This is a genomic window from Nocardia wallacei (genome assembly GCF_014466955.1).
Taxonomy (GTDB): Bacteria; Actinomycetota; Actinomycetes; order Mycobacteriales; family Mycobacteriaceae; genus Nocardia; species Nocardia wallacei.
Genome location: NZ_AP023396.1, coordinates 623,106 through 679,391 on the forward strand (window position 1 = coordinate 623,106; position 56,286 = coordinate 679,391).

A 56,286-nucleotide genomic window follows, 5' to 3' on the forward strand; every position below is an offset into this window, starting at 1 on the left:
ACCGGGCTGGGCACCGAGCCGGGCGAGACGCTGATCCTGCTCGGTGACACCCGCGACGAATTCGGCGGCTCCATCTGGGCGCAGGTCGAACACGACCACCTCGGTGGCGTACCGCCGCGGGTCGATCTGGCCCGCGAGCAGTTGCTCGCCGAGGTGCTCACCGCCGGTTCCCGCGACGGAATGATCAGCGCCGCCCACGATCTCAGCGAGGGCGGCCTGATGCAGTCGGTCGTGGAGGCCGCGCTCGCCGGCGAAACCGGTTGCCGCGTCCTGCTTCCCGACGACGCCGACCCGTTCGTCACCTTGTTCTCCGAGTCCGCGGGCCGCGTCCTGGTCGCGGTGCCGCGCACCGAGGAGACCCGCTTCACCAAGATGTGCACCGCTCGCGGCCTGCCGTGGGCACGCATCGGCGTGGTCGACCAGGGCTCGGATTCCGTCGAGGTCCAGGGTCAGTTCACGGTGACGCTCGACGAGCTGCGCGAAACCTTCGAGGGCACGCTGCCGCGGCTGTTCGGGCTCCACGCGAGCTGATCGCGGATGGTGGTCAGCTCATCATCTTGAACGGATCATGCTCGGCCATCAGCTTTTCCATGCGGGCCTCGTCGATGCGGTGGGTGACCTTGGCCGTCTCGACCTGGTCGCGGACCACCTTGGCGAGAGTGAAGGTGCTGCTCACCAGGAACAGCACGGCCATCAGGAGGAAGCCGCGCTGCCAGATGTCCAGCGGTAGATAGAAGATGCCCGCGCAGGCCGCGAAGAAGCTGACGCCGAAGGCGATAGCGGCCTGCGCGAGAAAAGCGGGAGTGCTCTTCTGCTGTGCGTTCGGGTTGCTCATGGGTACAGCGTGCCGGTCGCGCGCCGCGCGGGAACGCGTAGAACTACCCGGTTACGGCTGGGTAATTCCCGGGCCGCCAGTTATTGTGCTCACGCGGTGAGATCCCCGATTTCCGATCTGGTGCCGCCATACTTGACGGGTGCTCGATACCGCCGAGACTCTCACGACGCTGCGTGCGCGCGGCGGCGTGGCTGCCCGGCGCTCCGCCATGCTGTTGCGCCGCGTCGAGGCGGATGTGGTCGGGCTCAACTATGTCGGACTCGTCGTGGCGACGGTGTTCTTCGCCTGGTCGGTCACGCCGTCGCTGCTGCCGCGCGACTGGCTGTTCCAGGGTCTCATCAGCGGACTCAACGCCGCGGCCGGGTACGGCGCGGGTTGTCTGCTGGAGTGGTTGTTCCGCAAGTGGATTCGGCCCCGGCTACCGGTCGCAACGCCGCCGCTGCGGGTGCGGTACGCGCTGAAACTCGTCGTGCTGGCGGCGTGCGTGCTGATCGCCGTCTGGATGCTGGTGCTGTCGGCGGACTGGCAGCGGCAGATCTCCGCGCTGATGGACATGGAGGGCACCACCCGCGCCGCGTACCTGCGCACCGGTGCGCTGAGCCTGACCGTCGGCGTCATCGTGGTCGCGGTGTACCGCACCCTGCGCGAGACGGTGCGGTTCTTCGCGCGATTGCTCAGCCGCTGGGTGCGGGTGCCGCCGAAATTCGCGCCGACCGTCGGCGTCATCGTGCTGACCGTGCTGGCCGTGACGTTGTTCAACGGTGTGGCCACGCGGGCCTTCTTCGCGGTGGCCAACTCGGCGTTCAGCGTGCGCAACGACAAGATGTCCGACTACGCGGTGCGGCCGCAGCGGCCCGAACGTTCCGGCAGCCCGGGGTCGCTGGCGAAATGGGAGACGCTGGGTTCGGAGGGACGGTGGTTCGTCTCGCACGGCCCGGACGCGTTCCGCATCGGCGCGGTGACGAAAGCACCGGCGCGTGAGCCGGTTCGGGTCTACGTCGGCCTGGACTCGGCGGAAGACGGTGTGACACAGGAACAGCTGGCGGTCGAGGAGCTGGAACGCACCCACGCTTTCGACCGCAAGGTGCTGGTGGTGGTCACCACGACCGGCACCGGCTGGGTGAATTCGGAGACGGCCGGGGCGATCGAGTACCTGTACCACGGCGACACCGCGATCGTCGCGTCCCAGTACTCGTATCTGCCGAGCGTGCTGTCGTTCCTGGCCGACCGCGAGAAGGTGGCGGCGGCCGGGCAGAAGATGTTCGACGCCATCCACGCGGCATGGTCGCGGCGCCCGCCGGAGGCGCGGCCCAAGCTGCTGGTGTACGGGGAGAGTCTCGGGTCGCAGGGCTCGGAGTCGGCGTTCGACGGGCTCGCGGATCTGCGCGGCCAGGTGGACGGCGCGCTGTGGGTGGGGCCGCCGAACTCGAATCGGCTGTGGCGGCAGTTCATCGACCGCCGCGACCCCGGCACCCGTGAGGTGGAGCCGATCTACGCCGACGGGCTGGTGGTCCGGTTCGGTTCCGTCGCACCGGATCTGAGCAGACCGTCGGCGGATTGGCGGCGCCCGCGCATCGCGTATCTGCAGCACGCGTCCGATCCCATCGTGTGGTGGTCGCCGGATCTGATCTTCTCGCAGCCGGATTGGCTGTCCGAGCCGCGCGGGGCCGACGTATCGTCGCAGATGCGGTGGTGGCCGTTCGTCACATTCTGGCAGGTGGCCGTGGACCTGACCAACGCCCAGGGCGTCAGCGACGGGCACGGCCACAATTACGGCAGCCTGGTCCTGGACGGCTGGGCGGCCGTGCTGCCGCCGCCGGACTGGACTCCGGAGATCCACGAGCGCATCCGCACCCAGTTGGAGTTGTCCGAGGCATTCGAGCGTGCGGTGAAATGAGCTATGGGTAGAACGAGAAGACTTGCCGCTGTAGGACTTCCACTGTTGTGGAGCAATGTGCTGCTGCCTCGCCTGGCACTCGGGATCCGGTGCCGCACGGCCGCCAACGCCGCCTTCGCGACGACATACTCCCTCGCCTTCGACGGTCACCCGAACTGGCTCTCCCGCCGCGGTGCCCGCTGGGGCGCGGGCGCGGGGGCGATCGTCCTCGCCGGTTACGCTGCCGCCCTGGCGATTCCGCCCCTCCGCACTCGCATCACCACCTTCACCGACCGCGCACCGGAAGTCCCCCTCACCGAATGGGTCCTCCTCCACATCCCCGTCGGCACCGTCTACAGCGAGGAACTGATCTTCCGAGCCACCCTCGACCCGCTTCTTGCTCCAGCCGGAAACTGGCTCGGTCCCTTGACCTTCGGCCTCTGGCACATCCACCCGGCCCGCGCCACCGGCGACAATGTCCTCGCCTCGATCGCCGCCACCACAGCCGCAGGCCGCATCTTCTCCTGCCTCCGCCGCCACACCGACAGCACAACGGCCCCCGCCCTTCTCCACCTCGCCCTCAACGCAGGCGGCGCACTGGTCCCGCATCTCGCCACACATCTGAACCCCACCGAACTTCCCGCTCCGGAAAGCACCCCACCCCGCCGCTGACCCGACTCGCCGACAACACGCCGAAAGATGTTGTCCCACACCGTACTTGCCGCCAATTCTGGCGGTCCCTCCCGATACCCTCCCCCCATGCCCAGTGCCATGCACGAAGTCTTGGCCGACCTGTTCCGCCACCGCCCCTTGCTCGCCGCGGAACTACTGCAACGCGTGTTGGACACACCCCTACCCGAGTTCACCGATGCCCGCCTCGAAGGCGGCGACTTCCCCGACATCGACCCCACCGAATACCGTGCGGATGCCGTCATCGCGTTGACCAGCAACGGCACCACGGCACTGGCAATCGTCGTGGAGGCACAACTCCGCCCCGACCCCGGCAAGCCGTGGAGCTGGCCGGTATACCTCACGACCCTGCGCGCACGCCTGCGGTGCGCAGTGGTGCTGCTGGTGGTCTGCCCGAGCAATCGCACCGCGGCATGGTGCCGCACGCCTATCCCCCTCGCCCCCGGATGCGTACTGACCCCGGTCGTCATCGGCCCCACGGAGGTCCCGGTAATCACCGATCCCGCATCCGCTCTGGAAAACCCCGAAATGACCGTCCTGTCGGCGATCACGCACCGCAACGACGACGCCCGAGACAAGATCCTCTCGGTCGTCGCCAGCACGATAGTCGACGTTCCGAACGGTGAAATGTACATTGACCTGGTAATGGCCGTACTCCCCAAGGCGGCCCGGGACATGTTGGAGACCCTCATGAGCACCGGCACCTACGAGTACAAGAGCGAGTTCGCCCGCCGCTACTACGACCGTGGTGAAGCACAGGGTGAGGCGCGCGGTGAGGCGCGTGGAGAGGCGAAGACTCTGCTGAAGGTGCTGCGGCACCGTTTCAGCGTCCCCGACTCCGTGGCCCAGCGGGTGGAGGGCTGCACCGATATCGAGCAACTCGACACCTGGACCGATCGTGCGTTGAGCGCCGACACATTGGATGAGGTATTCGAGGGCTAGCGGGGGTGATCGGCGGTAGGGCGGTCGGGGGCACCGCTAATCTCGGGTTGTGGTGCGACGACCTGTGGTGGATCCGGTGGAGCTGCGAGGGGCTGTGGATGCGGTGGCGGGGTGGTTGCGGGATGAGGGGGTGGGGTCGCCGGGGCGGGGGGAGCTTGCGGCGGCGGTGAAGGGGAGTGTGCGGGCGTTGGCGGCCAGTGCGCCGGGGCATTCGGTGGAGGTGCGGGTGCCGCCGTTCGTGGCGGTGCAGTGCATCGAGGGGCCGCGGCATACGCGGGGGACGCCGCCGAATGTGGTGGAGACCGATGCGCGGACGTGGCTGCTGCTGGCGACTGGGCTGCTCGAGTTCGAGGACGCGGTGGCATCGGGAAAGCTGACCGCGTCCGGGTTGCGGGCCGCCGAGGTCGCGCGGTGGCTGCCGGTGGTTGCGCTCTGATCGCTGCGAGCGCCCGGCCCCGGGTCAGGCCGGGCGTGGGGTGAGCGGTTTGCGTTCCAGGCCCTTGTGGTCGTAGAAGCGGGTGATCGTGAGGCCGAGGGCGAGGCCGATTGCCAAGCCCAGCACCGACATCCAGATGCCGCGGGTCAGGCCGGCCGCGCCGCTGCCGTTGAAGTACAGCAGCGATCGGGTGCCGAGGAACACCTGGTGCATCGGTTCGAAATTCGCCAGCCAGCCGAAGTACTTCGGGGTCGCCTCGATCGGCACCGTGCCGCCGGAGGAGGGCAGGCCCAGGATGATGAACACGATCAGATTGACGATCAGCCCGGACGTGCCGATGGCGGCGAGCACGGAGGTACAGGTGAAGCCCACCGCGATCATCACCAGCACGCCGTAGAGAAACAGCGCCAGCGGTTTGTCGATGGGCATGCCGAGCAACTTCCCGATACCGAGCAGCGCCGCCGACACCACCACCGCCATCGTCGCCACGGCCGCCCATTTCAGCAGCAGCGTCTGCACCCGGGAGATCGAGGCGCGCGGATAGTGCACGTACCACGGCCCCCATTCGGTCGGCAGGAATCCCAGTGCCGCGTCGATCAGCTGATGGATGATCATCGCGCCGACCATGCCCACCAGCAGAAGCAGCAGGCTGTAGAAGAACGCGGTCAGCCCCTCGCCCGAACCGCCCGGTAGCGGCCGGAACTGCTCGACCACGATGTCGAGCGGCGCGGCCAGCGTGATCCGGGTGGCACCGGACAACTCCGGCGCGGGCGCACCGCCCGGCGGCGGTGTCAGCTGGGCCCGCACCTGCTCGGTCAACTGCTTGCCGACCTGCGCCTGCACCTGCGTCAGCGCCTCCTCCCCGAACCGCTCCAGGATGGCCGTGGCGAAAGCGCCGGTGCGCGGGTTGGTCTGCAGCGTGATGATCGGCCGCTCGATGTCGCCGGGGATGACGCTGCCGATTCCGAGAATTCCCAACCGCTTCGAGAAATCGCTCGGGATGTAGATGGTCCCGTACACCTGCGCCGACTGCATCTGCAACTGCGCCTCGCCCGGCCCGACCACACGCAGATCGATCTTGTCCGACGGCACCGCCTGCCGCAGTCCGTCGGCCACCTGATCGCCGAAGTTCACCGGCTTGTCCTGGCCCGGCAGGGTGTCGCCGACATCCTGATTCACCAGCGCGACCGGAAACCCGTGCAGGTTCTTCTCCGGGTCGACGACATAGTCGAGATACATCACACCCAGCAGCGAGGCCAGCAGTGTCATGACGATCACCGGGAAAACCCATTTCACCGGGGTCAGATGCCGTGCCGGGGGACCCTGTTCCGCAGTGTCGGTAGTCGCCACGGTCGAACCGTAGCAGCAAACAGCCTGCCAACCGGGTGATCCCGCGCGAGGTTTCGGACGGATGACCCGTAGAATGATCACTGCCCCCAGCCCGCCGAACAGGGAGCAAACGGTGACCAACGCCGATCTGTCGGTCAACAGCCCCGACCTGCTACGAACACCCGCTCCGGACCAGCCCGAGAACGAGCCGCGCGAGGAGTGCGGTGTCTTCGGTGTGTGGGCTCCGGGCGAGGATGTGGCCAAGCTCACCTACTACGGTCTGTACGCGCTGCAGCACCGTGGCCAGGAGGCGGCGGGCATCGCCGTCGCCGACGGCTCGCAGGTGCTGGTGTTCAAGGATCTCGGCCTGGTGAGCCAGGTGTTCGACGAGCAGACCCTCGCCGCCATGCCCGGCCATGTCGCCGTCGGGCACTGCCGCTACTCCACGACCGGTTCGGTCACCTGGGAGAACGCGCAGCCGATCTTCCGCACCACCGCCGTCGGCACCGGACTCGCGTTGGGGCACAACGGAAATCTGGTCAACACGGCCGAATTGGCCGCTCGCGCCCGCGAATTGGGGCTGACCAGCGGTCGGCTGTCCGGCGGCTCGATGTCGGCCACCTCCGACTCCGATGTGATGACCGCGCTGCTGGCGCACGCCGCCGCCGACAAGAGCATCGAGCAGGCGGCGATGGAGCTGCTGCCCACGCTGCGCGGCGCCTTCTGCCTGACGTTCATGGACGAGCACACCCTCTACGCCGCGCGCGACCCGCACGGGGTGCGCCCGCTGTGCCTGGGCCGGCTCGACCGCGGCTGGGTGGTCGCCAGCGAAACCGCAGCACTCGACATCGTGGGCGCGTCCTTCGTGCGCGAGATCGAGCCGGGCGAACTGCTGGCGATCGACGCCGACGGCGTGCGCTCGTCACGCTTCGCCAACCCCGAACCCAAGGGCTGCGTGTTCGAGTACGTCTATCTCGCCCGGCCCGACAGCACCATCGCGGGCCGTTCGGTGTACGGCACCCGGATGGAGATCGGCCGCCGCCTGGCCGGGGAGCACCCGGTCGCCGCTGATCTGGTGATCCCGGTGCCCGAGTCCGGCACCCCGGCCGCGGTCGGCTACGCGCAGGGCTCGGAGATCCCCTACGGCCAAGGCCTGATGAAGAACGCCTACGTCGGCCGCACCTTCATCCAGCCCAGCCAGACCATCCGCCAGCTCGGCATCCGGCTGAAGCTGAATCCGCTGCGCGAGGTGATCCGCGGCAAGCGGCTCATCGTCGTCGACGACTCGATCGTGCGTGGCAACACCCAGCGCGCGCTGATCCGGATGCTGCGCGAGGCGGGTGCGGTGGAGATTCACGTCCGCATCGCGTCGCCGCCGGTGAAGTGGCCGTGCTTCTACGGCATCGACTTCGCCTCGCGGGCGGAGCTGATCGCCAACGGCTCGGGCCCCGACGACACCGAGTCGCTGGACGACATGGTGGAGAACGTGCGCCGCTCGATCGGCGCCGACTCACTCGGCTACATCTCGATCGAGGGCATGATCGCCGCCACCGAGCAGCCCAGTAGCCGGCTGTGCTGCGCCTGCTTCGACGGCAACTACCCGATCCCGCTGCCCACCGAGGCGGCCATCGGCAAGAATGTGCTGGAGGGCATCCTCGCCGGTAAGAGCGAGTCGGAACTGCTGGGCGACAATGCGAACGCGAGCGCGCTCAGCCGTCCCTGATCACTGCGGCCGCGACATATTCGCCACCGTACGGCGGTGCTGTCCAATCGCGGCCGCGCTCTTCGCCGCCGACCACGGCGGGTGATCCCGATCCGGTTGTGTCGCCGTGTGGTCCCGGGATCCGGCGGCACAACCGCGAGGCGGGCACCCGGCCGGTCGGTGCCGGACGTCGACCGGGTGCTCGCCGTTCGATTCTGCGCGCGTCGGCAAGGTGCCTGCGTTCCGTGGCAAGCCGTGCCCGCCGCTCGGCGGCTACCGTCCGCATGGCCGAGCCCGGATCCGCCTGTGCGCCTTCGTTATCCGGTCCGGCTGGTTGCGACGACTACACCAGGAGGTCCCCATGCGCAGAATCGTGGTCGGTGACGACGGAACCGGACGGGGCCGGGTCCTGGCCGACGAGCGGGTCGAGCCGTTGACCCTGGCGCTGCTGCCCGGCGCCGAGCTGTATCGGATCTGGGAACTCGACGAGCTACCCGAACTTCCCGTCGATCGGATGCCGCCGCGCACCGAGACCAGTTACTTTCCGGGGCCGGGCGGCGTGCGTTTCGGATTCATCTCCGTGCCGCCGGGCCTGAGCTACGACCCCGACCCCGGCCTGTCCGAGGAGGCCATGGCCGCCGTCGCCGCGGAGGCGGAGGCGAAACTGCCGGGGATGATGGCGGCCTTCGACCCTGCCGCGCCCGGCATCCACCGCACCGACAGCGTCGATTTCGTCGTCGTGCTCTCCGGCCGGGGCCGCCTGCGTCTCGGCGACGGGACCGATATCTCCCTGGGCCCGGGTGACAGCGTGATCCAGAACGGCGCACCGCACGCCTGGTTCAACGACGGCGACGTGCCCTTCGTCTTCTGCTACGCCCTGTGCGGTGTCGCCGGATGAGGATCGTCGGCGCGGCAGGGCTCAGCTGCCCGGTTGCCGTAGCACCCCGCTGATCAGGAGCAGCAGGGACTGTTCCGCCTCCAGCCGGGCGGTGTCGGGGTCGTCGGCGTGGGCGACGATCATCCCGGCCTCGGTGACCGCGCTGAGGATCAGCTTGCTGAACACGTGCACCGGCACCGGGACCGCCAGGCCCGCGTCGACGGCCCGCTGCAACTGGTCGGTGATCAGCCCCAAGCCGTGCCGCGCCTCCATGTCCCGCCAGCCCTGCCAGCCCAGCACGGTGAGGCCGTCCGACATGGCGATCCGCACCGTCTCGGGGCGGCGGCTGATCTCCAGGAACGTCCGCATACCCACCGCCATCGCCGTGAGCAGATCGGTGGGATCGGGCAATTCGGCGATGGCGCGGGCGATCTCGGCGGTGTTCTCGGTCTCCAGCCGTTCGAGCACGGCGAGGAACAGGCCGCGCTTGTCACCGTAGTGGTGGTGCAGGGCGCCGCGCGTGACTCCCGCGGCGGTCACGATCTGCTCGGCCGAGACGCTCGCGTAGCCGCGTTCGGCGAACAACCGGCGACCGGCGTCCTCGAGCGCGGCCCGGGTGGCGCGGGAGCGATCCTCCTGACTACGGCGTGGCATGCAGCCGAGTGAACTCTACGATCAACTCGGTGAGCAACTCCGGCCGGTCCTCGGCGCTGAAGGTGTAGGAGTCCTCGATCAGCCGCAGCGTGGCGTCGGGCAGATCACGGGCCAGCCGCTCGGCGAACGACACCTTGAACGCCCTGTCCTCCGGCGCCCACGCCAGCAGCACCGGCAGATCCAGTGCCGGGAAGTGCTCGGCGGCCGCCAGGGTGTAGCGCTTGTGCACGCCGCGCACGAACCGCACCAGATCCGCCCGGACGGCCGCCTGGGTCCGGCTGGGCAGCAGGTAGGAGTCCGCGATCTCCGGCGGCACCGCGCGCTTGGCCACCAGCCCGAACGCGATCGGCAGCCGCTGCGCGGGCCGGAACCGCATGAGTTCCAGCATGATTCGCAGCAGGCCGGGCACCGCGGCCAGGCGCGGGAGCGGCGCGAAGGGCTGCGGGAAGAACTTGTCGTAGGCATCGCAGTTGGTCAGCACCACCCGGCCCACGCGGGAGCGGTCGCGCGTCAGCATGATCTGCGTGATCGCGCCGCCGGTGTCGTTGGCGACCAAGGTCACGTCGCGCAGGTCCAGCCGCTCGAGAAAATCGGCGATCAGATCGGCGGCGCCGGTCGGGGACAGGTCTGCCGCGGGGACCGGAATTGAATGCGCACCGAAGGGCAGGTCGGGCGCGAGACAGCGATGCCCGGCGGCGGCCACGCCGGGCACCACCTTCCGCCACAGATCGGCGTTGACCAGCAATCCGTGCACGAAGACGACCGGGGCGCCGGAGCCCGTGTCGTGGTAGCGGATCCGGTGCCTGCCCAGCAGTTCGACCTCGTGGGCCGGGCCGAGTGCGCTGCTGATTCCCATGTCGTGCCTCCCGAAGATGTGTGGTCCAGCTGGGCACAGAGTCACATACATACCGTATGTATGTCAACATCGGGCGGTCGAATCCGCGCGATTTCTCGCCTCGGTAAGCCAATACCGGTGCAGTCTCGTTATCCGGCTCCGGTAGCGTGAGCAGGCATCTATCCGCCGATTCGGTTTGGAGCTTTCCCCGAAAATGACTGAGCAGACCCCGACTGGTGCCGGTGTGGACGGCCTCGGTGCCGGTGCTTCGTACGCCGCGGCCGGCGTGGACATCGAGGCCGGTGACCGCGCGGTCGAGCTGTACGCTCCCCTGGCCAAGAAGGCCACCCGGCCCGAGGTGCAGGGCGGGCTCGGCGGTTTCGCCGGACTGTTTGCGCTCAAGGGCGACTACACCGAGCCGCTGCTCGCGTCCTCCACCGACGGGGTCGGTACCAAGATCGCGGTCGCGCAGGCGCTGGACAAACACGACACCGTCGGTCTGGACCTGGTCGCCATGGTCGTCGACGATCTGGTGGTGTGCGGCGCCGAGCCGTTGTTCCTGCAGGACTACATCGCGGTGGGCAAGGTCGTGCCCGAGCGGATGGCGCAGATCGTTTCCGGCATCGCCGAAGGGTGCGTGAAGGCCGGCTGCGCGCTGCTCGGTGGTGAGACCGCCGAGCATCCCGGGCTGATGGGGCCCGACGACTACGACATCTCCGCCACCGGGATCGGGGTCGTCGAGGCCGAGGCGGTGCTCGGACCCGACCGGGTGCGGCCGGGCGACGTGGTGATCGCCATGGGGTCGTCCGGGTTGCACTCCAACGGCTACAGCCTGGCGCGGCACGTGCTGCTCGAGATCGATCGGATGTCACTGACCGGGCATGTCGAGGAATTCGGGCGGACGCTGGGTGAGGAACTGCTCGAGCCCACCCGGATCTATGCCAAGGACTGCCTGGCGCTGGTCGCCGAGACCGATGTGCGGACGTTCGCGCACGTTACCGGTGGTGGGCTGGCGGGGAACCTGGCCCGGGTGCTGCCCGGTGGGCTGGTCGCCGAGCTCGATCGCGGAACGTGGAGTCCCGCTCCGGTTTTCAAGTTGATCGCGCAGCGCGGTCGGGTCGAGCGGGCCGAGATGGAGAAGACCTTCAATATGGGGGTCGGGATGGTCGCGGTGGTGGCGCCCGAGGACGCCGAGCGGGCATTGGCTGTGCTCACGGCCCGGCACATCGAATGCTGGACGCTGGGGACGGTCAAGAAGGCCAAGGAGACCGATTCGGATCGGGTGGTGTTGATGGGGGAGCATCCGCGGTTCTGAGTTCGGCCGCGGCCGAGGGTTGCTGGAGGGCTGCGTTGCCGGAATGGCAGCGCGCTCGCCGGCCGGGGTTGCGGAGTGTGCGCCGGCGGGATGCTGGATAGGCGCGGTGATGTGGCGGCGGCACCGGTCGCAGTGGCGGCATGATCGGGCGCGGCCGACCTCGGCGGAGGTAATCGCGGCGTGAAAACCGTTCGGGTACAGCGGAATTCGCGCCGATGTCCGGATGTCGAGATCGCGGACAGCGGCGGCGATGCGAACCTTTGCGCGCTGGGCGAAGGGGCGGCGAAGGAGAGCTGGTTACGGGGCGACGTGCGAAGGGGGAGGCCCCTCAGGCCTCCCCCTTCGCACGTCGATCCGAGTCAGCGGCGCCAGTCGTCGTACTTGTCTTCGTCCTCCCAGCGCGACAGCGAGTCGTCCGCGTCGTACTCGTCCGAGAGCACGCCGCTGCGCTGCGAGTCGCGGGAGTGTCCCCCCGAGAGCTCGCGCTGAAGGCTCGCGAAGTCGGTCGACGGCGAGCTGTACTTGAGCTCTCGTGCGACCTTGGTCTGCTTTGCCTTAGCCCGGCCACGGCCCATGGCTGACCCCCTCGCGTCACTGCGGGGCGGCCTGGGGTGGTTGGCGGCCCCGTTCGAATTAATACTCTTCCTGACAGACACTTTAGCGTGTGTCCGGCGGTCGCGCTTCCATGAGTCGGAGAAGACTCCCGATCCACTCCGGTTTGCCGGGTTGTCGCAACGTCGGTGAAAGCGCTACAGCACGCCGGGGATTGCCCGGACGATGCCCACGCGGGCGCCCCCGCCCAGTACCGCGGGTGCGGCCAGGGCGGCGTGCTCGGCCGTCCACGCCACCCCCATCCGCTGCAGAATTGCCTGCGTCAGGGGCATCCGCGCGCGGTCGTGCCCGTCGTCGATCTTGTAGGCGAAGGCCCGGCCGTCCGGCAGCGCACCCGCGTGCACCCCGTCGGCGCCTATCTTGCAGACCAGGCCGGGGGTGGCGGTCATGATCAGCAGGTCCGGCCCGGCCGTGCCGGAAATCACTCGCGGATGCGCGCGAATGGCATCGGCGACCCGGCGCTGCGGGGTCTCCGGCGGGGCGGTCGCGAAGGTCGCGTAGGCGCGCGCCAAGTTGACCAGGGAGACCGGCACGATCGGCAGGCCGCAGCCATCGATGCCCAGGTCGGACTCCGGTTCGCCGGTGATGTCGGTGATGGTGTCCACCACCGCCCGCTGCAGCGGATGCGCCGCGTCCAGGTAGCCGGTGGTGGGCCAGCCGTTGATCACGCAGGTGGCCAGCATCGCGGCGTGCTTGCCCGAGCAGTTCATGTAGATCCGGCGCTCGGCGTCCGCGCGGTCGCGGCCGGCCAGCGCCGCGGCCCGGGCCGCCTCGTCGGCGGGCAGGTCCGGCGGGCATTCGAGCTGCTCCTCGGCGAAACCGAAGCGGTCCAGCAGGCGCCGCACCAGCTCCACATGGTCGGGTTCGCCGTAGTGCGAGGCGGTGGCGATGGCCAGCTCGGCGTCGTCGACGGGCTCGAAACCGTTGCGCAGCAGCGCGATCGCCTGCATCGGCTTGTTGGTCGAGCGCGGGAAGATCGGCAGGTGCACCTCGCCCAGGGCGACCTCCGGGTCGCCGTCGGCGGCCAGGATCACCAGCGAACCGCGGTGCACGCACTCGCGGAAACCCGAGCGCACCACCTCCACCAGTTCGATGCTCACGACCCGACCTCGCTGTCCGGCGTCAGCCGCTCGCGGTGCTGACCGGTCAGCGTGGCGTCGCGGTGGGTGGTGTGCCGGCGGGTGTGCCGGGCGACCTGCATGCGCACGTCGTCGGACACGGTCGGCTCCAGCGCCAGCAGCCGCTGCAGCCGCCCGGGGTCGGCGCCGGTGAACAGGTCGCGGACCGTCACGCCGTGCTCGGGCACATGGTCCACCCGCACCTCGTCGCCCGCGCCGACGCTGCCCTCGGTCAGTACCCGCAGGTAGGCACCGGTGTCGGAACGCAGGGCGAATCGCTTGACCCAGCGTTGCTCGCCGGACCAGTGCTGGAACGTCGCGCACGGCACCCGCGGCGCGGTCACCTCCAGCACGGTGTCGCCGATCGACCAGCGCTCGCCGATCACGGCGTCGCTCACCGGCAGGCCGCTGATCCGCAGGTTCTCGCCGAACCATCCGGCGGGCAGGGTGCGGTTCAACTCGCTGCCCCAGCGCCGGGCGTCCTCCTCGGCGTAGGCGTACACGGCCTGGTGCACGCCACCGTGATGGGTGGTATCACAGACGTGATCGCCCTCGAGTCCGAGCGGGCGCACCGGAACCCGGTGCGGGACAGGACGTTTGTCGATGGCGGTGCGGCCCACCCGGCTCACCTTCGCGGGCACCTCGAGTTCGGCGTGCAGCACGCACACGGCCAGCACGGTGCCGACGTTTCCCGGCCGTCTCGGCGGGAGCGGGTCGGTCATCGCCCGCGCAGCCGCTCGACGGCCATCCGGCCGGCCTGGGGTTCGTCGTCGGGCGGCAGCGAATCCGGGTCGATCGCCGCGGCCATCGGGCCCGCCTCGAGTTTCGCGTCGGCGGGCACCGCGCGCTTGATCAGAGCGAGCGCGATCGGCCCGTACTCGTAGTGGTCCACGAGCGTGCCGAGGCGGCCGACCGGGCGGCCGCCCGCGGTGATCGGATCACCGGTGACCGGGCGGGAATCGGCCGAGCCGTCCAGATGCAACAGCACCAGGCGCCGCGGCGGTTTGCCGAGGTTGTGCACCCGCGCCACCGTCTCCTGGCCGCGATAGCAGCCCTTGTCCAGGTGCACCGCGCCGCGCTCGGTGACGCCGCCGATCCAGCGGGCCTCGTGCGGAATGGTCCGGTCGTCGGTGTCGAGGCCGAGCCGGGGCCGCAGCGCCGCCACCCGCAGCGCCTCGAACGCCCACAGTCCGGCCGGGGCCGCTCCGGCATCGGTCAGCCGCGACCACCATTCGGCCAGGCGGTCGCGCGGCACCACCAGGTCGAAGGAGTCCTCCGTCGGCCACGGCATCCGGCGCAGAAAACCGCCGCCCGGCAGCGCGATCGCGGCGTACGTGGACGGCAGCGGGCCGATGCCCGCGGCATCGGCGATCTGCTGCGCCTTCGGACCCAGCAGGGAGAGCATCGTGTGGTCCGGCGCCGCTTCGGGGTCGGCGTCGGCCCAGAAGACCATCTTCTGCAGGAAGTTCAGCAGTTCCGGCCCGCGCTCGCCCTCGGTGTCGATCCACAGGGTGCCGTCGAGGTCGGTGAGGACGAAATGGTGCTGCACCCGGCCGTTGAGGTCGAGGTCCAGATTCTCGGCGCTGCGCCGGTCGCCGAGCTGGGCCACGTGCTGACTGGAGATGGTGTGCAGCCAGGTCAGGCGTTCGGCGCCGGTGATGGTGAGGACGAATCGGTGCGAGCGGTCGACGACCGCGGCGCGTTCGGCGGCGGCGCGCTGCTCCCCGAACGGATCCCCGTAATGCCACGCGACCGCGGCATCGGGCGACTCCGGCGGGCCCGGGACGGCCCCCGGCGCGGTGAGCAACGGGCTGGGCGGATGAACCACGGACACATACCCACTGTATGCGGTGCGCCGAGTACGCCGCCGCTCGGCGATGTCGTCGATCACCAAAAAGTTGCTCGTACGGGGCTGATCTCGGGGTTGGTTCACAGGTTGCCCACCGCGGGTTCGGTACCCCCTCATAGCACCGCCGGTTCGCCTAGGCTGCTGCGCATGGTGGATCGAGTTCTGGTTGCACTCGACGGCACCGTCCGGGATCCGGACGAGCCGTTGCTCTACGCGGATGACATCGGCGCGCTGCGCGGCGACGGTGTTTTCGAGACGGTACTGGTACGGGACGGCAAGCCCTGCGCGATCGAATTACATCTGGCCCGGCTGCGTCGTTCGGCCGAGGCATTGGACCTGCCCGACCCGGACCTGGGGCAATGGCGCACTGCGGTCGAGACGGCGGCCAAGGAGTGGGGCAGCGAGCACGAGGGCATGCTGCGCATGATCCTCACCCGGGGGCGCGACGGCGTCGAATCCACCACGCGGGCCGCGTCGCGCAAGCCGGCCGAGCGAGCGCCGGTGCCGACCGCCTACGTGCTCGTGGTGCCCGTCGCCGAGCGCGTGCACAAGGCGCGCACCGAAGGCGTTTCGGTCATCACGCTCTCGCGCGGCATCTCCGTCGATCTGGCGCCGAACGCGCCGTGGTTGTTGCTGGGCGCCAAGACGCTGTCCTACGCGACCAACATGGCGGCGCTGCGGTTCGCCGCGCGGATGGAAGCCGACGACGTCATCTACACCAGCACCGAGCACCGCGTCCTGGAGGGCCCGCGATCGACCGTGGTGCTGCAGCGTGACAAACAACTCATCACGCCGCCGGCGCGGCACGGTGTGCTGCCCGGGATCACCCAGCGGGCGCTGTTCGCCGAGGCGGAGCGGGCCGGGTGGGACTGCCGCTACGAATCCTTCTTCACCGCCGATCTCATTACCGCCGACAGTGTTTGGCTACTGGGCAGCGTGACGTTGGCCGCACGGGTGGCGACGCTGGACGGGCTGCGGATGTCGCCGCCGGAGTGCGCGTCGGAGATCACGGAGCTGGTGGAGCGGGGCGTCGCCCGCACGTGGAGCCTGGCCGACTGGTCGTAGCCGACCGGAACCTGTTACCGCACAGCGAAACACTCGGTGTGTCGTGGTGTAGGACTCATTGATCTGCGGCCCGCCCGGCGTAGCCTTTACTACGACACGTCGTAGTACGGCAGCAGGGAGGGCCCATGGGCACCGGCAGTGCGGGAATCCGTCCACACCCGATGGGCTCGGTCGCGCCCGGATTCGGTGGGGCGCGGTCATGAACGTCGTGGACGTCTCGCGGTGGCAGTTCGGGATCACCACCGTCTACCACTTCATCTTCGTGCCACTCACGATCGGGCTCGCGCCGCTGGTCGCCGGATTCCAGACGGCGTGGGTGGTCACCGGCCAGGAACGCTGGTACCGGCTGACGAAATTCTTCGGCAAGCTGTTCCTGATCAACTTCGCCCTCGGCGTGGCCACCGGCATCGTGCAGGAATTCCAGTTCGGCATGAACTGGAGCGAGTACTCGCGCTTCGTCGGCGACATCTTCGGCGCGCCACTGGCGTTGGAGGGCCTGGTCGCCTTCTTCATGGAGTCGACGTTCCTCGGGCTGTGGATCTTCGGCTGGACGCGGCTGCCGAAATGGGTGCACCTGGCGACGATCTGGATGGTCGCGATCGGCGTGAACGCCTCGGCGTACTTCATCGTCGCCGCCAACTCCTTCATGCAGCATCCGGTCGGCGCGCACTACAACCCCGAGACCGGCCGCGCCGAACTGCACAGCATCATGGCGGTGCTCACCAACAACACGGCGCTGGCGGCCTTTCCACACGTGGTGGCGGGCGCGTTCATCACCGCGGGCACATTCGTGGCCGGTATCGCCGGATGGTGGATGGTGCGCAATGCCCGCTCGGGCGACGAGCGCAGGATGGCCGAGGCGCGCCGGTTGTGGCGGCCCGCCGGGCTGGTGGGCATGTGGGTGATCGTCGTCGCGGGAATCGCGCTGGTGTACACCGGTGACGTCCAGGGCAAGCTGATGTTCGAGCAGCAGCCGATGAAGATGGCGTCGGCGGAATCGTTGTGCCACACCGCGACCGACCCGGAATTCTCCGTCCTGACCGTCGGCACGCACAACAACTGCGACAGCGTCACGCACGTCATCGAGGTGCCCGGGGTGCTGCCGTGGCTGGCCGAGGGGAAGTTCAGCGGGGTGCGGCTCGAGGGCGTCAAGGACCTCCAGGAGAGCTACAACGAGAAGTTCGGGCCCGGCGACTACCGGCCGAATCTGTTCGTCACCTACTGGTCGTTCCGGGCCATGATCGGCTGGGTGGCCGGTTCGGGAGCCATCGCGCTGCTCGGCTTCTGGATGACCAGGCGCGGGCGAGTCCCGGATCAGCGCTGGTTCTCGTGGTTGAGCCTGCTCGTCATTCCGACGCCGTTCCTGGCCAACAGTTCCGGCTGGGTGTTCACCGAAATGGGGCGTCAGCCCTGGGTGGTCGCGCCCAACCCGACCGGAGACCTGGATATCCGAATGACGGTGCAGCAGGGCGTTTCCGGCAATACCGCGGGGACGGTGCTGTTCTCGCTGATCGTGTTCACGCTGCTGTACGGCGTGCTGGCGGTGGTGTGGTTCTACCTGATGCGCCGCTACGTCGTCACCGGGCCCGAGGAACCGGCCGCCGCGGCCCCCGCCGCGCCGAGCGGGGCCGAGCCCGTCGAGAAGCTGTCGTTCGCCTACTAGGAGCCGATGATGAGTCTGCCCGAATTCTGGTTCTTGCTGATCGGCATCCTGTTCACCGGCTATTTCGTGCTGGAGGGTTTCGACTTCGGGGTCGGCATGCTGATGCCGATCCTCGGCCGCGGCGACGAGACCCGAAAACGCGTCCTGCTCAACACAATCGGACCGGTGTGGGACGGGAACGAAGTGTGGTTGCTGGTCGGTGGCGGCGCCATGTTCGCCGCCTTCCCGGAGTGGTACGCCAGCCTGTTCTCCGGGTTCTACCTGGCGCTGCTGCTGATCCTGGTGGGCCTGATCGCGCGGGCCTGCGCGATCGAGTGGCGTGGCAAGATCGACGATCCGAAGTGGCGGCGGTGGGCCGACGTCGGCATCGGAGCGGGTTCGTGGATACCGGCTTTCGCCTGGGGGCTGGCGTTCGCGAACATGGTGCACGGGGTCCGGCTCAACGCCGACAAGCACATCGAGGGCGGCCTGCTGCCGCTGTTCAACGGCTACGGCCTGCTCGGCGGGCTGACCACTATGCTGCTGTTCCTGCTGCACGGCGTGGTGTTCGTGAGCCTCAAAACCGGCGGGGAGGTCCGGGCGTCGGCGGTGAAACTCGAACGGCTGCTGTGGATTCCGACGGCCGTCGCGGCCGGGGCGTTCGGGTTGTGGACGCAGCTGGCCTACGGCAGGGACTGGACCTGGGCGATGGTCGGGCTGGCGGTGGCGGGCCTGCTGCTGGCCGGGGCGGCCCTGTACCTGGGCAAGGGGAAGGCGCACGGCGCCAAGGCCGACGGCTGGGCGTTCCTCGGCACCGCGGTGACCATCGTGGGGGCGGTGGTGCTGCTGTTCGGTTCGCTGTATCCGAACGTGCTGCCCTCGACCATCGACGCCGCCTACAGCCTGACCGTCGACAACGCCTCGTCGACGCCCTACACGCTGAAGATCATGAGCTGGTGCGCGGTGATCCTGACGCCGATGGTGCTGGTGTACCAGGGGTGGACGTACTGGGTGTTCCGCAAGCGGCTCACCACCGAACAGATTCCGCCGGCGATCGGTCTGCCGGTGGGCGCCTCGAGGAGCTGACCGTGGCCCGACCCGTCGACCCGCGGCTGTGGCGGTACGCCCGCGCGGCGCGTCCGTATCTCCTTGTGAGCGTGGGGCTTTCGCTGGTCATCACCGTCGGCATCGTGGTGGCGGCGCTGGCGCTGGCGCGGGTCCTGGCCGGGGTGATCACCGATCCGGGGCGGCGGACGCTCGGTTCCTGGACGGCCGAGCTGGCGGTGTTCGCGCTCGCGGTCGCCGCTCGCGCGGCGGCGACCTGGTGGCAGGCGCGGCTGGCGCATCGGGCGGGCGCCCAGGTGGTGGCGGAGCTGGAGGGAGCGGTGCTGGCGGCGGCCGCGGAGCTGCCACCGCGCGAATTGGATTCGCGCCGAACCGAACTGGCGGTCGTGGTCGGCAACGGGCTGAGCGGTCTGCGGGCCTACCTGACCGGTTATCTACCCGCGCTGCTGCTCGCGGTGCTGGCGCCGCCGATCGTGCTCGCGGTGATCGCCATCCACGACCTCACCGCGGGCGCGATCATCCTGGTGACCCTGCCGCTGATCCCACTGTTCATGGTGCTGATCGGGCTGATGACGCAGGGCCGCGCCGCCGCGACGCTGGAGGCGACCACCCGGCTGTCGGACCAGCTGTTGGACCTGTTCGCGGGGATGCCCACCCTGCGGGCGCTGGGGCGGGAAACCGGCACGGCGGCAGCGGGTTCGGGGCGCGATGGTTCCCGGTGTCGTGACGATCGGCCGCTCGCGTCCGGCCCGTCCGGGAACGGTGCGGACGGACTCCGGCGGACGCAGCGGGACCGGGTGCGGGCGCTCGGGGAATCGCTGCACACGCGGACCATGGCGGCGCTGCGGGTCGCCTTCCTGTCGTCGATGGTGCTGGAGTTGCTGGCCACGCTGTGTGTCGCGCTGGTGGCGGTGTCGATCGGGATGCGGCTGGTGTACGGGCATATGAGTCTGTACGCCGGGTTGGTGGGATTGATCCTGGCGCCCGAGGTGTACCTACCGCTACGCGCGGTCGGTGAGCGATTCCATGCCGCGCAGGACGGGATGGCCGCCGCCGCAAAGGCTTTCGCGGTGCTGGAGCCCGCGCGGCAGGGGCCGGAACGGGCCGCGAGACAAGGCGGCTCACCGGGCTTGGTGGCGGGACAGGGCGACCTGCCGGAGCGGGCGGCGGGACAAGGTGACCTACCGGAGTGGGCGGCGGGACGGGGCGGCTTCCCGAAGTGTCGTGGTGTCATAGGGATTCGGGATCTCACCGTGCGCGGGCGGGACGGTGACGCTCCCGACGGCTTGTCGGCGGTGTTGCGGCCCGGCGAGGTCACCGTGCTGACCGGGGCCAACGGCTGCGGTAAATCGACAGTGCTGCAGGCGATCCTGGGATTGATCGAACCCGATCGGGGTACCGTGACCGTCGACGGAATCCCCGTGCCCGAACTGGACCCCGAACGCTGGTGGTCGCAGCTGGCATGGCTGCCGCAGCGGCCGGTGCTGCTACCGGGCACCCTGCGGGAAAACTTGGAGCTGTTCGGGGCTCGCGCCGAAACGCCGTCGGGCGGTCCGGTGCGTGTGCTCGGCGATCTCGAAGCTGCCTGCGCCGCAACGGGATTCGACGCCGTCCTGGAAGAGTTGCCCGAGCGCTGGGACACCGTCGTCGGCACCGGCGGCCTGGGGCTTTCCCTCGGCCAGCGCCAACGCCTGGCCTTGACCCGCGTCCTCGCCTCCGACCGCCCCGTGCTGCTACTGGACGAGCCCACCGCACACCTCGACGCCGCCGCCGAGGCCACGGTCCTGGCGGCCTTGTCCGACCGCGCCCGCGCCGGGGCGACCGTCGTCGTGGTCGCCCACCGCCCCACTCTGCTCGCCGCCGCCGACCGGGTGGTCGAGGTCGCGGCGGCACCCATCGTCGATGCGTTCGACCCGGGCGCGGACCGCGCCGAGCGATCCGGCCGCACCACAGCCGAATCCGATCCGACCGGGAACGCGGCCTCCTGGCCCGAAGGCGGTGGCAGACGCCTGGATGCCGCTTTCGTGCCGGCCCGGAACGGGTCGGTGGACGCGGTCCGCACCGCCGGTGCCGGACCCGAGGATCGGATGCGCCGATGAGGCAGGGGCTCAACGATTTCCGCCGCCTCCGGGAGCTGCTGGAGCTGTCCCGATGGCGTATCGCCGTATCGATCGGGTGGGGCACGCTCGCGCTCGGCAGCGGACTGGCCCTGGCCGCCCTGGCGGCGTGGTTGATCGCCCGCGCCTGGCAGATGCCGCCCGTGCTGGATTTGAGCGTGGCGGTGGTCGCGGTCCGCGCACTGGGCATCGCGCGCGGGCTGTGCCGGTATCTCGAGCGCCTGGCGACCCACGATGTCGCCCTGCGGGCCATGACCACGGCCCGCACCCGCGTGTACTCGGCCCTTGCCGCCGCGGATATCTGGACACTGCGGCGCGGCGGTTCGTCCGCACCGCTCGACAACGATCCGACGCGGCTGCGGCGGGGCGATCTGCTCACCCGGATCGGCACCGACATCGATGATCTCGGTGCGGTCGTGGTGCGGGCGTTCGTGCCGATCGCGGTGGCGGTGGTGTTGTCGACGGCCGCGATCGGACTGCTCGCTACGGTCTCGCTCGCCGCGGCGGGTGTGCTCGCGCTCGCGCTCGCGGTCGCCGGAATCGTGGCGCCGTGGCTGTCCGCGTGGGCCGCACGGGCGGCCGAGACGGCGGTGCGCGCGGACCGCCGGATGTTCACGGCCGCCGCGGTCACCGTGCTCGACCACGCTCCCGAACTGCGCGTCGCCGGACGCCTGAACAGCGCACTCGGCGAGGCTGCCGCCGCCGGACAGCGGGCCGTCGCCGCCGAGGACCGCGCGGCCTCCCGCAGCGCCTGGGCGGCGGCCGCCACCCCGCTGTCGGTCGGGGCCAGCGTCCTCGGCGCGCTGCTCATCGGAATCATGCTGTACGGCAGCGGAACCGGCGCACCCGCCGACCCCCTGCAACCCGCACCCCCGGGCGGCATCACGCCGATGGCCCTGGCCGTCCTGGTACTCCTGCCGTTGTCGGCCTTCGAAGCGGTCGCCGTACTCCCGGCCGCCATCCAGGCCCTCACCCACGGCCGCGCCGCCCTCCACCGCATCACCGCAATCGAACACACCCCGACGTCCAACCGCACCACCGTCGACGCCCCGGCGAGCACGCCGAGACCAACCTCCAGCGACGCAATCGCATCGGGCACCGGCACGGCGAGCGCCCCGACCCCCGGGACGGCATATGCGCCGGTGACCGATCTCCGCAGGGCCGGCCCGGCCGAAAGGCGGCTCAGCGTTGCGATCGAGCCGGAAGGACTCTCTGGCCCGCCGGGAGCGGGCGCGGGTGTATCGAGCGTGGCGCAAGCGAACCCCGCTATGCCGCAACCGGATTCGCGGACAATCCCGCCAGGCCGCAGGATCGCCGTCGTCGGACCGAGTGGGGCGGGGAAGACTACCTTGCTGATGGAGTGGGCGGGCTTGTTCGATACGCCGCGGCCGGGGGTCACGTTCTTCGCCGAGGACGCGCATCTTTTCGGTACCACAGTGCTGGAGAACCTGCGGGTGGCTCGGGGCGATCTGACCGAGGCGGAGGCGGTGGCCGCCGTGCGAGCGGTGGGGCTGGGGGACTGGCTGGACGGCCTGCCCGAGGGGTTGCACACCGAGCTGGTGGGCGGTGCGGCGGCGGTGTCCGGTGGTCAGCGGCGGCGGCTCCTGCTCGCCCGCGCCCTCGTCGCCCCGGCCGACGTGCTGCTGCTGGACGAACCCACCGAGCACCTGGAGGCCGACGCCGGTGCCGACCTCCTGCGCGCACTGCTGGACGAACACAGCGGACTGGTCGCCCCCGACCGCACCGTCGTGGCGGTGACCCACCAACTGCCCCCGGACCACCGCGCCGACACCGTTGTCGAAGTCCACCCCGGCGGCCGGACCACCATGCGTGCCGCCGCGCCCGCGAACTCACTCGGCACGCCTTCGCACACGACGTCGCGCTAACCGTCCGTGAGGGCTGGGAATTCCCTCCGACCAGCGCTTCCGCTGCGCGCGAAAATCCGTTGCCGACCGGCGGGATGCCCACTAGATTCGTTCGTACACGGGAAAGGAGGTGGTTCGAAGAATGAGTATTCGATGGACACGTGAGGTGGCTGTCAGCTAGCGCCACCGCTGCAGACGGATTGTCGTTCGCGCGAGCGCGGAGCTAATCCCAGGCAGCCACCCGACCCCCGAGCCCCTGGTTTGTCCGCCCGGGATCGCGAGAGGACCCCTCCGCGATAGGGTTCGGGGGTCGTTCCATTTCCGGGCCGCCGCGATGGGAGCAGGTCAGCCGATATAGCGCTGGAGGCGGGCCGAGAGCCGGGGCTTCAGCGCGCCGTCGGCCTCCACTCGCTCCTCGACATAGCCGAGGTCACCGCCCTCGACAATGCCGTAGAGGCGCTTCGCGCCACCGACGACCGCGCCGGACTGGCTGCGGATCACCACATCGGTCGCCAGCTCCCAGGAGGACTGGGTGAGCGCCTGGCCGTAGAACAGCTCGACCACACCGGAACTGTGCGTCAGCAGCAGCTCGATGACCTCGTCGTCGCCGTCGATGCCGACCCGCCAGAAGCCGCTCTCCCGCAGATCGGGGCCGGCGTACTTGCCGTCGCTGTCGAGCACCCAGGAACGCGAGTCCCACGCCAGAAAGTCGCCACCGTCGTGCGAGACGATGATCTGCTGGCCGAAGTGATAGTCGCCGCGCTCGGGATCGTTGCCCTCACCCTCGCCGCGCCACACACCGACCAGCGGTAGCAGCGCGAGCATGGACGAACTCAGATCCGGGCCCTCGCGCAGGTTCGCGGTGTCCTCCGGCAGCGGCAAACCGGACAGCTGCGGGATATTGCGAACGGCCGTCGACTTCGCACGCTCGGCGGCATCTGCGACCGCCTGGTCGCCACTGCGGCGCGCATCGCCGGACGGCGCCTCGTGCGCCGCACCGTTCGCTGCTGTTGCTTTGTCGACGTTCTCGCGCGCCGACTCTGTCACGACTCGGTGAACAGCCGGTAGAGGACGTACAGACCGAACCACGCGATCAGCACGGAGACGAGGACCAGCAGAATCTCGAAGGCAAGGACCACGATTCGAAGTCTAACGACCCCGCGACCCGGAGACGACAACGGCCCCGGGATTTCGAACCCCGGGGCCGTCGGCGGACTTGTCGCGAACGCGCCTACTTGGCGACCTTGACGTCCACGCTGTGGATGCCCGCGCCCTCCGGCTGCACCGCCGCCGAGCCGTTGCCGGCCGACGACAGCGCGCGGATGGTCCAGTTGCCCGGTGCGGCGAAGAACCGGAAATCGCCGGTGCCGGAGGCGACCACCTCGGCGGTGAATTCGTCACTGGAGTCCAGCAACCGGACGAACGCGCCACCCACGGGGTTGCCGTCGGCGTCGAGAACGCGTCCGGTCAGGACGGTTTCCTTCTCGGTGTCCACGTTGGCCGGCAGAGCCTGGCCCTGGGTAGGTGCTGCGCACATATCTATGCTCCCAACTCGATCGGTGCACCGACGAGGGAGCCGTACTCGGTCCAGCTCCCGTCGTAGTTCTTGACGTTCTTGTGGCCCAGCAGCTCCTGCAGCACGAACCAGGTGTGCGAGGAGCGCTCGCCGATGCGGCAGTAGGCGATGGTCTCCTTCTCGCCGTCGAGGCCCGCCTCCTTGTAGAGGGCGTCGAGTTCCTCGTTCGACTTGAAGGTGCCGTCCTCGTTCGCGGCCTTGGACCACGGGACGTTGATGGCGCCGGGGATGTGGCCCGGCCGCTGGCTCTGCTCCTGCGGCAGGTGCGCCGGCGCCAGGATCTTGCCGGAGAACTCGTCGGGCGAGCGCACGTCGACCAGGTTCTTGTTGCCGATCGCCGCGATGGCGTCGTCGCGGAAGGCGCGGATGGACAGGTCCTGCTCGCCGGCCTTGTAGGTGGTGGCCGGGCGGTTCACGGCTTCCTTCGACAGCGGGCGGCCGTCGAGTTCCCACTTCTTGCGGCCGCCGTCGAGCAGCTTGACGTTCTGGTGGCCGTACAGCTTGAAGTACCAGTACGCGTAGGCCGCGAACCAGTTGTTGTTGCCGCCGTAGAGCACCACGGTGTCGTCGTTGCCGATGCCGCGCGCCGACAGCAGGTCGGAGAACTGCTCCCGGTTGACGAAGTCACGCCGAACCGGATCCTGCAGGTCCTTCTTCCAGTCGAGCTTCACGGCATTCTCGATGTGGCCCGTGTCGTAGGCGGAAGTGTCCTCGTCGACCTCGACGATGACGACGCCGGCGGCGTTGAGGTTCTCTTCGACCCAGTCTGCGGAGACCAGGACATCGGAGCGAGCCATGTTGTTCCTTTCGATGTGACTTACCGGGCTAGGTGGGGGAATGGGTGGAGGCGGCCGACCGCGGGAGCAGCCGCTGGGCGAAGGGGTAGAGCAGGCAGCCCAGGCACACGCCGAAGGCCGCGTTGAGCAACGCCGCGAACAGCGCGAAACCGGCGAAGATCGCGCCCGCCACGGTGCTACCCGCGACGAAGCCGACGAAGCCGAGCACCGCGAACACGCCGCCGACCAGCTGCGCGAACCGCAATGGCGGCACCGGCTCGGTCTCCGGCGGCGGGCCGTTGCGCGGCGCGACCAGGGCCGTGTAGATCCGGCCGTACGGGCTGCGCCGGGGGCCGTGGAGGGCGCCCAGCGCGAACACCACCGCCTGCAGCGCGATCAGCACGGCCGCGAGCGGAGTGGAGAACGCGGCGGCGACCAGCACCACCACGAGCACGCCGGTGGTGATCCAGGCCGCGAAGCGGGGACCGCGCACGTCGACGCGTTCGGTCGATAAATCGGTGTCGAAACTGTTGTGGGACATCGGAGGAATCTCCTGCGCTGCATGGTTCATCTGTCAGGTATTTGCCAGATCACCGGGACCACGAAATCCGATCACGCGGTGGGAGAAAACCGGCCGGCGTCAGCGGGCAACGAAGGGCCGACCGGCTACATGCACAGGCAGCAACAACCGCCGAGGCGGCACAGATCGACTGTGCGGCGTCGGGTGAGCATCAGCTCTCGGCGGGTTTGCACGTTCAGCAGTTTACCCGGTTCGGCGCGGGAATTGGACCCGGGGTCCGAAATTCGGGTCGCTAAGCAGCGTCGCGCACGGTCAGCGGGGTGATGGCACTGTGCAGGTCGGTGGCCTTCGGAACGCCGGAGATGCGGAACCGCTCCCGGCCGTCGGCGTCGAAGATGAACGTGGTCGGCAGCGACAGCACGTTGAGTTCTCTGGCCAGCGCGGGCTCGGCGTCGATGTCGACCTCGATGTCCAGCGGCGGCTGCGGCGCCTCGGCGAGATCGGCGACCACGCCCGCCACGACCCGCCGTACCGCGTCGCACGGGCCACACCAGTCGGCGGAGAAATGCAGCACCGCGGGCGCCGAGCCGGTGACGCCGACCGCGGCCAGCAGCCGGTCGCGCTCGGCGGCGGCGTCCGCGTCGGTGGGGGTGTCGGAGGTGGCGCGGACCCGGCCCGCGCGATACCGCAGCAGCAGGCCGACGGCGACCGCGACCACCAGCACGAGTACCAGAATCGTGAGTTCGGTCATGGCCGGGCGAACCTGTTCATGTCGATCGTCATGTTCTCGCCCTCGCCTTCGACGATGATGTTGCCGCCGAGCGCCTCGACCTTGGTCGGCGGCACACCGAACGGCAGGTCCTTGGTATCGATGGTGCGGGTGAAGCGGGCCAGCACCGCCGCCTTGTCCAGCTCCGGGCGCTGGGTCGTGGTGGTGATGGCGGTGGTGTCCGCGGACTTCTCGCGGTACAGGTCGGTGGCGACGATGCGCACCTGATCGCCGTCGAGCAGCAGGTTCACCTTGACGCTGACGCTGACCTTGTCCTTGTCGCTGTCGGTGCCGTCGCTGGTGCTCGTCTCGGAGCCGGCCGGGATGGTGCCGGTGAGGATGTAGGCGCCCTGGGTGGTCGAGCCCGTGCCGCCGGAACCGCCCGTGCCGTCGGACTTGTCGGCCGGCGGCCCGGTCAGCTGCAGGTCCGGAATCTTGAACAGCCGGCCCAGCTCGACCGGCTCGATGCGCATCCGGCCCGCCACCCGATCCACCGGGACCGAGCGCATCCGGCCGTCGATCAGGTCCCCGGCGGGCAGGTGCACGCCGTTGAGCGTGGCCTCGACCAGGATCTCGCCGGGGATGTCGCGGCGGTCGGCGTGGGCCCGGATCTCGACATTGTGATAGTCGCTACGCAGCGCCTGCCCCAGATACGGGAAGCCGTGAATGGTCACCTCGGGGTCGGCGCTGAGCTCGCCCCCGGCGCGCAGCGAGCGCGAGACGCGGTATTCGGAGTAGGCCGCGGCGGTGAAATCGGCGATCACCGCGAGCGCGACCACCAGCACCAATCCGCCGATGACGCGGCGTTTCCGGCCCGCTCCCCGCGCCTTCGCACCGGCCGTGGACCGCGGGGGGAGTTCCTCGCCGGGCCGGCGATCCTGCGGGGCCCGAGCCTCGGGCGTACCCGGTGAGTTACCCATACCCGAACGATATCTGCTGCCGCGCGGCCCGGCCGCACCGTGTGGCCGTCCGGCCACCGACTCGGGTGCACCGGTTGCCTGGAATGCGTGGTCATCGGGCCGGACGCGCTAATGTAGGCACGAATTACCTGTGCGGACGAGCATGAATTCGCGAATGACACCGAGGTTGCCGCGGACATGCCAGATTGGGAGGAGAGCTGGTGGAGCTGCTCCTGCTGACCTCCGACCCGAATCCGGAGTCGGTGCTGCCGTCGTTGGCGTTGTTACCGCACAACGTCCGGCCGGCGCCGACGGAGGTCGCCTCCCTGCTGGAGGCGGGCACCGCGGATGTGGCGTTGGTGGATGCGAGAACCGATCTGGCGGCCGCCCGCGGGCTGTGCCGGTTACTCGGTAGCACCGGATCGTCGGTGCCGGTCGTCGCGGTGCTCACCGAGGGCGGCCTGGTGGCGGTGAACGCCGACTGGGGCCTGGACGACATCCTGCTGCCGGGCACCGGCCCGGCCGAACTGGATGCCCGGTTGCGACTGCTGGTGGCGCGCAACGGCGGTGCGGCCAGCCCCGAGAACTCCGGCAAGATCACCCTCGGCGAGCTGGTGATCGACGAGGGCACCTATACCGCCCGGTTGCGCGGCCGCCCGCTCGATCTCACCTACAAGGAATTCGAGCTGCTCAAGTACCTCGCGCAGCACGCCGGCCGGGTGTTCACCCGCGCTCAGCTGCTGCAGGAGGTCTGGGGGTACGACTTCTTCGGCGGCACCCGCACCGTCGATGTGCATGTGCGGCGGTTGCGCGCCAAACTCGGCAGCGAGTACGAGTCGTTGATCGGCACGGTGCGCAACGTCGGTTACAAGGCCGTGCGCCCGGCCCGCAACAGCGGCAAGGGCGAGCCGACCAGTTTCCCCGATGACACCGACGGCCCCGGCGAGGGTCTCGATGCTTCCGAGGATGCCGTGCCCTGACCCGTGCCTGGGTAGCGCGGCCGCGTGGGCGGCCGACGATGATCGTGTACGTCGCAGTCGACAGGCAGGAGGCGTCGCGTGGCTGATCGCGGCGAGCTGGATTCCGAGCAGGTGGTGGCGGGCTGGACCGATCGGGTCGCGCCCGAGACCGCGCAGCGGATCCGGGGGGTGCTGGAGCGGGCGGCCGCCGCCGACGGGGTCGAGCCCGTCTCCGAACAGGCCGTGTTGTCGCTGACGACCGCGTCCCCGGCCCGGCATCTGCTGGCCGCGCTGGACGGCGAGGTGCTCGGCTACGCGAATCTCGTTCCCGCACATGGCGATCACCCGGCGATGGCCGAGGCGGTGGTGGATCCGCGGCAGCGGGGTCGCGGCATCGGCGCCACCCTGGTCTCGACCGCGCTGGCCGCCGGCGGGCCCGGCGCCCGGGTGTGGGCGCACGGGAATCTGGCGCCCGCGCGGGCCGTGGCGGGACGGCTCGGGCTGACCGTCGCCCGCGAGCTGTGGCAAATGCGCCGCCCGTTGGCAACTCCGGAGTTACCGGAACTCGCCGTCGCACCGGACCTTCTCGTGCGCACCTACGCGGGCCCCGCGGACGACGCCGAGCTGCTGCGGGTGAACAACGCCGCTTTCGACTGGCACCCCGAACAGGGCGGGTGGTCCACCGACGATATCGCCGTGCGCCGCGACTCGCCCTGGTTCGATCCCAAGGGCCTGTTCATCGCGGTCGACCCGGCCGATCCCGGGCGGATGCTCGGCTTTCACTGGACCAAGGTGCACCCCGAGACCGCCGGGCAGCCGCCGGTAGGCGAGGTCTACGTCGTCGCGGTCGACCCGGCCGCACAGGGCCGTGGGCTGGGCCGGTTGCTGACCCTGGCCGGGCTGCACTACCTGCGCGACTGCGGGCTGGACGAGGTGCTGCTCTACACCGAGGCGGACAACACCGCGGCGGTGCACACCTACACCCGGCTGGGCTTCGAGACCGCCCACGTCGACGCCGCCTACGCCGCGCGCTGACAGCCCGCGGGACGCGAGCTCAGTAACACTGCGGCAAATGTCACAGCCGTATCGCGCAATCGCGCCGGGTTGTTCACTCTGCGTTCACTTGCCCAGGTCCAACTGTCAACCGGCCGAACCTAGGTTACTTATGGGCAGCATTCACTGCCTGGTGCGCAAGTTCGGTGCGAACAGCCACCACACGGCACCCGTCCGGTTGTTGAGGGACCGGGCGTGTACTACGCGATTCCCGGAGGAATAGGTGAATCTCAAGCGCAGCAGCGCTCTGCTCGGTGTGCTGGCCGCGGCAGGTGCGTTGACCCTGACGGCCTGCGGCAGTGACGACAACACGACCGAGACCGGCGCGGCCTCGACCGTCAAGGTCGACTGTGGCGGCAAGAAGGCGCTCAAGGCCAGCGGCTCCTCGGCGCAGAAGAACGCCATGGACCGCTTCGTCGCCGCCTACGAGGCCAACTGCGACGGCCACACGCTCGACTACACGTCCAGCGGCTCGGGCGCCGGCGTGAACGAGTTCATCGGCGGCCAGACCGATTTCGGCGGTTCGGATTCCCCGCTGGACGCGAAGAAGGACGAGCCGAACAAGGCCGCCGCCCGCTGCGGCGCCCCGGCGTGGGACCTGCCCACCGTGTTCGGCCCGATCGCCGTCACCTACAACATCGATGGCATCGACGACCTGGTGCTCGACGGCCCGACCGCGGCCAAGATCTTCAACGGCCAGATCACCAAGTGGAACGACGTCGCGATCCAGAAGCTGAACACCGCGAACGCGAGCAAGCTGCCGGATCAGGACATCCACGTGATCTTCCGCAGCGACGAGTCGGGCACCACCGACAACTTCCAGAAGTACCTGGACGCCGCCTCCGAGGGCGCCTGGGGCAAGGGCGCGGGCAAGGGCTTCGCCGGCGGAGTCGGCGAGGGCGCCAAGGGCAACGAGGGCACCTCGGGCGCGATCACGAAGACCAAGAACTCGATCACCTACAACGAGTGGTCGTTCGCCCGGTCGCAGAACCTGTCGGTGGCGCGCATCCTGACCAACCCCTCGGTCAAGCCGGTGGAGCTGAACGCGCAGTCCGCCGCCGCCGCCATCGCGTCGGCCAAGATCGTCGGCCAGGGCAACGACCTGGTCATCGACACCAGCTCGTTCTACAAGCCGACCGACCCGGCCGCGTACCCGATCATCCTGCCGACCTATGAGATCGTCTGCTCGAAGTACAGCGACGCCGACACCGCCAAGGCGGTCAAGGCCTTCCTGACTTCGGCGATCAACAACGGTCAGAACGGCCTCGACGAGTCCGGCTACGTGCCGATCCCCGACGCGTTCAAGGCCAAGCTGACCACCGCCATCGACGCCATCTCCTGATTGCGCAGAACCCCATGACCGTGCACGACGAAGTCACCGCAGCGGACCGGTCGGATTCGACCGGTCCGCGGGCGGGCGGAGATACTCCCCCTATGTCCAGCGAACCCAGCACCGAACCGGCGCGACGCGGCCGCGCGCACAGTGCCCGCGCGGAAATGATCTTCCGCTCGCTGGCCACCGCCGCCGGCGCGACCATCGTCGCGGCGATCGCGCTCATCGCGCTGTTCCTGTTGATCCGGGCGGTGCCGTCGGTGGCGGCGAACAAGGCCAACTTCTTCACCAGTGCGGATTTCAACGTCGGCAACGCCGACGACATGCACTTCGGCATTCGCGACCTGTTCATGGTCACGGTGCTGAGTTCGCTACTCGCGCTGGTGATCGCGGTGCCGCTGGGCGTCGGGATCGCACTGTTCCTGACCCAGTACGCGCCGAAGATACTGGCCCGGCCGTTCGCCATCGTGGTGGATCTGCTGGCCGCGGTGCCTTCGATCGTGTTCGGTCTCTGGGGTTTCCTGGTGCTGGCGCAGCAGCTGGCGCCGTTCGAGGAGTTCCTGAACGACAACCTCGGCTGGTTCTTCCTGTTCAAGGACGGCAACGTCTCGATCAGCGGCGGCGGCACCATCTTCACCGCCGGGGTGGTGCTGGCCGTGATGATCCTGCCGATCATCACCTCGGTCAGCCGCGAGGTGTTCAACCTGACGCCGCGCGCGCACATCGAGGCCGCGCAGGCGCTCGGCGCCACCAAGTGGGAAGTGGTGCGGATGACCGTGCTGCCCTACGGCCGCAGCGGCGTGATCGCCGGTTCCATGCTCGGCCTGGGCCGCGCGCTCGGCGAGACCATCGCGGTGCTGGTGGTGTTGCGCACCGCGGCGTCGGCGGGGCACTGGTCGCTGTTCGACGGCGGCTACACCTTCGCCTCCAAGATCGCCTCGGCCGCTTCCGAATTCAGTCAGGCGTTGCCCACCGGCGCCTACATCGCCGCCGGTTTCGTGCTGTTCGCGCTGACCTTCGTGGTCAACGCGCTGGCGCGGATCGCGGCCGGCGGGAAGGTGAACGGGTAATGGCGACAACAACTCTCGACCGCCCGATCAAGGCGCCCGCGTTCCGGACCATCAGTCTGAGCCGCAGGATCCGCAACCAGGCCGCCACCGCCGTGATGTGGCTGTGCTTCGCGATCGCGCTGATCCCCCTGTGCTGGGTGCTGATCCTGGTGCTCAGCAAGGGTTTCGACGCCGTCGTCAGCAGTGGTTGGTGGGGCAAGTCGCAGAAGGGCGTGCTGCCCGATCAGTACGCCGGCGGTGTGTACCACGCCATCTACGGCACCATCGTGCAGTCCGCCGTGGCCGCCGTGATCGCGGTGCCGCTGGGCATCATGGCCGCCATCTATCTGGTCGAGTACGGCCGCGGCTGGCTGGCCCGGACCACCACGTTCATGGTCGACATCCTGGCCGGGGTGCCGTCGATCGTCGCCGCGCTGTTCGTCTTCGCGCTCTGGATCGCCACCCTCGGCGCTCCGCAGAGTGCCCTCGCGGTCGCGCTGGCGCTGGTGCTGCTGATGCTGCCGGTCGTGGTCCGCAGCACCGAGGAAATGCTCAAGCTCGTACCCGACGAGCTGCGCGAGGCGTCCTACGCCCTGGGGATACCGAAATGGAAGACCATCCTTCGGATCGTGGTGCCGACCGCGCTGCCGGGCATGATCAGCGGCATGCTGCTGGCGGTGGCGCGAGTCATGGGCGAGACCGCGCCCGTGCTGGTATTGGTCGGCTACTCGAAGTCCATCAATACCAACCTTTTCGACGGGAACATGGCGTCGCTGCCGCTGCTGATCTATCAGGAGCTGGCCAACCCGGAGCCGGCCGGCCGGTGGCGGGTGTGGGGCGCGGCCCTGACGCTGATCCTGATCATCGCGCTGCTGTATCTGGGAGCCGCGGTCGTCAACAAGCTGCTCACCCGGAACCGATAGAAGCGAACGGAACATTCGACATGGCCAAGCGGATCGACGTCAAAGATCTCAACATCTACTACGGCAAATTTCACGCCGTCGCCGACGTGCAGCTCACCGTGCTGCCGCGCAGTGTCACCGCCTTCATCGGTCCGTCGGGTTGCGGCAAGTCCACGGTGCTGCGCTCGCTCAACCGCATGCACGAGGTGACGCCGAACGCCCGCGTCGAGGGCGCGGTGCTGCTCGACGGCGAGGACATCTACGGGTCGCAGATCGATCCGGTGGGGGTCCGGCGGACCATCGGGATGGTGTTCCAGCGGCCGAACCCCTTTCCCACCATGTCCATTCGGGACAATGTGGTGGCGGGGTTGAAGCTGCAGGGCGTGCGGAACAAGAAGGAGCTCGACGAGGTCGCCGAGCGGTCGCTCAAGGGCGCCAACCTGTGGAACGAGGTGAAGGATCGGCTCGACAAGCCGGGTGGCGGGCTTTCGGGTGGTCAGCAGCAGCGGTTGTGTATTGCCCGGGCCATCGCGGTCTCGCCTGATGTGCTGCTGATGGACGAGCCTTGTTCGGCTCTGGATCCGATTTCCACTCTGGCTATCGAGGATTTGATCGCGGAGTTGAAGAAGGAATTCACCATCGTCATTGTCACGCACAACATGCAGCAGGCGGCTCGGGTCAGTGATCAGACCGCGTTTTTCAATCTCGAGGCTCAGGGCAAGCCGGGTAAATTGATCGAGATCGATGAGACCGAGAAGATTTTCTCCAATCCTTCTCGTAAGGAGACCGAGGACTATATCTCGGGGCGGTTCGGGTAGGTCGTATTTTGTTCCGCGCCGATATCTTTCTCGTTCAACGGTTTTCGCGGATGTGGTGCCCCGGTCCGGGTGGGCCGGGGCATTTTCGGGCCCAGCTTCGATTGTGATCCGGGTCACTATCGAGGGTTTGTTGTCGGGTTGCCGACTCATACCACGGGCGGTTGTCTGCGACTTCCGGTAACAGATACAGTTCCGGCTGACTACACCGATCGTTATAGCGATGGGAAGGATGGCTGGGATGGTTGTCTCGACGTTGGCACGGGCCGGGGGATCGCCCGCGCTACGGGTGCGGGTGTTCGCGCTGTTGGCGATCTGTCTCGCGGAATTGCTCGTGGTACTGGACAACACGTTGGTGAATGTGGCACTGCCTTCGATGGCGGTGCAGTTGCAGGCCCGGATGAGTGGGCTGCAGTGGATCGTGGATGCTTTCACGTTGGCGTTCGCGGGGTTGCTGCTGGCGCTGGGGCACCTGGGGGATCGGTTCGGGCGGCGGCGGGTGATGGTCATCGGGCTGGGGGGAGTCGCGGTGATGTCCGCCGCGGGGGCCTTGTCCACCTCGCTCGGGCAGGTGATCGCCGCTCGGGCGGGGATGGGAGTCTTTGCGGCGGCGGTGTTTCCGGCGACGCTGGCGTTGATCATCAACCTGTTTCCGGAGGCTCGGCTGCGGGCGGCGGCTATCGCCCTGTGGACGGCGATGGCGGGGGTCGCGGTGGCTGTCGGGCCGGTTACGGGCGGGTGGCTGCTGGAGTACTTCAGCTGGCATTCGGTCTTCTGGATCAATGTGCCCATCGCGCTGATCGCGATCGCGGCCGTGCTGCTGCTGGTGCCGGAGTCGCGGGCCGAGCACGCGGGGCGCTTGGACGTCGTCGGAATCCTGCTGTCGCTGGTGGCGGTGACGGCTCTGGTCTGGACGATTATCGAAGCGCCGAAAAACGGCTGGCTGGCCGGGCGCAGCATGACCGGCTATGTGGTCGCGGCCGTGCTGCTGGCCGGATATGTCGCCTGGGAACTGCGGGTGGAAGCCCCGGTGCTCGATGTGCGGCTGTTCCGGATCCGGCGCTTCTCGGTGCCCGCGCTGGCCATCACCGTGTCCTACTTCTGCGCCTTCGGCTTCCTGTTTCTGATCACCCAGTACTTCCAGGGCGTGAAGGAGTTCAGCGCGCTGGAGTTCGGAATTCACTCGCTGCCCTTCGCGGCGGCGGTGGGCGTCGGCGCCCCGGTCGCGACGTTGGTCGCGCAGCGCATCGGCACCACGGCGACGGTGTTGTCGGGGCTGCTGCTGCTCGCCGTGGGCATGTACCTGGCGGGGCAGGTGAAGGTCGAAACGCCTTATGTCGGAACGGTTCTGGTGTCCATGGTGCTGATGGGCGTCGGCTTCGGAGTGGTGCAGGGGCCCGCCACCGCATCGATCATGGGCGCCGTCCCGGAGCACGAGGCCGGTGCGGGCTCGGCGGTCAACGACACCACGCGCGAGGTGGGCGGGACGCTCGGGGTCGCGGTGCTCGGGTCGATCATGACCTCCACCTACACCGCGAACGTCGGCGCCCGCATCGACGCCATCCCGTCGGCGATCATGAACCCGGACCAGAAGAGCATCGCCCGCGACACGCCGATCAGCGTGCTCGAGATTGTCAAGGCGCCGATCAGCCCGTTCTTCGCCGGTGCGAAGACCGACCTGGTCCACGCCATGAAGGTGGCCGCGCTGGAAGGCGCGCAGGCGGCGTCGTACCTCGCGGTCGGCGCGCTACTGGTCTGCGCCGTCGCAGTAGCGGTGTTGCTGCCCTGGCGGCCGGAGCGCACCGAGTCGCCGTTGCTCGCCTGGCGCGAGCGGGACTAGATGTGCTCGACCTCCGCGTCCTCGTCCGGCGGGAGCACGCCGGTCACCAGGAACACCACGCGACGGCCGATCTCGACCGCGTGGTCGGCGAAACGCTCGTAGTAACGGCCCAGCAGGGTGACGTCGACGGCGGGGGCGACGCCGTACTTCCACTCCCGGTCCATCAGCAGGGTGAACAGATGGCGGTGCAGGTCGTCCATCGCCTCGTCGTCCTGGTTGAGCTGCGCGGCCCGCTCGGGGTCGCGCGTCTCGAGGACCTCCTGGGCCGCCTTGCCCATATTCACCGCGATGCGACCCATCTCGGCGAAGTAGCCGTTGACGGCCTCGGGTAACGCGTGGTTCGGATGCCGGCGCCGGGCGACCTTGGCGACGTGCAGCGCCAGGGCGCCCATCCGGTTCACGTCCGAGACGATCTGGATCGCGCTGACCACCTGGCGCAGGTCACCGGCGACGGGGGCCTGCAACGCGAGCAGTGCGAACGCCTTCTCCTCGGCCTGCGTGATCATCTCGGCGATCTGATCGTGCTCGCTGATCACCTGTTCGGCCAGCGTGAGATCGGCCTGCAGCAGCGACTGCGTCGCCCGGTCCATCGCGGAGCCCGCGAGGCCGGCCATCTCGCCCAGCATATTGGCGAGATCGGCCATTTGTTCGTTGTAGATGACACGCATGAAACCAAACACTAGTTCCCGGCGCTGACCAAGTCACGAACGGCGGGTGAACCCATGGTGTTGCCCGGAACTAGCGGATCTGCGCTGGTGACGGGCGCTCACTTGCAATTGTCGTCGGCGGCGTTGACATGCTCGAGGTCCGACGGCAGTGCGGCCGGGGTCTCGTCGGACGAACTCGCCGAGGATGTCGGCACCTCCGGCAGCGGGTTGCCGAAGCTCGTCGGCGCGTGCACCGTGCCGGTGAAATCCGAGCCCAGCGCCACCTCGACGATGCTGCCCAGTCCGCTGGTCGACTCGATCGTGGCGCCCGGGATCGCGGACGCGACCGTGGCGGCCTCGGCCTCGAGACCGGAGGAGTAGCGCACTTTCGTCGTCGAGATCGTGCCGCCGGAGTAATTGCCGACGTTGTAGATCTGGAAGCCCTGGTTGGACAGCTTGGTCGCCGAGGTGTTCGCGATGCCCGGGGTACCCGAGCCGTTGGACACCTGCACCGACACCGTGCTCGGGTCGACCGCGGTCAGCGCCTTCGGCGCCGTGGCGGGCGCGGCGGGTTTGCCGGGGGTCGGCTCGGGCGCTTTCTTCTCACCCGGCAGCGGCTGGTCGTCGATGATCGCGCGGAAGATCTCCTTGATGTCGGACTCGCGCGGAATCTCGTTGCCGTAGGACGTGGTTCCCGCGGTGGGCACGGTCAGAAAGGTGATCGCACCGGCGTCGACCTTCTGCAGCGAGCGGCCCAGCATCAACAGGTCCTTGGTGCTGACGGCGTCCATGAACGCGCTGCCGGAGAAGGCGTTGATGAAGTTGTTCAGTTTGCCGATGTCGAAGAGCACCTTGCTGGACAGCGCCCCGCGCAGCAGCGACGACAGGAACAGTTGCTGGCGGTGGATGCGGTCGTAGTCGCTGCGCTCCTCGCCGTAGACGTGCCGGGCCCGCACGTAGTCCAGCGCGGTCGGGCCGTTGAGCATCTGCCGTCCCGGATTGGGCAGGATGGTGCCGAGTTCGTCGTCGACCAACGGCTTCTTGGTGCACACTTCGACGCCGCCGATGGTGTCGACCATCGAGGAGAAGCCGTTGAAGTCGATGCCGACGAAGTGGCCGATGCGCAGGCCGACCAGTTTCTGGATGACCTTGGTCAGGCATTTCGGGCCACCGAGGGCGTAGGTGGCGTTCAGCTTGTCGCCGGCGGCCTGCGGGAACGACGCCTCGGTGTAGCGGGCCTTCTCGTTGTCCCAGCCCTCGCAGACCGGCCGGGTGACGTCGAGGTCGCGGGGGAACGACACGGCGACGACGCGCTGCCGGTTCTCGGGGATGTGCACGAGCATGACCGTGTCGGCGCGGGCGCCCTCGGCGTCCTCGGTGGTGCCGGCGCCGATATTGCCGTCCACGCCGGCGCGGGTATCGGTGCCCACGATGAGGAAGTTCTCGTCGCCGAGCTGACCGCCCGGGTCGACGATGTCGTCGGACTTCTCGTCCAGCGCCGATACCTGCTGGAAGCCGTTGTCTGTGGCGCGCAGGTAATTCCAGCCCACCCCCGTCACCACGAGCGCGAGCACCGCGACGAAGGCGGTGGTGCCGCGGGCGACCAATTGCACCCGCTGCCGCTGCCGCTGCTTGCTCTGCGCCAGCCGCGACAGCGTCGGCGCCCCGACGGTCTTCGGCCGCGCGGCCTGCGTGGCCCGCTCGGTCTCGGGTGTCTCCGCTTCGGGAACGGGGAGCTTGTCGGTCACCTGCTCGGCGGACTGCCGACCGGCACGCGCGGCGGTCGTGCCCGCTTCGGCCCCCGGATTTCCGGCGGGCGCACGGAACGACGCCGCCACGGGCCCCAGCGCCGCGGCCGGTGGCGGTGCGACGGTATCGGTCGGACGATCATCGGCGCCCGGCCCTCGCGCCGCCGAACCAGCCTGCGCGCCTTGCTCATCCGAATGCCGCCCGGTCGGTGCAGCGGCCGACTGCTGCGCCTCCCGCCCCTGCCCGGCGGACTGGACCCCGCCCATCCCCTGTGCCGCGGCCTGGCGCGCGCCTGGTCCCGAAGCGGCTGCCTGAACCCCGCCGGTCGCCTGTGCCGCGGCCTGACGGCCGCCCCCCGGCTGTCCGGCGTGCTGGCGCCTGCTCGCTCCCCGCCTGGCCGGTGGTCCTGCGTCCGGTGGTGCGGCGTGCTGGCGCCTGCTCGCTCCCCGCCTGGCCGGTGATCCTGCGTCCGGTGGTGGGGTGGACTGCCGGGTATCGGGTGCTGGCGTGGCCGGGGATCGCGTGCCGGGCGGCTGGTTACCCGGCTGCCGGGCACCGGATGACGAACCGGCGGATTGCCGTGTGCCGGAGGGTGTTCCGGCGGGCTGTGCGGCCACGGGCCGTGCGCCGGTCGGCGGGGCGGCGGGTGGTTGGTTGCGCGACTGCCTGGCGGGTTGCCCTGTTCCGGTGGGTGGTTGGGCCGCGGGCCGTGTGCCGGTCGGTGGTGCGGCGGGCGGCGGGTTTCCCGGCTGCCGTGGCGCGGGTTGCCGTGTGCCGGACGGTGTTCCGGTGGGTGGTTGGGCGGCCGCGGGGCGTGCGCCGGTCGGCGGGGCGTCGGTACGGCGGCGACGGCGGCCGCTGCGTTCGTCGTCGACGCGCTTCACCAGATCGTGCACGGTGATCGGTTCGGCACTGTCGTCGGTGTGCCGGCTGCGGCGTGGGGAGGGTTCGTCGTCACCCGATTCCGGGGCACGATAGCGCTCCCACGGGGCTCGACCGCCGGGCCCGGACGCACGCCCGTGCCGCTCGTCGTCACCCACCAAGGAACCTCGCTTTGCTCATCGTCTCCGACCGGACCTTGATGTGTTTACCCAAGGTTGGGTGAACCGCTCGGAGGCGCACAGCATCACCGGTCTCGAGCCATGATAACGATTCAGCCACGATGGGCCACTTGAAGGTGTGACACCCCAGGTCAGCCGCCACTGTGCAGGACGTCGGCGCCGGTGGGCACCGCGGCGTCCTCGGGGTCGTCGAGCCAGCCGTGGGGGAGGCTGACCTTGCCGGGGGAGCCCTGGCGGCCGCGGGGGCCCTCGGCGTCCTTGGGGAAGGGGGCGGTCGGGTCGAGGGCGGCGATCAGATCCTGGAGTTCGGTGAGGGTGGAGACGGTGGCGAAGCGGCGGCGCAGTTCGGCGCCGACCGGGAAGCCCATCAGGTACCAGGCCATGTGCTTGCGCAGGTCGCGCAGGCCCTTGTCCTCGCCGTCGTGGTCGGCCAGCAGGGTGGCGTGCCGGTAGAGGATCTCGCCGACGCGGCCCAGGGTCGGCCCGGCCGGAATCTGCTCGCCGCGCATGGCCGCCTGCAGTTCGGCGAAAAGCCAAGGGCGGCCCAGACATCCGCGTCCGACGACCACGCCGTCGCACCCGGTCTCGGCCATCATCCGCAGCGCGTCATCGGCGCTGAAGATGTCGCCGTTGCCCAGCACCGGGATCGTGGTGACGGCCTCCTTGAGCCGGGCGATGGCCGACCAGTCGGCGCTGCCGGAATAGCGCTGGGCCGCGGTGCGGGCGTGCAGCGCGACGGCCGCGGCGCCCTCGGCCTCCGCGATGCGCCCGGCGTCGAGGTAGGTGATGTGGTCGTCATCGATGCCGATGCGGAATTTCACCGTGACCGGGACGCCCGCGGGCTCGGCGGCGGCCACCATGCTGTGCACGATCTGCCCGAACAGCCGGCGCTTGTACGGCAGCGCGGAGCCGCCGCCGAGGCGGGTCACCTTGGGCACCGGGCAGCCGTAGTTCGTATCGATGTGGTCGGCGAGGTTCTCACCGACGATGATCCGGACGGCCTCGGCCATTGTGGCGGGGTCGACGCCGTAGAGCTGCATCGACCGCGGGTATTCGCCCGCGCCGAACGACATCATGTGCATCGTCTTCGGATCACGTTCGACGACGGCCCGCGCGGTGATCATCTCGCAGACGTAAAGCGAGGTGGGACTGCCGAATTCGCGGCACAGCCGCCGGAACGCCAGATTCGTGATACCCGCCATCGGCGCCAGCACGACCGGCGGATCGACCGGGTAGGGGCCGATGCGCACGTGTGTCTTGCTCTGGAGGACGGACTGCATGGTGTCCATTGTCCCTGTGGCGGACGCGCGGCGGGGCATCGGGTGACTGACCGAACACGCCGTGGTCGCCCGCCGTGGAACGAGAAACCGCCCCGGAGGTCGCGAGGCGACCCTCGGGGGCGGTTGTGGATCGCAGCTGTCAGCCGACGGAGGTGGTGGCCAGCTGGCGTTCGCGCTTGGCGGCCTCGCGGGCCAGCATGCGGTCGCGCTGTTCCTCGAACTTCACGACGTCACCGGCCAGCTTCTCCAGGAACAGGCCGAGCCGCTCGCGGGTCTGCTCGCCGCGGGCGGTGAAATCGGTGCGCTCGAAGATCTTCCACTTCTTGAGCACCGGCTGCACCACCTCTTCCAGGTGCTGGCGCAGGTCGTAGATGCCGTGCTTGGCCATCAGCACGCCGTTGCGGCGGAAGTTGGGCATGCCCGCGCCGGGCATCTGGAAGTTCTCCAGGATCAGCGTGATTGCCTCCAGCGCCTGGTCGGGCGACAGGTCCAGAGCCGCGCCGCACATGTTGCGGTAGAAGATCATGTGCAGGTTCTCGTCGGCGGCGACGCGCTGCAGCATGCGGTCGGCGATGGGGTCGTCGCAGACCTTGCCCGTGTTGCGGTGGCTGACGCGGGTGGCCAGCTCCTGGAACGTCACGTACGCGACCGAGTGCAGGAAGCCGGCGTCGGCCTCGGCGGGCGAGGCGAAACCGTTGGTCATGTGGATCATTCGCGCCTCTTCGAGCGCGACCGGGTCCACGCCGCGGGTGACGACCAGGTAGTCCCGCATGACGATGCCGTGGCGGTTCTCCTCGGCGGTCCAGCGACCGACCCAGGTGCCCCAGGCGCCGTCCTGGGAGAAGTTCTCGGCGATCTCTCGGTGGTAGGAGGGCAGGTTGTCCTCGGTGAGCAGGTTCGTGATCATGGCCGCCTTGGCGACCTCACCGAGCTTCGACTGCGACGGGTCCCAATCCACGCCCCCCAGCGCGGCGAAGTTACGGCCGTCGTCCCAAGGCACGTAGTCGTGCGGATGCCATTCCTTGGCCATCGACAGGTGGCGGTTGACGTTCTGCTCGGCAACCGGCTCCAACTCTGTCAGTAGTTCGAGTTGAGTCAGATCCCTTGCCATATACATACCCTTCGGTGTGTCGTTCTCTCTTGCTCGTCAGTCCCCCTTGGCCTTGCCGCCGCGGCCCATACCTTACGGCACCGTAGGTGTGATGCGAAACGCATCTGGGTGACTTCACAGTGGCCGTGACGGAACTCATATGACGACGTCGGGGCGGGTACAACACTTCCGAGTGTAGGCGTGCGGAGCACGCCACGCTGACTATCGCCGCCGCGAGCGAGATGTTAGCCCCGCGTTGTGACGGCGGGCCGGAGCGTTGTGGCTCCGGCCCGCCGGAAGGTGCCCCCACCAGGGCTCGAACCTGGGACCTGCGGATTAAAAGTCCGTAGCTCTACCAACTGAGCTATAGGGGCGCGGGTGGCAAGTCTAATGGTCCGGATCCGCGAGCGGTAACCGGTATCCGGCGGTTCGGCGTGTGGCGGTGTCGGCCCTGGTCGGCGGCGGGGCGCGGAGTCCCCGTGAGTGGGGAGGGGTCGTGCGGGGTGACAACTTCTCGTGTGCCGGCGATCGGACTGATACATCTTCGGGCCGCCGGACGATAGGCCCGAGACGGTGCTCGCCCGGCCGCGGCCGACCGGCGTCGCCCTCCGCGGCGGGCAAACACCTTGGTTTCCAATTTGTTTGAGCGCAGAAGTATGGAAACATCAACCAATCGTGGTGCGTGGCAACGCAATTGGTAGCGGAGGTAAGCGTGTCGGTGGTTCGTGCGGGCGGACGAGGGGCTGGGGTGCGGGTGTGGTCGTCCGGTGGCGGTTCGTCCGGGCCGGGAGTCGTGGGCGGTGAACGACGGTGGCGCGCGGCCGAATTCGCGAAAGGAACCAATCGCCCAGCCGGTTGCGGTGTATTTGCCATAGGCCGAGAAACGCGATTCGGCGAACTGACTTGCCGGTACGCCTTACAGTGGTCTGAGTATCGGGGTACGGTGACCGCTCGGTGAATTCCGGCAGGACCGGGAGTGCCCCGGCGGGACGGGATTCACCCTATGGTTGATGTGCCCGAAGATGTCGCGACCGGTCGGGCCGATCGCGATGCCCTGGAGACAGCGTCGCAGGAGGCAGATCCGAGACGAAGAAAACGCCCGGGTGCGCACCCCCTGCGGCGCACCCGGGCGTCGAGAACTATACCAGCCAGTGCGTTTCAGGTTTCTCGTTATTTTTCGTACCCAAAGTTTGAAAACCGGGCGGTAGCCCGAGTTGAAGTATTTGAAAATCTCATAACCTTCGCGCCGAGGACTGTTCCGAAGAAGAGTTCACCGGCGGCAAGTAGCTTCGGAGGCGTTTCGAGCATGGCACGGCAGCAAGAGCGGGCCCGCCGGACACGTGCGGCGATCATCAGGTCCGCGGCCGTTGAGTTCGGGAAGAGCGGTTATGCCGCGGCATCACTCAACCGCATATTGGAAGGGTCGCGCGCCACCAAGGGCGCCATGTACTTCCACTTCGACTCCAAGGAGGATCTGGCGCGCGCGGTATTGGACTCCGCGGTCGAGCGCTATCGCGCCACCACCGAAAGATGGCTCACCCGAACCGATCTCGGCGCGCTGGACGTGCTGCACGGGATGATCGACGAGATCGCCCTGCGGCTCGAGAACGACATCATCATCCAGGCCGAGTTCCGGCTCATCATCGAGCCCGAGTTCTATCGTGACGTCCAGGCCGGCGGCGGCCGCATTCTCGGCCGGGCCACCCGGCTGCTCGCGGTGCGCGCGGTCGACCAGAAGCAGCTGCGCCCGGAATCGGACGTGGACCGCCTCACCCGCACCCTCGCCGCCGCGCTGGCCGGCCAGCGCTACATCATCGACCTGCTCGGCGGCGGGATCGATCTGCGGTCGCGATTCACCGAGGCGCTGGAGGTGATCGTCGAATCCATGGCCACCCCCGAGTGGCTCGACGAGTTCCGGCGCGTCGGCTGGCGCGCGTCCGCTCGGCTGGAGGACCTCAACCTGAGCCTCTGACCAGCCGATTTGGGTTTCCCGATCGAGCTGTCATAAGCTATGCGGGCTCCCAACGGAAGCCGTTGGAAAACGGTCCGGAGACATCCGGCGGGCCCCCTTCGTCTAGCGGCCTAGGACGCCGCCCTTTCAAGGCGGTAGCGCGGGTTCGAATCCCGTAGGGGGTACGGTGGCAACATCGTTGGAGCAGAGCAAGGCCCTGTGGCGCAGTTGGTTAGCGCGCCGCCCTGTCACGGCGGAGGTCGCGGGTTCGAGTCCCGTCAGGGTCGCACACTTCGTCCAGGCATTCGGTACGGGTGCCCCGGCCAGGTAGCTCAGTTGGTACGAGCGTCCGCCTGAAAAGCGGAAGGTCGCCGGTTCGATCCCGGCCTTGGCCACCCTCTCAGGCCCTCCCATGCTCAGGGAGGGCCTTCGCCGTTTTCGAGGGTGGTTTGTGGGGGCCGCGCCCCCACGCCCCCGGCCCGGAGGGGCTTCGCCCCCCGGACCCCCCTTTTCTAGTGATGAGCTGCGGGGGGTGGCGTGGCTTGGGGTGGGCTGAGTGACTCCTTGGAGGGTTTTGGTGCTGGGGGGTTTTGCACTCGGGGACCAATGTTCTATGTGGGGTTTTTGCGTCGGGTAATCGGCTTGTGGGCTTTCGAGTGGGGGCCGTGTTCTTGATCGAATAGTGGGGTTTTGTGTCATGAACGGCGGGTCATCTGGATGGTTGAGGGGCGTTGGGTTTGCTGACTTGATCAATGATCAAGTCAGCAAACCCGCACGGGTGACTGGCTTTCGGTGGGGATTCGTCAGAGGGGTCTGGGGCGTAAGCGGTTGGGCTTGCTGGCGATTCGGGGTTGTGGTTGCTGTGATTGGTTTGCTCGGGTGGGGTTGCTCGCTGTGGGTTGCGGGGGTGCGGGGCGGGTTCGGCGGCGCGGGGTGGGGGTGGGTGGGATGCTGGGGTCATGGGTGACTCCGATGCTTGGTACTACTGCCTGAAGCACCAGCGCGCCGAGCAGGGGAAGCGGTGCTGGTTCGCCGACCGGATGGGGCCGTATCCGGACCGGGGTACGGCCGAGCGGGCGCTCGATATCGTGCGGGAACGCAATGCTCGGGCGGACGCTCGCGACGACGACTGAGGGCGGTCGGCCGCTTCCCCAGAGCTAACTCGAACGGGCTCGGGTTGTTGGGCTACGGTTCGTTGAGCAGAATCGTGCCCGCACCTCGCGCGGGTGTGCAGCCGGGTCGAATCGAGCGGAGGGCGACTTGTGAAGGTGACCGTGGTGGTGCCGACCTACAACGAGCGGGAGAACCTGCCGGTGGCGGTGGAGCGGCTGACCGCGCTACCGGTCGCCGACCTGCACATCCTGGTCGTCGACGACAACTCGCCGGACGGCACGGGCGAGGTCGCCGACAAGCTGGCCGCCGAGCTGCCGGCCGTGGTGGGCGTGCTGCACCGCACCGAGAAGGACGGGCTCGGCCGCGCCTACATCGCCGGCATCACCAAGGCGCTCGACGAGGGCGCCGACGTCGTCATCCAGATGGACGCCGACCTGTCGCACCCGGCCGAGGTGATCCCGGCCATGCTGGAGAAGCTGACCTTCGGCGCGGCGGGCGAGCGCCCGGGCGTCGTGCTCGGCTCGCGCTACGTCCCGGGCGGATCCACCGCTGCGGAATGGAAGTGGTACCGCAAGGCGCTGTCGGCCTGGGCCAACTTCTACGTCAACGCCATCCTGCGGCTGGGCGTGAAGGACGCCACCGCCGGGTTCAAGGCCTGGCAGGCCGACACCCTGCGCGCCATCGACGTCGCCTCGATCCGCAGCAACGGCTACTCGTTCCAGGTCGAGATGAACTACCGCACGGTCAAGCAGGGCATCGCCATCGCTGAGGTGCCGATCCGGTTCGAGGAGCGCACCAAGGGCGCCTCCAAGATGAGCCTCAAGGTGCAGCTGGAATCGGCGCTGATGCCGTGGAAGCTGCTGCTCGGCCGTCAGGTCTGACGCACCGCCGTCGAATTCTCCTGCGGCGCGGGCCAATCGAGCAGCGTCTCGACGAACAGCCGGCGGACGCGCTCGACCTCGGCGTCCATCTCGCGGGGATCCCACTCGCCGACATCGATCGGCGCGAGCACCGCCACATCCACGACACCCTTGTGCACGATCGCCGAATCGCGCCAGGCGATCTCGCCCGCATTGCGGATCACCAGCGGCACGATCGGCACCCCCGCCTGCCGCGCGATGTGGAACGCGCCCTTCTTGAACGGGCCCACCCGCGGTGTCAGCGAGCGCGTGCCCTCCGGCGCGACGACGATCGACAGGCCGCCGCGCAGCGTCTCCACGACCGGTGCCAGCGCCGCCCGCGTCCCCGCGCTGTCGGAGCGATCGATGAAGGTCGCCCCCGCGAACCGCATCAGCGGACCGAACACCGGATTGCGGGTGATCTCCTGCTTCACGATGCCGGTGAAACCGGATCGCAGCACCTGCGCCAGCACCACCATGTCGAACTGGCTCTGGTGGTTGAAGATGAACACCGCCGGACGGGCGTCGCGGGCGTGCTCGGCGCCGGTGACCCGGACCCGCACCCCCGTCGCGCGCAGCGTCGCTCCGGCGGCACAGCTGATCATGGCGTCCGCCATCGCCCGCCGCTGCCGGGTCGGCGCCTTGGCCGCCACACCCGCCAGCGCCCCGCCGAGCAGGCTCGCGAAACCCGCTGCGGTGCGGGCGACATCGCTCGCCTGGGCCGAGCGCCGAGGGCGGAAGCTCAGCACCGGCCAGTCCCGCTCGCCCGCCTCGAGGGCCATGCGCGGGTCGGGGTTCACCGCGTGCGGGCGACCCACGAGTTCCAGCAGCGGAAGGTCGGTGGCGGCGTCGGCGTAGGCGTAGCTGTCGGACAGGTCCAGCTCATGCGTGGCCGCGAACCGCCGCACCCGGTCGGCCTTGCCGTTGCGCCACAGCGGCTTGCCGTCCACGTACCCGGTGAGCACGCCGTCCTGCGCGGCCATGGCCGTGCAGAGCACGTGCTCGATGCCGAGTTCGGCGGCGGCGGGTGCGACCTGGAAACGGGTCAGGCAGCTCGCCAGCACCAGCGTGTGCCCGGCCGCCTCGTGCGCGCGGATCAACCGCCACGCCTCCGGATACAGGTGCCCGTAGACGGTCCGGCGGAACAACTGCTCGCCGAGTTCGGTGAGCTCGGCCTCGGTGTGCCCCGCCCACCCGTGCATCACCCGCTGCAGGAACCGCTCGTACTCACCCTCGGCCCGCGTGCCACGGATGCTGTCGAGCATGGCGGCCGCCGGATCCCGCCGCGAATCCCGCCGCCGCAGCGCCCGCCGCAGCACCGACGGCGGCGTGAACCCGTGCACCACCGTGCCACCGAAGTCGAACACCGCCGCGATCCGCGGCCCCCGCGGCCCCGCCCCGATCGCCGCCACCGCCTCGTCCACCGACATCGAACTCATATCCACACCTCGCCGAAGCTCGAGCCCTCGATCACAGGATGGGCGGATATGGCTCTTCGGCCTGCGCCTCGGTGGGTGGGGGAGGTTCGGCGGTAGAGCTTGTGGGCGCTCATGGCATCTCCAGCCGGTTCGATGGGTCCAGGGCTGCGGCTCGGGCGATGCGGGCGCCGATCAGGCGCAGCTCGTCGGCGAAGGCTCGGCGGCGGTTCCGTAGGTCGGCGGCGGCGGCCGGATCGGTGGCCGCGTCCAGCAGGCCGTAGTTGTCGGCGAGTTTGAGTGCGGTGGTGAACAATTCGGACGAGACCGACTCGGGACTGTGCAGCCGCTGCTGCAGGAGCATCTGGCGGCCGACGGCGAGGCACTCGTCGATGAACCGCTTGCGGTCGGGAGACTCGGTGCCGTCGCGGGCCGCCAGCCGGTCCGCCACCACCAGCTGGGCGTCGAGGAACGAGCGCAGCACGCGGTGCGCCATCACGAAACCCGACTCGGTCAGTTCGGCGAGGATGTCGGTGCCGACCGTGCCGTCGGCGGTCCGGTCGTGCCAATCCTCGTCCACCAATTCCATTTCCGCCGTCATCTGCGCCGCGAACTCCGCGCGCTCGGGAAAGAAGAATTCGAACTTCAGCAGGTCGCGTAGCCGGAAGGCGGTGTCCCAGCCCGCTCGCAGCTGCTCGCCCTCAGGCGCCTCCACCGCCGCGAGGATGGCCAGCTCGAGAATGGCGCGGTTGACGAACCAGTGCACGGCGCTGTTGCGATAGAACGCCGCCTCCAGGTGGGCGCCCGCCTCGATCGAGTACACCGGTTCCAGCCCGCCGCGATACACCGTCACCACCCGCGCCAGCGACAGCTGTTCGAGCACCACCGCCAGCGCGTGATCCGCACTCAGCGTGTCGAGTTCGCCGCTGGGCAGGCCCCGGCGCTGGATGTAGCCGCGCACCGGTTCGAGCACCCGGCGCACCTCGCCGAGGGTGAGCGCGCGCTCGTGCACACCCAGCAGCGCGAGGGTGACCAGCGCGTTGACGGTGATCGGAGTGACCGCGTTGATCCCGACCGCGATCTCGAAAGCCAGCCGCTGCACGGCCTTTCGCTCCTGACCCCGGGCCTCCTCGTTCTCCGGCGCGCCGAAACCGGGATCGGGGACCAGCGGATCACCGTGCGCGGCGAGCCGTTCGCGTGCCGAGAGCGGTTCGCCGAAGCGCAGATACACGTGCCCCGCCGAATGCTGCTGGCTGCGGACGTAGCGGGCGAGCCAGGTCAGCCCCTCCGGCTTCTTCGCGCCGCCGGACTGCTCGGTGGCGATCGCGCCCAGCTCGTTGAGCCGTTCGTAGGTGATCGACACCGGCACCAGCATCACATCCTCGACGCGACGCGAACGGATCGCCGCCGCGAGGTAGTTCAGCAACCCGTAGCGTGGCGGGCGCAGCTTGCCGGTGCGGGTGCGGCCGCCCTCGAAATACCACTCCAGGTTGAACCGCTTGGTCAGCAGATACGCGAAGTATTCCTCGACCACGGCCTTGTAGACCTCGTCGTCGCCGAAGCTGCGGCGGATGAACACGGTGCCCGTGCGCCGCGCGATCGGGCCGATCGGCCAGAACCGCAGATTCGCGCCGCCGATCACGTGGTTCGGCGGGAAGTCGTTGCGCGCCAGCGCGTCACCGAGCACGAAGGCGTCGACATAGGAGCGGTGTGAGGGCAGGAAGACCAGCGGATGGCTGCGATTGAGCCGGCGCAGGCCCGCCAGCCCGGACGGCTCGCAGTCCACCTTCCAGGTGGAGGCGTGCACGGGCCGCATCGCCTGGGTGAACAGGTCCGAGACCAGCCGACTCTGCGCCGCGACAAGTTCTTTCAGTGCCTTCTCCGCGCGCCGGTACACCTCGCGCGAGGTACTGCCGGTGTGCAGGGCGATGGCGTCGAGGCGACGCAGGAATTCCGGGGTGTCCAGAATCTCCTCCGCGACCAGCCGCGGCACCTTGTACCGGTCACCGATCACCCCGCGTTCGGCCCGCTCCAGCGCCACGATGCCGGCGCGTACGACCGCCCGCGCGAACGGCTCGGCGCTGCCCGCGACGGCCGCGTTGTTGGCGCGCAACTCGCTCAGCCGGGCGGGCTGCCCGGTGAGTACGAGGTGCCGGTCCGGGGTCTTGGCGACCAGGCGGCGCTGCAGCAGCCGATGTGGTCGGCGCGGATCGGCGAGGGTTGCCAGATCCGCGAAGGTGGTGCGGCGCACGCCGTCTCGCTCCGGCGGCAGCCATACCACCCGCACCGGCACCACGAGCGGGTCGTCGCGCCGATCGACCAGCCGGGCCGCGACGGCCGCCGCGTCCAGGTCCAGCTGTGTCACCGGCGCCTCGACGCCGAACTCCGCGGCGATGCCGCCCTCGGCCAGCCAGCCGCCGATCAGCTCTCGCTCGGTCGGCGAGGTGGCATCCACCAGGGCGACCACCGACCGCGGCACGGTGTCGAAGGTGGTCGCCGGCGGTGCGTCGGCGTGATCGTCGATCATGCGGGGCCTTCCATCAGGTGACGCTCCCCATTGAAGCCCGGTTCGAGCGTTTCCCGCAGGAGGTTGGCGCGGTGAGTGTGCGCTCCGGCACAAGCGCTTTTCACCGAGGTAATGCTAACCTCACCTTTGAGTTAGGTAAGCATAACCTTGGAGGAACGGTGCCGACCACGGAGCGATTACTGATCGGGTATGGGGATGGTCCGGGGGCGACGTCGACGGCGGCACGCCGGGGCGAGCAGGTGACCGACCCCGCCGCGGCGGTGGCGGCACTGGCCGGCGCCGATCGTTTCGGCGAATACGTCGTGTACGAACGGCCGGGTGAGTGGGTGTTCGCGGCCGACCCGATCGGCAGCGTCGAACTCGATGCCGGTGAACTGCGGGTCGGCTGGGACGGGCGGGCCACGGCGGCCGCCTGGACGGGCCGTCCGGCGGAGGTCATCGATCGCGCGCTGTCCGCTCTGCCCCTGGCGGGGCGGAACGCCTACGGCTGGATCGGTTTCGAGTTCTGCGCCTGGGCGCTGGATGCCACCGCGCACCTGCCGGAGCGAACCTCACTGGCGCACTTGATGATTCCGCGCATCGAGGTCTGCATCGATGCCTCGGGTGTGCGGGTCGCCGGTGCCACGCCGGGCGAGACGGCCGATATCCACGAGCTGATCGCGGCGTCGCAGGGTACCGCGCTGCCGCGGCCGCGCCCGGCGGACATCACCATCGACCCGACCGCCTACCGCGACCGGGTGGCCGAGGCGATCGCGGAGATCCGAAACGGCGACTACCAGAAGGTGATCCTGTCGCGGAAGGTCGACCTGCCGTTCCCGGTGGACGTACCGGCCACCTACCGGCTCGGCCGCGCGCACAACACCCCGGCGCGCTCGTTCCTGCTGCGGCTGGGCGGGCTGGAGGCCGCGGGGTTCAGTCCCGAACTGGTGGCCGCCGTGGACCGCGACCGGGTGGTGACCACCGAGCCGCTGGCCGGGACGCGGGCGTTCGGGCGCGGCGCGGACGCGGACCGGGCCGCGCGCGCGGATCTGGTCGCCGATCCCAAAGAGATTGTGGAGCACGCGATTTCGGTGCAGACGTCGTTCGCCGAGATCGCCGCGGTGGCCGAGCCGGGCAGCACGGCGGTGTCGGACTTCATGGCGGTGCGCGAGCGCGGCAGTGTGCAGCACCTGGCCTCGACCGTACGCGGACAGCTGGACGTGGGCCGCACCTCCTGGGACGCGCTCGAGACCCTGTTTCCGTCCGTGACGGCCTCCGGCATCCCGAAACGGGCCGGTGTCGACGCGGTGTTCCGGCTCGATCACGACCCGCGCGGACTGTATTCCGGTGCGGTGGTGGTGGTTTCGCCGACCGGCGCGTTGGAGGCCACCCTGGTGCTGCGTGCGGTCTACCAGACCACCGAGGGCGCCTGGTTGCGCGCCGGGGCGGGAATCGTCGGCCAGTCCGAGCCCGCTCGCGAATTCGAGGAGACCTGCGAGAAGCTCGGCAGCATCGCGCCCTACGTGGTCGAGGCCTGAGTTCCGCGAAGCACCGACGCCCCTCGCCCGAGACCGGGCGGGGGGCGTGTGCGGTCAGCCCTGGGCGCGCAGGGCCTTCTTGTCGATCTTGCCGACGGCCGTCAGGGGGAGCGTGTCGGCCCGGCGTAGCACGTCGGGGAGCTTGTAGGTGGCCAGGCCGCGGTCGGTGAGGAACTGCTTGATCTCGGCCAGGGTGGGCAGATCGCCCTCGACCACCAGTACGGCACAGACCTTTTCGCCGAGCGCGGGATCGGGCAGGCCGACGGCCGCCGCGTGCCGGACCGCCGGGTGGGCGAGCAGGTGTTCCTCGAGCTCGTCGCAGGAGACGTTCTCGCCGCCGCGGTTGATGACGTCCTTGATCCGGCCGGAGACGATCAGGTGGCCGCTGGGCAGCACTCGGACCAGGTCGCCGCTGCGGTAGTAGCCGTCGGGGGTGAAGGCGCGCGCATTGTGTTCCGGCGCACGGTAATAGCCTCGGATGGTGTACGGACCACGGGTGAGCAACTCGCCCTCCGCGCCCGGGGCCACGTCGTTGCCTTCCCCGTCGACGACGCGGACCTCGTCACCCGGCGACAGCGGACGCCCCTGGCTGGTGCAGATCAGGTCGATATCGTCGTCGAGGCGGGTGTAGTTGAGCAGGCCCTCGGCCATGCCGAACACCTGCTGCAACCGCGTCCCCAGCGCGGGCTCCACGTCGCGGGCGTTCACCTCCGCCAGCTTCGCCCCGCCGACCTGCAACAGGCGCAGCGACGACAGGTCGGCGGTCTCCCATTCCGTTGCCGCGCACCACAATTGGGCCAGCGGCGGCACCACGGCCGTCACCGTCACCCCGTACCGCTCGATCGCGGCGAAGGCGCTCTCCGGACTCGGGTCGGCGATGAACGCGACCGAACCACCGGTGGCGAGGGTGCCGAGGATGCCCGGGCAGGCCAGCGGAAAGTTGTGCGCTGCCGGCAGGCTCGCGAGGTAGACGTCGTCCGGGCCGAACTCGCAGATCTCGGCGGAGGCGCGGGCGTTGTAGTCGTAGTCGTTGTGGGTGCGCGCGATCAGCTTGGGCAGTCCGGTGGTGCCACCGGACACCAGCAGCACCGCGATATCGCCGGGATCCACCACGGGCAGCGAACCGGTCGCGCGCGGAACGGAATTCAGCGCGGTGAACGGCCCGGCTGCGCCGAGTACCAGGACGTGGCGCAGCGACGGCACCCGCTCGGCGACCTCGGCCGCCAGTTCGCGGTAGTCGAAATCGGCCGCCTGGTCGGCGACGATGTACGCTACGGCGCCGGACAGCTCGGTCAGATGCTCGATCTCGGCACGACGGTGCGCGGGCAGCGTCAGCACCGGGACGGCGCCCGCCCGAAACAGCCCGAACAGCACCGAGGCGAATTCCGGCACGTTCGGCAGTTGCACGATCACCCGGTCGCCCGGTGAAATGCCCAGCGCCGCGAGGCCGTACGCCATCCGGTCGGCGTCGGCGTCCAGTGCGGCGTAGGTGCGGGCGCCGTCCGCGGTGTGCAGGGCGGGGCGCTGCGGCCATCGGCGTGCCGAGTCGCGCAGCAGTTCGCCCAGCGGCCGGCCCGTCCAGTACCCGGCCGCGCGGTAGGCGTCGGCGAACTCGGCGGGGATCGGCACGAAGCCGTCGCGGTCGTCCCGGGTGGGTGTCGCTGTCATCGGTACTGCCTCACGCTCATCTTTCCAAGGTTAGGCAACCCTATCTCACCGTGGGTGCCGGCCGCCGCGTGGGCGAGGCAGGAGACGGGGACGCTTCGCCGCTCTAGACTCGATCTCGTGACTGGTTGGGACACTTCCGACATCCCGGATCAAAGCAGCCGTACCTTCGTGGTCACGGGCGCCAACAGCGGGATCGGCGCCGTGACCACGCGGGCGCTGGTCGCGGCGGGCGCGCAGGTGATCATGGCCTGCCGCGACGAGGTGAAGGCGCGCGCGGTGGCCAACGAGATCGGCGACCGGGCCCACGTCCGCCGCCTCGATCTGGCCGACCTGGCATCGATCCGGCAGTTCGCCGATTCCGTCGAACGCGCCGACGTGCTGATCAACAACGCCGGTGTGATGGCGCTGCCGCTGCGCCGCACCGCCGACGGCTTCGAAATGCAGATCGGCACAAACCATCTCGGGCACTTCGCGCTCACCGGCCTGCTGCTCGACAAGATCGCCGACCGCGTCGTCACCGTGTCCAGCGGCGCGCACGTCATCGGCCGGATCGACCTCGAAGACCTGAACTGGGAGCGCCGCCGGTACGAGCGCTGGCAGGCGTACGGGCAGTCCAAGCTGGCGAATCTGATGTTCGCCTACGAATTGCAGCGCCGTCTCGCCGCGGCCGGATCGTCGAAGGTGTCGGTGGCGGCCCATCCGGGCTACGCCGCCACCGAATTGCAGTCGCATACCGAGTCGTTCCTGGACCGGGTCATGGCGCTGGGCAACCGAATTCTGGCCCAGAGCGCGGAAATGGGCGCGCTGCCTTCACTTTTCGCGGCGACCGCCGACGTCGAGCCCGGCCGGTTCTACGGTCCGACCAACCTGCGCGGCCTGCGCGGCCATCCCGGGCCCAGCGGCTCGTCCGCCGCCTCCCGCGACGAGGTCGCGGCCCGGCGGCTGTGGGAACTGTCCGAGCAGCTCACCAAGGTCACCTACCCCTTTTCCCGGCGCTGACCTGGTGTGACACAGGGCACAACGGTCGCCCTGTCACACCCCGGGAGGCTGCGTCGTCCCCCTGATATACGGAAGCCGCGCCCTGCGGCCCGAGGTCAGGAGACAGCGATGGAACCCCGAATCAACCTGTTCGCCAACGAGATCGCCGCCAAGTTCACCAAGCGGCTCACCAACGCCGGTCAGGTCATCGGCCAGTCGGGACTGCCCGCGGCGACCTACGAACTGGTCAAGATCCGCGCCAGCCAGATCAACGGCTGCGGCTTCTGCACCGACATGCACACCAAGGACGCCGCGGCTGCCGGGGAAACCCAGGTGCGCCTGAACCTGGTCGCCGCCTGGCGTGAGGCCACCGTGTTCACCGAGGCCGAGCGCGCCGCCCTGGCCCTCGCCGAGGAGGGCACCCGCCTCGCCGACGCGCACCACGGCGTATCCGACGAGACCTGGGCGGCGGTGCAGAAGCACTACGACGACGAGCAGCTCGGCGCGCTCGTCTCGGCGATCGCGGTCATCAACGCCTACAACCGCTTGAACGTCATCGCCCGCACCCCCGCGGGCAGCTACGAGCCCGGCATGTTCGGTGTTTGATGGCACCGCCTGTGATGTGGCGGGTCTCACACGCTTTCGCGCATTTGTTCAGGCGCGCGACACCGCCTGCTACAGTCGCCTCTGTGCAGCGCGTGTATTTCTGGTTTATCAAGCCGGCCCCGGGTGGGTCGGTCGGTGAACCGCGCTGACCTTCTCCCCACCCCGAGCCGATGACAGTCCGGCTCGACGGGATCTCTCGGTGGGTCGGCCTGAGAAAAGGAATCCACGATGACGATCGCTGCCGACGCCGACGCGACCGAGAAATCTGCCGACGTCGCCGATCTGGACGATCAGCGCACCCTGAGCATCAGCCCCCTGTTGTCGCCCGCCGACGTGCGGCGCGACCATCCCATCGATGCGGCGCTCGCCGAGACCGTGCGGGCCGGCCGGGCCGCCACGGTCGACGTGCTCGATGCCACCGACGATCGCCTGATGGTGATCGTCGGCCCGTGTTCGGTGCACGACCCCGCGGCCGCGCTGGACTACGCCCGCCGGTTGGCCGCCAAATCCGCCGAACTGTCCGATCGGCTGCACGTCGTGATGCGCGTGTACTTCGAGAAGCCGCGGACCACGCTCGGCTGGAAGGGCCTGATCAACGACCCGCACCTGGACGGCACCTTCGACATCAACACCGGCCTGGGCCTGGGCCGGCGGCTGCTGGTGGACATCACCGCGCTGGGTCTGCCGGTGGCGTGTGAATTCCTCGACCCGATCACCCCGCAGTACATCGCCGACCTGGTCTCCTACGGTGCGATCGGCGCCCGCACCGCCGCCAGCCAGGTGCACCGGCAGCTGGCCAGTGCGCTGTCGATGCCGGTCGGCATCAAGAACGGCACCGACGGCGATGTGCAGGTGGCGGTCGACGGCGTGCGCGCGGCCGGGGCGAGCCACGTCTTTCCCGGCACCGGCCTGGACGGGCGGTCCGCCCTGATCCGCACGGTCGGTAATCCGGACTGCCACGTGATCCTGCGTGGCGGCAGCGCGGGGCCGAACTACGACGCCGCCTCGGTGGCCGAGACCTGCGCCCGGCTGGACAAGGCGGCGCTGCCGCAGCGGGTGGTGGTCGACGCCAGCCACGGCAACAGCAACAAAGACCACAACAAGCAGGTCGATGTCGTCACCGACATCGCCGCACGCGTGGCCGCGGGCGACCACAGCGTCGTCGGCGTGATGATGGAGAGCTTCCTCGTCGCGGGCCGTCAGGACCTCACCCTCGGCCACGCCACCGACCTCACCTACGGCCAGTCCATCACCGACGCCTGTCTCGACTGGGCCACCACCGCCACCCAGCTCGACCGCCTCGCCGCCGCCGTCGCCACCCGCCGCGGCTGACTGACCGGCCCGCTGGATCGACGGATCTCGCCGTTCGTCACCATCCGGTGTTTCGCTGTGTCGAGAAGTCTCGGTGAGCCGGTCGAAGCGTGTCGTGCCCGCCGTCGCCGGCAATGTGCCGGGCCGGGAGGTCCAGCGGTTGCGAACTGGCTCGCGACGTCCGGTCCACCGGGCACGAGCATGGTCGACATGATCGAGACGACTGCGGTGGCCGGTGTGGCGGTGGCGGCGCTCGGGCTGGTGCTCACGCCCGGGCCGAACATGGTGTATCTGGTGTCGCGTACCGTCTCGCAGGGGCGGCGGGCCGGATTCGTGTCGCTGGCCGGGGTCGCGGTCGGCTTCCTGGTGTACCTGGTGGCCATCGCGGCGGGGATCACGGCGATCTTCGCGGTGGTGCCGGGCCTCTACGTCGCGCTGAAACTCGCGGGTGCGGCCTACCTGGCCTGGCTGGCGTGGAAAACGCTGCGGCCCGGCGGCATGTCGGCGTTCACCCCGTCCGAGCTACCCGCCGATCCCACCCGGCGGCTGTTCGCGATGGGGTTGGTCACCAACCTGCTCAATCCGAAGATCGCGATCATGTACATGGCGCTGATCCCGCAGTTCGTCGAGCCGGCGCGCGGTCGGGTGTGGTTGCAGAGCCTGTGCCTGGGTGGTGTGCAGATCACCGTCGCGCTGCTGGTCAACGGGTTGATCGTGCTCGGATCCGGGGCCATCGCCGCCTTCCTCGCCGGGCGGCCGCTGTGGCTGCGGGCGCAGCGCTGGGTCACCGGGACGCTGCTCGGCGGTATCGCGGTCATGCTCGCCACGGATCGCGGTCGGCCGGTGCCCGCCTGATCCGCCTACCGTGCGCCACCTGTCGACGGTGTCGCGTGCTGGGCATGCAGCCGCCGCACCGCCTCGTCCAAGGTCTCGTCCTTCTTGCAGAAGGCGAAGCGCACCAAGCGATTCCAGGACTGTCGGTCGTCGGCGAAGACGCTCAGCGGTACGGCCGCCACGCCGAGCCGTTCCGGCAGCTCGCGGCAGAACGTGTGCGCGTCGGCGGTGGTCAGGCCGGAGATGTCGGCGCAGACGAAATAGGTGCCGTCGCTGCGCCGCACTCCGAATCCGGCATCGGCCAGTGCCTGTGACAACCGGATCC

50 protein-coding genes and 4 tRNA genes (2 of these 54 running past the window's edge) are annotated in these 56,286 nt (G+C 69.2%); 31 read left to right on the forward strand and 23 right to left on the reverse strand.

Translation table 11 applies throughout. The annotated features are described in order from the left end of the window. Positions 1 to 531 carry the final stretch of a phosphoribosylformylglycinamidine synthase subunit PurL gene (gene purL / locus NWFMUON74_RS02920; RefSeq protein WP_187686461.1) on the forward strand. 1,764 nt of this gene lie to the left of the window's left edge, so the window shows 531 of its 2,295 coding nt (coding positions 1,765-2,295); its start codon lies beyond the left edge, outside the window; the stop codon is at positions 529 to 531. 13 nt (positions 532 to 544) lie between these two features. Here purL and NWFMUON74_RS02925 read toward each other — a convergent pair whose 3' ends face one another. Beyond that, on the reverse strand, positions 545 to 835 hold the full coding sequence (locus NWFMUON74_RS02925) for a YiaA/YiaB family inner membrane protein (RefSeq protein WP_187686462.1): 291 nt from the start codon (positions 833 to 835) through the stop codon (positions 545 to 547). Positions 836 to 974: 139 nt separating this feature from the next. Here NWFMUON74_RS02925 and NWFMUON74_RS02930 point away from each other — a divergent pair, with 139 nt between their 5' ends. The 4 genes from NWFMUON74_RS02930 (at position 975) to NWFMUON74_RS02945 (ending at position 4,779) form a co-directional block, all read left to right on the forward strand. Beyond that, positions 975 to 2,732, forward strand: coding sequence for an alpha/beta hydrolase (locus NWFMUON74_RS02930; protein WP_232110810.1), 1,758 nt, complete (start codon positions 975 to 977; stop codon positions 2,730 to 2,732). Between the two features lie 57 nt (positions 2,733 to 2,789). Then, complete coding sequence (locus NWFMUON74_RS02935) at positions 2,790 to 3,383, forward strand: CPBP family intramembrane glutamic endopeptidase (protein WP_232110811.1); 594 nt, start codon at positions 2,790 to 2,792, stop codon at positions 3,381 to 3,383. An 87-nt stretch (positions 3,384 to 3,470) separates the two neighbouring features. Next, positions 3,471 to 4,343, forward strand: a complete 873-nt coding sequence (locus tag NWFMUON74_RS02940; protein WP_187686464.1) for an RpnC/YadD family protein — start codon at positions 3,471 to 3,473, stop codon at positions 4,341 to 4,343. Positions 4,344 to 4,392: 49 nt separating this feature from the next. Next, entirely contained in the window at positions 4,393 to 4,779 is a 387-nt protein-coding gene (locus tag NWFMUON74_RS02945) for a sterol carrier family protein (protein WP_425300472.1), read from the forward strand. A gap of 24 nt (positions 4,780 to 4,803) precedes the next feature. Here the strand turns inward: NWFMUON74_RS02945 and NWFMUON74_RS02950 are convergent, their stop codons facing one another. Beyond that, positions 4,804 to 6,129 carry a YhgE/Pip domain-containing protein gene (locus tag NWFMUON74_RS02950; protein WP_425300471.1) on the reverse strand — a complete coding sequence of 442 codons (1,326 nt, stop codon included), beginning with the start codon at positions 6,127 to 6,129 and terminating at the stop codon, positions 4,804 to 4,806. Between the two features lie 112 nt (positions 6,130 to 6,241). On the opposite strand from NWFMUON74_RS02950, the gene purF reads away from it, so the two are divergent. Together purF and NWFMUON74_RS02960 are read left to right on the forward strand one after the other, a co-directional pair. Next, the gene (gene purF / locus NWFMUON74_RS02955; RefSeq protein ID WP_187686465.1) at positions 6,242 to 7,831 is read left to right on the forward strand and encodes an amidophosphoribosyltransferase; all 1,590 of its coding nucleotides are present in this window, start codon (positions 6,242 to 6,244) and stop codon (positions 7,829 to 7,831) included. Positions 7,832 to 8,171: 340 nt separating this feature from the next. Continuing rightward, positions 8,172 to 8,708, forward strand: a complete 537-nt coding sequence (locus NWFMUON74_RS02960; protein WP_187686466.1) for a cupin domain-containing protein — start codon at positions 8,172 to 8,174, stop codon at positions 8,706 to 8,708. Between the two features lie 21 nt (positions 8,709 to 8,729). On the opposite strand, the gene NWFMUON74_RS02965 is transcribed toward NWFMUON74_RS02960, so the two are convergent. Together NWFMUON74_RS02965 and NWFMUON74_RS02970 are read right to left on the reverse strand one after the other, a co-directional pair. Beyond that, on the reverse strand, positions 8,730 to 9,341 hold the full coding sequence (locus tag NWFMUON74_RS02965) for a TetR/AcrR family transcriptional regulator (protein ID WP_187686467.1): 612 nt from the start codon (positions 9,339 to 9,341) through the stop codon (positions 8,730 to 8,732). Beyond that, complete coding sequence (locus NWFMUON74_RS02970; RefSeq protein ID WP_187686468.1) at positions 9,328 to 10,197, reverse strand: alpha/beta fold hydrolase; 870 nt, start codon at positions 10,195 to 10,197, stop codon at positions 9,328 to 9,330. Before NWFMUON74_RS02970 ends, NWFMUON74_RS02965 begins: the two co-directional genes overlap by 14 nt. Before the next feature lie 193 nt (positions 10,198 to 10,390). On the opposite strand from NWFMUON74_RS02970, the gene purM reads away from it, so the two are divergent. Further along, positions 10,391 to 11,491 carry a phosphoribosylformylglycinamidine cyclo-ligase gene (purM, locus tag NWFMUON74_RS02975; RefSeq protein ID WP_187686469.1) on the forward strand — a complete coding sequence of 367 codons (1,101 nt, stop codon included), beginning with the start codon at positions 10,391 to 10,393 and terminating at the stop codon, positions 11,489 to 11,491. Positions 11,492 to 11,850: 359 nt separating this feature from the next. On the opposite strand, the gene NWFMUON74_RS02980 is transcribed toward purM, so the two are convergent. The 4 genes from NWFMUON74_RS02980 to ygfZ all read right to left on the reverse strand — a co-directional run bounded on the left by NWFMUON74_RS02980 (position 11,851) and on the right by ygfZ (position 15,055). After that, positions 11,851 to 12,066 carry a DUF3073 domain-containing protein gene (locus NWFMUON74_RS02980; RefSeq protein ID WP_187686470.1) on the reverse strand — a complete coding sequence of 72 codons (216 nt, stop codon included), beginning with the start codon at positions 12,064 to 12,066 and terminating at the stop codon, positions 11,851 to 11,853. Positions 12,067 to 12,240: 174 nt separating this feature from the next. Next, a complete protein-coding gene (locus NWFMUON74_RS02985) occupies positions 12,241 to 13,203 on the reverse strand; it encodes an asparaginase (RefSeq protein WP_187686471.1) in 963 nt (320 codons plus the stop codon). After that, entirely contained in the window at positions 13,200 to 13,943 is a 744-nt protein-coding gene (locus tag NWFMUON74_RS02990; protein ID WP_187686472.1) for an MOSC domain-containing protein, read from the reverse strand. Before NWFMUON74_RS02990 ends, NWFMUON74_RS02985 begins: the two co-directional genes overlap by 4 nt. Continuing rightward, positions 13,940 to 15,055 carry a CAF17-like 4Fe-4S cluster assembly/insertion protein YgfZ gene (gene ygfZ / locus NWFMUON74_RS02995; RefSeq protein ID WP_232110812.1) on the reverse strand — a complete coding sequence of 372 codons (1,116 nt, stop codon included), beginning with the start codon at positions 15,053 to 15,055 and terminating at the stop codon, positions 13,940 to 13,942. Before ygfZ ends, NWFMUON74_RS02990 begins: the two co-directional genes overlap by 4 nt. A gap of 162 nt (positions 15,056 to 15,217) precedes the next feature. Between ygfZ and NWFMUON74_RS03000 the strand changes: the two genes are divergently transcribed. The 5 genes from NWFMUON74_RS03000 (at position 15,218) to NWFMUON74_RS03020 (ending at position 22,845) form a co-directional block, all read left to right on the forward strand. Next, a complete protein-coding gene (locus NWFMUON74_RS03000) occupies positions 15,218 to 16,135 on the forward strand; it encodes an aminodeoxychorismate lyase (RefSeq protein WP_187686474.1) in 918 nt (305 codons plus the stop codon). 199 nt (positions 16,136 to 16,334) lie between these two features. Continuing rightward, complete coding sequence (locus NWFMUON74_RS03005) at positions 16,335 to 17,798, forward strand: cytochrome ubiquinol oxidase subunit I (protein WP_187686475.1); 1,464 nt, start codon at positions 16,335 to 16,337, stop codon at positions 17,796 to 17,798. A 9-nt stretch (positions 17,799 to 17,807) separates the two neighbouring features. Continuing rightward, positions 17,808 to 18,863 carry a cytochrome d ubiquinol oxidase subunit II gene (gene cydB / locus NWFMUON74_RS03010; RefSeq protein WP_187686476.1) on the forward strand — a complete coding sequence of 352 codons (1,056 nt, stop codon included), beginning with the start codon at positions 17,808 to 17,810 and terminating at the stop codon, positions 18,861 to 18,863. A gap of 2 nt (positions 18,864 to 18,865) precedes the next feature. Beyond that, complete coding sequence (locus NWFMUON74_RS03015) at positions 18,866 to 20,941, forward strand: ABC transporter ATP-binding protein/permease (protein WP_187686477.1); 2,076 nt, start codon at positions 18,866 to 18,868, stop codon at positions 20,939 to 20,941. Further along, on the forward strand, positions 20,938 to 22,845 hold the full coding sequence (locus NWFMUON74_RS03020; RefSeq protein WP_187686478.1) for an ATP-binding cassette domain-containing protein: 1,908 nt from the start codon (positions 20,938 to 20,940) through the stop codon (positions 22,843 to 22,845). The genes NWFMUON74_RS03015 and NWFMUON74_RS03020 overlap by 4 nt, the downstream gene beginning before the upstream one ends. A gap of 324 nt (positions 22,846 to 23,169) precedes the next feature. Here NWFMUON74_RS03020 and NWFMUON74_RS03025 read toward each other — a convergent pair whose 3' ends face one another. The 6 genes from NWFMUON74_RS03025 to NWFMUON74_RS03050 all read right to left on the reverse strand — a co-directional run bounded on the left by NWFMUON74_RS03025 (position 23,170) and on the right by NWFMUON74_RS03050 (position 27,385). Continuing rightward, on the reverse strand, positions 23,170 to 23,871 hold the full coding sequence (locus NWFMUON74_RS03025; RefSeq protein WP_187686479.1) for a heme-binding beta-barrel domain-containing protein: 702 nt from the start codon (positions 23,869 to 23,871) through the stop codon (positions 23,170 to 23,172). A 184-nt stretch (positions 23,872 to 24,055) separates the two neighbouring features. Continuing rightward, positions 24,056 to 24,361, reverse strand: a complete 306-nt coding sequence (locus NWFMUON74_RS03030) for a DUF1416 domain-containing protein (RefSeq protein ID WP_187686480.1) — start codon at positions 24,359 to 24,361, stop codon at positions 24,056 to 24,058. A gap of 2 nt (positions 24,362 to 24,363) precedes the next feature. After that, entirely contained in the window at positions 24,364 to 25,197 is an 834-nt protein-coding gene (locus NWFMUON74_RS03035) for a sulfurtransferase (protein WP_187686481.1), read from the reverse strand. 28 nt (positions 25,198 to 25,225) lie between these two features. Continuing rightward, complete coding sequence (locus NWFMUON74_RS03040; RefSeq protein ID WP_187686482.1) at positions 25,226 to 25,717, reverse strand: DUF4395 domain-containing protein; 492 nt, start codon at positions 25,715 to 25,717, stop codon at positions 25,226 to 25,228. Between the two features lie 271 nt (positions 25,718 to 25,988). Beyond that, positions 25,989 to 26,447 carry a thioredoxin family protein gene (locus NWFMUON74_RS03045; RefSeq protein ID WP_187686483.1) on the reverse strand — a complete coding sequence of 153 codons (459 nt, stop codon included), beginning with the start codon at positions 26,445 to 26,447 and terminating at the stop codon, positions 25,989 to 25,991. Beyond that, a complete protein-coding gene (locus NWFMUON74_RS03050; protein WP_187686484.1) occupies positions 26,444 to 27,385 on the reverse strand; it encodes an LmeA family phospholipid-binding protein in 942 nt (313 codons plus the stop codon). The genes NWFMUON74_RS03045 and NWFMUON74_RS03050 overlap by 4 nt, the downstream gene beginning before the upstream one ends. A gap of 200 nt (positions 27,386 to 27,585) precedes the next feature. Here NWFMUON74_RS03050 and NWFMUON74_RS03055 point away from each other — a divergent pair, with 200 nt between their 5' ends. The 7 genes from NWFMUON74_RS03055 (at position 27,586) to NWFMUON74_RS03085 (ending at position 35,315) form a co-directional block, all read left to right on the forward strand. Beyond that, positions 27,586 to 28,344: a winged helix-turn-helix transcriptional regulator gene (locus NWFMUON74_RS03055; RefSeq protein ID WP_187686485.1), complete on the forward strand. Its 759-nt coding sequence runs from the start codon at positions 27,586 to 27,588 to the stop codon at positions 28,342 to 28,344. A gap of 111 nt (positions 28,345 to 28,455) precedes the next feature. Continuing rightward, positions 28,456 to 29,358, forward strand: coding sequence for a mycothiol synthase (gene mshD, locus NWFMUON74_RS03060; RefSeq protein WP_187688891.1), 903 nt, complete (start codon positions 28,456 to 28,458; stop codon positions 29,356 to 29,358). 241 nt (positions 29,359 to 29,599) lie between these two features. Continuing rightward, entirely contained in the window at positions 29,600 to 30,718 is a 1,119-nt protein-coding gene (gene pstS / locus NWFMUON74_RS03065; protein ID WP_187686486.1) for a phosphate ABC transporter substrate-binding protein PstS, read from the forward strand. Between the two features lie 92 nt (positions 30,719 to 30,810). Beyond that, positions 30,811 to 31,779 (forward strand): phosphate ABC transporter permease subunit PstC, encoded by a 969-nt coding sequence (gene pstC / locus NWFMUON74_RS03070; protein WP_187686487.1) that lies wholly within the window; start codon positions 30,811 to 30,813, stop codon positions 31,777 to 31,779. Continuing rightward, positions 31,779 to 32,681, forward strand: a complete 903-nt coding sequence (gene pstA / locus NWFMUON74_RS03075; RefSeq protein WP_187686488.1) for a phosphate ABC transporter permease PstA — start codon at positions 31,779 to 31,781, stop codon at positions 32,679 to 32,681. Before pstC ends, pstA begins: the two co-directional genes overlap by 1 nt. Positions 32,682 to 32,701: 20 nt before the next feature. Further along, positions 32,702 to 33,478, forward strand: coding sequence for a phosphate ABC transporter ATP-binding protein PstB (pstB, locus tag NWFMUON74_RS03080; protein WP_187686489.1), 777 nt, complete (start codon positions 32,702 to 32,704; stop codon positions 33,476 to 33,478). A 238-nt stretch (positions 33,479 to 33,716) separates the two neighbouring features. After that, the gene (locus NWFMUON74_RS03085; RefSeq protein WP_187686490.1) at positions 33,717 to 35,315 is read left to right on the forward strand and encodes a DHA2 family efflux MFS transporter permease subunit; all 1,599 of its coding nucleotides are present in this window, start codon (positions 33,717 to 33,719) and stop codon (positions 35,313 to 35,315) included. On the opposite strand, the gene phoU is transcribed toward NWFMUON74_RS03085, so the two are convergent. From phoU to NWFMUON74_RS03110, 5 genes are all read right to left on the reverse strand, one after another. After that, positions 35,312 to 35,983 carry a phosphate signaling complex protein PhoU gene (phoU, locus tag NWFMUON74_RS03090; protein ID WP_187686491.1) on the reverse strand — a complete coding sequence of 224 codons (672 nt, stop codon included), beginning with the start codon at positions 35,981 to 35,983 and terminating at the stop codon, positions 35,312 to 35,314. The two genes, NWFMUON74_RS03085 and phoU, sit on opposite strands and share 4 nt — an antisense overlap. 98 nt (positions 35,984 to 36,081) lie before the next feature. Then, positions 36,082 to 37,977 carry an LCP family protein gene (locus NWFMUON74_RS03095; protein ID WP_187686492.1) on the reverse strand — a complete coding sequence of 632 codons (1,896 nt, stop codon included), beginning with the start codon at positions 37,975 to 37,977 and terminating at the stop codon, positions 36,082 to 36,084. Positions 37,978 to 38,903: 926 nt separating this feature from the next. Further along, on the reverse strand, positions 38,904 to 40,052 hold the full coding sequence (gene dusB, locus NWFMUON74_RS03100) for a tRNA dihydrouridine synthase DusB (protein WP_187686493.1): 1,149 nt from the start codon (positions 40,050 to 40,052) through the stop codon (positions 38,904 to 38,906). Positions 40,053 to 40,191: 139 nt separating this feature from the next. Further along, positions 40,192 to 41,163 carry an acyl-ACP desaturase gene (locus tag NWFMUON74_RS03105; RefSeq protein ID WP_187686494.1) on the reverse strand — a complete coding sequence of 324 codons (972 nt, stop codon included), beginning with the start codon at positions 41,161 to 41,163 and terminating at the stop codon, positions 40,192 to 40,194. A 280-nt stretch (positions 41,164 to 41,443) separates the two neighbouring features. Beyond that, positions 41,444 to 41,516: transfer RNA gene (locus tag NWFMUON74_RS03110), tRNA-Lys, on the reverse strand. Between the two features lie 932 nt (positions 41,517 to 42,448). Here NWFMUON74_RS03110 and NWFMUON74_RS03115 point away from each other — a divergent pair. The 6 genes from NWFMUON74_RS03115 (at position 42,449) to NWFMUON74_RS03140 (ending at position 45,087) form a co-directional block, all read left to right on the forward strand. Next, entirely contained in the window at positions 42,449 to 43,114 is a 666-nt protein-coding gene (locus NWFMUON74_RS03115) for a TetR/AcrR family transcriptional regulator (RefSeq protein WP_187686495.1), read from the forward strand. A gap of 91 nt (positions 43,115 to 43,205) precedes the next feature. Further along, positions 43,206 to 43,278: transfer RNA gene (locus NWFMUON74_RS03120), tRNA-Glu, on the forward strand. A 28-nt stretch (positions 43,279 to 43,306) separates the two neighbouring features. Then, a tRNA-Asp gene (locus tag NWFMUON74_RS03125) sits at positions 43,307 to 43,380 on the forward strand. A 34-nt stretch (positions 43,381 to 43,414) separates the two neighbouring features. Then, positions 43,415 to 43,488: transfer RNA gene (locus NWFMUON74_RS03130), tRNA-Phe, on the forward strand. A gap of 564 nt (positions 43,489 to 44,052) precedes the next feature. After that, complete coding sequence (locus NWFMUON74_RS03135) at positions 44,053 to 44,226, forward strand: hypothetical protein (RefSeq protein WP_187686496.1); 174 nt, start codon at positions 44,053 to 44,055, stop codon at positions 44,224 to 44,226. Positions 44,227 to 44,373: 147 nt separating this feature from the next. Further along, positions 44,374 to 45,087, forward strand: a complete 714-nt coding sequence (locus NWFMUON74_RS03140) for a polyprenol monophosphomannose synthase (protein WP_187688892.1) — start codon at positions 44,374 to 44,376, stop codon at positions 45,085 to 45,087. Here the strand turns inward: NWFMUON74_RS03140 and NWFMUON74_RS03145 are convergent. Further along, positions 45,078 to 46,544, reverse strand: coding sequence for an HAD-IB family hydrolase (locus NWFMUON74_RS03145; RefSeq protein WP_187686497.1), 1,467 nt, complete (start codon positions 46,542 to 46,544; stop codon positions 45,078 to 45,080). The genes NWFMUON74_RS03140 and NWFMUON74_RS03145 overlap by 10 nt on opposite strands. A gap of 109 nt (positions 46,545 to 46,653) precedes the next feature. Next, positions 46,654 to 49,047 (reverse strand): glycerol-3-phosphate 1-O-acyltransferase, encoded by a 2,394-nt coding sequence (locus NWFMUON74_RS03150; protein WP_187686498.1) that lies wholly within the window; start codon positions 49,045 to 49,047, stop codon positions 46,654 to 46,656. A 182-nt stretch (positions 49,048 to 49,229) separates the two neighbouring features. On the opposite strand from NWFMUON74_RS03150, the gene NWFMUON74_RS03155 reads away from it, so the two are divergent. Next, a complete protein-coding gene (locus NWFMUON74_RS03155; RefSeq protein ID WP_425300883.1) occupies positions 49,230 to 50,564 on the forward strand; it encodes a salicylate synthase in 1,335 nt (444 codons plus the stop codon). Positions 50,565 to 50,618: 54 nt separating this feature from the next. Here NWFMUON74_RS03155 and NWFMUON74_RS03160 read toward each other — a convergent pair whose 3' ends face one another. Then, positions 50,619 to 52,232, reverse strand: coding sequence for a (2,3-dihydroxybenzoyl)adenylate synthase (locus tag NWFMUON74_RS03160; protein WP_187686499.1), 1,614 nt, complete (start codon positions 52,230 to 52,232; stop codon positions 50,619 to 50,621). A 117-nt stretch (positions 52,233 to 52,349) separates the two neighbouring features. Here NWFMUON74_RS03160 and NWFMUON74_RS03165 point away from each other — a divergent pair, with 117 nt between their 5' ends. The 4 genes from NWFMUON74_RS03165 to NWFMUON74_RS03180 all read left to right on the forward strand — a co-directional run bounded on the left by NWFMUON74_RS03165 (position 52,350) and on the right by NWFMUON74_RS03180 (position 55,982). Continuing rightward, positions 52,350 to 53,231: an oxidoreductase gene (locus NWFMUON74_RS03165; protein ID WP_187686500.1), complete on the forward strand. Its 882-nt coding sequence runs from the start codon at positions 52,350 to 52,352 to the stop codon at positions 53,229 to 53,231. A 108-nt stretch (positions 53,232 to 53,339) separates the two neighbouring features. Next, the gene (locus NWFMUON74_RS03170; protein ID WP_187686501.1) at positions 53,340 to 53,816 is read left to right on the forward strand and encodes a carboxymuconolactone decarboxylase family protein; all 477 of its coding nucleotides are present in this window, start codon (positions 53,340 to 53,342) and stop codon (positions 53,814 to 53,816) included. A 228-nt stretch (positions 53,817 to 54,044) separates the two neighbouring features. Next, entirely contained in the window at positions 54,045 to 55,148 is a 1,104-nt protein-coding gene (locus NWFMUON74_RS03175) for a 3-deoxy-7-phosphoheptulonate synthase (RefSeq protein WP_187686502.1), read from the forward strand. Between the two features lie 189 nt (positions 55,149 to 55,337). After that, complete coding sequence (locus NWFMUON74_RS03180) at positions 55,338 to 55,982, forward strand: LysE family translocator (RefSeq protein WP_187686503.1); 645 nt, start codon at positions 55,338 to 55,340, stop codon at positions 55,980 to 55,982. 5 nt (positions 55,983 to 55,987) lie between these two features. Here NWFMUON74_RS03180 and NWFMUON74_RS03185 read toward each other — a convergent pair whose 3' ends face one another. After that, on the reverse strand, positions 55,988 to 56,286 hold the 3' portion of the coding sequence (locus tag NWFMUON74_RS03185) for a pyridoxal phosphate-dependent aminotransferase (protein ID WP_187686504.1). 895 nt of this gene lie beyond the right edge of the window; 299 of the gene's 1,194 nt are visible here — the last part of the coding sequence; the start codon falls outside the window, past its right edge; it ends in the stop codon at positions 55,988 to 55,990.

Excerpts from the sequence above, each read along its gene's own strand:
- NWFMUON74_RS02925 (WP_187686462.1), bottom strand. The coding sequence starts at position 835 with ATGAGCAACCCGAACGCACAGCAGAAGAGCACTCCCGCTTTTCTCGCG.
- NWFMUON74_RS02940 (WP_187686464.1), top strand. The coding sequence starts at position 3,471 with ATGCCCAGTGCCATGCACGAAGTCTTGGCCGACCTGTTCCGCCACCGC.
- NWFMUON74_RS02960 (WP_187686466.1), top strand. The coding sequence starts at position 8,172 with ATGCGCAGAATCGTGGTCGGTGACGACGGAACCGGACGGGGCCGGGTC.
- NWFMUON74_RS02965 (WP_187686467.1), bottom strand. The coding sequence starts at position 9,341 with ATGCCACGCCGTAGTCAGGAGGATCGCTCCCGCGCCACCCGGGCCGCG.
- NWFMUON74_RS02970 (WP_187686468.1), bottom strand. The coding sequence starts at position 10,197 with ATGGGAATCAGCAGCGCACTCGGCCCGGCCCACGAGGTCGAACTGCTG.
- purM (WP_187686469.1), top strand. The coding sequence starts at position 10,391 with ATGACTGAGCAGACCCCGACTGGTGCCGGTGTGGACGGCCTCGGTGCC.
- NWFMUON74_RS02980 (WP_187686470.1), bottom strand. The coding sequence starts at position 12,066 with ATGGGCCGTGGCCGGGCTAAGGCAAAGCAGACCAAGGTCGCACGAGAG.
- NWFMUON74_RS02990 (WP_187686472.1), bottom strand. The coding sequence starts at position 13,943 with ATGACCGACCCGCTCCCGCCGAGACGGCCGGGAAACGTCGGCACCGTG.
- NWFMUON74_RS03000 (WP_187686474.1), top strand. The coding sequence starts at position 15,218 with ATGGTGGATCGAGTTCTGGTTGCACTCGACGGCACCGTCCGGGATCCG.
- NWFMUON74_RS03005 (WP_187686475.1), top strand. The coding sequence starts at position 16,335 with ATGAACGTCGTGGACGTCTCGCGGTGGCAGTTCGGGATCACCACCGTC.
- cydB (WP_187686476.1), top strand. The coding sequence starts at position 17,808 with ATGAGTCTGCCCGAATTCTGGTTCTTGCTGATCGGCATCCTGTTCACC.
- NWFMUON74_RS03020 (WP_187686478.1), top strand. The coding sequence starts at position 20,938 with ATGAGGCAGGGGCTCAACGATTTCCGCCGCCTCCGGGAGCTGCTGGAG.
- NWFMUON74_RS03030 (WP_187686480.1), bottom strand. The coding sequence starts at position 24,361 with ATGTGCGCAGCACCTACCCAGGGCCAGGCTCTGCCGGCCAACGTGGAC.
- NWFMUON74_RS03035 (WP_187686481.1), bottom strand. The coding sequence starts at position 25,197 with ATGGCTCGCTCCGATGTCCTGGTCTCCGCAGACTGGGTCGAAGAGAAC.
- NWFMUON74_RS03040 (WP_187686482.1), bottom strand. The coding sequence starts at position 25,717 with ATGTCCCACAACAGTTTCGACACCGATTTATCGACCGAACGCGTCGAC.
- NWFMUON74_RS03045 (WP_187686483.1), bottom strand. The coding sequence starts at position 26,447 with ATGACCGAACTCACGATTCTGGTACTCGTGCTGGTGGTCGCGGTCGCC.
- NWFMUON74_RS03050 (WP_187686484.1), bottom strand. The coding sequence starts at position 27,385 with ATGGGTAACTCACCGGGTACGCCCGAGGCTCGGGCCCCGCAGGATCGC.
- pstC (WP_187686487.1), top strand. The coding sequence starts at position 30,811 with ATGTCCAGCGAACCCAGCACCGAACCGGCGCGACGCGGCCGCGCGCAC.
- pstA (WP_187686488.1), top strand. The coding sequence starts at position 31,779 with ATGGCGACAACAACTCTCGACCGCCCGATCAAGGCGCCCGCGTTCCGG.
- pstB (WP_187686489.1), top strand. The coding sequence starts at position 32,702 with ATGGCCAAGCGGATCGACGTCAAAGATCTCAACATCTACTACGGCAAA.
- NWFMUON74_RS03085 (WP_187686490.1), top strand. The coding sequence starts at position 33,717 with ATGGTTGTCTCGACGTTGGCACGGGCCGGGGGATCGCCCGCGCTACGG.
- phoU (WP_187686491.1), bottom strand. The coding sequence starts at position 35,983 with ATGCGTGTCATCTACAACGAACAAATGGCCGATCTCGCCAATATGCTG.
- NWFMUON74_RS03095 (WP_187686492.1), bottom strand. The coding sequence starts at position 37,977 with ATGGGCGGGGTCCAGTCCGCCGGGCAGGGGCGGGAGGCGCAGCAGTCG.
- dusB (WP_187686493.1), bottom strand. The coding sequence starts at position 40,052 with ATGCAGTCCGTCCTCCAGAGCAAGACACACGTGCGCATCGGCCCCTAC.
- NWFMUON74_RS03105 (WP_187686494.1), bottom strand. The coding sequence starts at position 41,163 with ATGGCAAGGGATCTGACTCAACTCGAACTACTGACAGAGTTGGAGCCG.
- NWFMUON74_RS03115 (WP_187686495.1), top strand. The coding sequence starts at position 42,449 with ATGGCACGGCAGCAAGAGCGGGCCCGCCGGACACGTGCGGCGATCATC.
- NWFMUON74_RS03135 (WP_187686496.1), top strand. The coding sequence starts at position 44,053 with ATGGGTGACTCCGATGCTTGGTACTACTGCCTGAAGCACCAGCGCGCC.
- NWFMUON74_RS03145 (WP_187686497.1), bottom strand. The coding sequence starts at position 46,544 with ATGAGTTCGATGTCGGTGGACGAGGCGGTGGCGGCGATCGGGGCGGGG.
- NWFMUON74_RS03150 (WP_187686498.1), bottom strand. The coding sequence starts at position 49,047 with ATGATCGACGATCACGCCGACGCACCGCCGGCGACCACCTTCGACACC.
- NWFMUON74_RS03160 (WP_187686499.1), bottom strand. The coding sequence starts at position 52,232 with ATGACAGCGACACCCACCCGGGACGACCGCGACGGCTTCGTGCCGATC.
- NWFMUON74_RS03170 (WP_187686501.1), top strand. The coding sequence starts at position 53,340 with ATGGAACCCCGAATCAACCTGTTCGCCAACGAGATCGCCGCCAAGTTC.
- NWFMUON74_RS03175 (WP_187686502.1), top strand. The coding sequence starts at position 54,045 with ATGACGATCGCTGCCGACGCCGACGCGACCGAGAAATCTGCCGACGTC.
- NWFMUON74_RS03180 (WP_187686503.1), top strand. The coding sequence starts at position 55,338 with ATGATCGAGACGACTGCGGTGGCCGGTGTGGCGGTGGCGGCGCTCGGG.